Source organism: Ensifer sp. ENS11 (genome assembly GCF_014851895.1).
In the GTDB taxonomy this organism is placed as follows: Bacteria; Pseudomonadota; Alphaproteobacteria; order Rhizobiales; family Rhizobiaceae; genus Ensifer; species Ensifer canadensis.
The window spans coordinates 287,642-343,664 of the sequence record NZ_JACVAN010000007.1 but is presented as its reverse complement, the minus strand read 5'-3'; the positions used below and the strand labels follow the sequence as shown (position 1 = coordinate 343,664).

Sequence of the window (56,023 nt, the reverse complement as noted above, 5' to 3'; positions counted from 1 at the left end):
TCGAGCTGATCGATGGCTGCGGCGGCTGTCTCGCCGGCCTGGTCACCGCCAGCCGCCGCGTCGCCGGTACCCGCCATCTCGAACTCGACCTCGGCCGCAACCATCCGCATGCCGAAATCGAACTGCCACCCGAACGCACCACAACACAGGACCGCGCAAGGGTCGCATTCCGCCCGACAAAGTGGAAGTTGTTCAGGGAGGGGCAGCCCGTCGCGAAGTCGAAACGGGACGAAGCCGCCACCGAAAAACCGCGACTGGTCGCGCAAGCCTGACCTTGCAAGAGCGCCAGCCCTAGCCGGCGCTCTTTGGATCAATGATTACCGCCCGCGTCGTGTTCTAGGAAGGGACGGGCAGCGACAACGGCGCCAAGTCGCGCATTGGCCGCTTCTTGGGATCATTCTCAGGCGCCTTGCGGCACGCGTAATTCTGCGCGTCCTGTAGCAGCGCCACGGCTCCGTCGTAGTCGATTTTGGTCGCGCGCCCATGGCGCACGACGCATTGTCCATCGACATAGACTTCCTCGATAGCGCGCTCTGCCGCGCAATGCAGCAGATTGCGCAAGGGGTCGTAAACCGGCTGCATCGCGTGGTGTTTCAGGTCAACGATGAGAAAGTCGGCTTTTGCGCCGACGGCAATCCGGCCGATATCGTCACGGCCAAGCGCGCGGGCGCCCGCAAGCGTTGCCGTATCGAGAATATCCGCGGTCGATACGTCGAACACGGATTTGCCCGAAAGCCTCGCACAGATCATCGCCTGGCGCATTTCTTCAAGCATGTTGAAGGGATAGCTGTCAGTCCCGAGGGCGACGTTGACGCCGGCGCGGCGATAGCGCCCGACCGATTCCAGCGCCATGCCGCTGCGCGAGAACGTCACCGGGCAATGGGCGACCGTCGTGCGCCGCTCTGCCAGCAGGCCGAGATCGATATCGGTGCGCTGGCGCGTCCAGGAATGGCTGTCGAGGAAGATGCAATGGCCAAGGATCAGGTTGTCGCCGAGGATCCCCAGGCTTTCCAGATACTGCACCGCGGTCAGGCCAGTCCGGCGCAGCATTTCCTCATGTTCCGCCATGGTCTGGGCGGAGTGGATGGTGATCGGCATGCCGCGCTTGCGCGCCTCTGCGGCCGCGTCTTGCAGCAATTCGGCCGAGCAGGTCTCGATCTGCGATGGCGCCACCACCCCGCCAAGGCGTCCGGAGGGATGGGCTGCGGCAGTGTCGAGGACATCAAGCGCCCGGGCGAAAGCCTCGCGGCCTCGAGCCTTGTCCCAGATGAAATCAAGGCGATGGCTGTCTTCGACATGCCATTGCGCTTCGCGGAAGCCTGGAGCGACGAAGGCGCGAGCACCGCTTCGCGCCAAGGTCGGCAGCCAGCTTTCATGCGGCCCGGCAATGTCCAGCAGCGTGGTGACGCCGCTACGCATGAGGTCGCCGAGCATCACGGTCAACGACGCCTCGATCGCGCCATCGTCGATTTCCAGCAGGTTGGAATACTCGTAGAGGGCGTTGCCCCAAAGTGCTGCCGTACCCGCGTCTTCGAAGATGCCCTTGGAGATCGGTTCCTCGCCGGAGTGGCAATGCACATTGACGAAACCCGGCATCACCATCCGGTCGGCACCGGAGGTTTCGCTGGCAAAGGCGCCGTCATAATGTCCTCCGACATGGACGAAACCGGTATCGTCATAGGCGACGTCGACGTCGTTGAGATAGACATGGCTTTTCGTCTCGGTGTCGAAGCCGACAACCGTATGCGCCCTGCGGATGACGTGAATATTGCTAGTCATGCGTGGTCCTGAAATATTGCTCGAGGAAACGGCTATAAGCGCCCATTAATGCGCTGAAAAAGAAGTAAACGACCGCAGCAAAGACGTAGCCTTCGAGCACGGCGATGCCCTGCCATTGCGGATCGCGCATGGCGGTGCGCACGGTATCGAGAAAATCGAGCAGGCCGACAATCGTCACCAGGGTCGTATCCTGGAAAAAGCCGATGAACAGACCGACGAGCGGCGGGATAACCTTCTTCAGGGCTTGCGGCAGCACGATCTTGCGCATGATCTGCCAGTAATGCAGCCCGAGCGAATGGCCCGCCTCGATCTGCCCCTTGGGAACGGCCTGCAATCCGCCGCGAACGATTTCGGCGATGTAGGCGGCGGCAAAGAGAATGATCGCCACCTGGGCCCGCAGTAGTTTGTCGATGGTGACACCATCGGGCATGAACAGCGGCAGCATGACGGTCGCCATGAACAGGATGCTGATCAGCGGTACGCCGCGGACGATTTCGATGAAGCCGACGCCGAGAATGCGGATCGCCGGCAGGCTCGAAGCACGCGCAAGCGCAAGTGCAATGCCGAGCGGCAAGGCGCAGGCGAGCCCGACGAAGGAAAGCATGAACGACAGCGGCAGGCCGCCCCACTGGGTGGTCGGCACGACGGTCAACCCGAACAGGCCACCGGCCATCAGCGCGTAAAGCGTCGGCAGGATCACCACGATCCATGTGACCGCAAGCGCCCGGCCCCAAGTGCGCGGCACCATCGACACGCCGCAAGCGCCGAGAAACAGCAGCATCGCCGTGAGCGGTCGCCACTGCTCGTCGAAGGGATAGAAGCCGAAGAAGACATAGCGCAGCTTGGTCGACAGGAACGGCCAGCAGGCGCCGCTTGAAACCTTGCACTCCGCCGGCGTGCCGGAAAAGATCGCGTCGACGAACAGCCAACCGATCGCGAGCTTGGCAAGGCCGAAGATCGTGCCGAGGCAAAGGATGGTGATCAGTGCGTTGCCCGGCGTTCCGAAATAGGCGGAAAGCCAGGTACGGTTGCGCACCATCGGGCGGGCGGCGGGCGCCATCAGGATCGGGTCGGCAACGAAGCCTTCGAACTGGGCCATGGCTCAGCGCTCCCTCAGCGCAACGCGCGCGTTGTACCAGTTCATCACCAGCGAGATCAGGATGGACAGGCCGAGATAGACGGCCATGAAGATGGCAATGGCTTCGATGGCCTGGCCGGTCTGGTTCATGATGGTGTTGGAAACCATCACCAGATCCGGATAGCCGATGGCAATCGCGAGCGAGCTGTTCTTGAAGACCGTGAGATAGGTGTTGGTCAACGGCGGCACGATAATACGCAGCGCCTGCGGCAGGATGACGAGTTTCAGCGTGCGCGAGCGCGGCAGGCCGAGGGCCGTCGCGGCCTCCCATTGTCCCTTGCTGACGGCTTGAATGCCGGCGCGCACGATCTCGGCGACATTTGCCGAAGCGCTCAACGTCAGGCCGATCAGCAGTGCCACGAATTCCGGGCGCACGTGATAGCCGCCGGTCAGGCGGAACCGGCCGAGTTCGGGGACATCCATCGAGACCGAGATGTCGGCGAACAGCAGTGTTGCCGCCAGCGGCAGCAGGAAGGCAAGCGCCGCTATGGTGGCAACGGGCATCTCCTTGCCCGTGGCAATCCGACGACGCGCAAGGACGCGCTCGATCGCAACAGCGGCAGCGGCGCCGACGAACAGGGCGATGAGGAGCGATTCAAAGCCGCTCGCCCATCGCATGGCCGGCATGACCAGACCGCTATTTGACAGGAACACGCCCGGCAGCATCTCGATCGCCTGCTTTACCGGCGGGAAAACGGAGATGATCAGCGAATACCAGAGCAGCAGATAGAGGAGCAGCGGCACATTGCGCAGCGCTTCGACATAGGCAAGCATCAGGCGCGACAGGACCGGATTGTGCGACAGCCTGCCGATGCCGACGAGCACACCGAGGATCGTACCGAAGAAGACGGCGAGTGCCGAAACCTTCACGGTATTGGCGATGCCGACAAGGATGGCACGGCCGAATGTGTCGGTCGGCTCGTAGGCGATCGCAGTCTCGGTGATGACGAAACCTGCCTGACGCGCCAGGAAGCCGAAGCCGGTGGCAATATCCTGCTTGGCAAGGTTGGCGCTCGCGGTGCTGAACATCGCCCAGGCGACGAAGACAACAGCGCCGATCGCGATCGTTTGATAGAGGAAGGCGCGGATGCGCGCGTCATAAAACAGGGACATGGCGACACGTCTGCCGGGCAAAGGGGAACGTCGAAGACGAAAAAGGCCCGCGCCAGGGCGCGGGCCGACGAATATCAACGGAACGGCGGTGCGTAGAGCAGACCGCCCTCGCTCCAACGGGTGTTCGGCCCACGGGTCAGGCCAAGCGCGGTCTTGGTGCCGAGGTTGCGCTCGAACACTTCGCCGTAATTGCCGACGCCCTTGACGATGTTGTAGCCCCACTTGTTGTCGAGGTTGAGCATCTTGCCGAGCTCTTCGTTGACACCGAGCATGCGCTGGATTTCCGGATCCTCGCTCTTCGTCATTTCGTCGACATTGGCCTGGGTGATGCCGCGCTCTTCGGCCGCCATCAGCATCCAGACGGACCAGGAAACGATATCGCGCCAGTTGGAATCGTTCTGCCGGACCGACGGAGCGAGCGGCTCCTTGGAGATGGTCTCGGGAAGGACGACATAGTCGTCCGGATTGTTGGCAACCGCACGGATCGACGCCAGGTCAGACCGGTCGGACGAGATCGCCTCGCAACGGCCCGAGAAGAAGGCGTTGCGGTTTTCATCCGGGCTTTCGAAAACAACCAGTTCGAACTTGCCGCCGATCGTGCGGAAGAAATCGCTGAGGTTCTGGGCCGTCGTCGTGCCGGGCAGTGTGCAGATCGCTGCGTCCGTCAGCTCCTTGGCGCTGTTGACACCGAGCGACTTCGGCACCATCAACCCCTGGCCGTCATAGAATACCGTCGGGCCGAAATCGAGACCGAGCGAGACTTCGCGCGAGAAGGTATGGGTGGTCTGGCGCGACAGCATGTCGATTTCGCCTGACTGCAGAGCCTGGAACCGGGTGTTGATGTTCGTCAGAACGAAATCGACTTTTTCCGGGTCGCCGAAAACAGCCGACGCAACGGCACGGCACACGTCCACATCGAAACCCTGCATGTGGCCCTTGGCGTCAGCCGTCGCAAACCCGGGCGTGCTCATCGAGACACCGCAGATCAGCTTGCCGCGCGCCTTGACTGTCTCAAGCGTGGTGGCGGCGCTGGCGGTGAACGCCGTGAGGCCGACCACGATGCCTGCTGCGGTGGCGCAAAGTTGCAGAATTCTTTTCTTCATTTTCCCCTCCCGTTGACTTCGACAATCTCCGCCTCTGCGGGTCATGCGATCCACGTCGCATGCCTCCTCCCGCCTAGGCACACAGCGGATCAACCCGCCGTGTCACCAATTGCATACGATAGCCGGATACGAATGGCAACATTATTGTATACAATATTGACGCGTATAGTTTGGAGACACTATCGAGGTTATGGGGCATGTATTGCAGACCCGCCCGGCTTGCTTGGGGGGACAGCGTTGTCTGAGAGATCAAGTCGCAGCGAGTCCGTCTATCGGTTGTTGCGCAGGCCGTCCTGGAGCACGCGCTGAAGCCCTGCACCAAGCAATCCGAAGACACGATCGCCGATCATTTCAAGGTCAGTCGCACCAGCGTTCGCGGTGCATTCGTGCGCCTGAATGCCGAAGGTTTCGTCGATCTCAGTGCCGACAGGAGTGCGTGTGTCTCCGACCGCGGCCGCTCTCCATCCGCCTTGCCGGCGAATATCACATCCTGCTTGCCGAACTGACGGGACCCCGGCGCAGACACGGTTCGTGCGTGAGGTGGTCTCACGCTGCTTGTTGATCTTAGCCCGCTTCGCGCGTCTGCGACGGATGGACTTAAGGATTAAGGCAGAGCCGAATACGACGTTGTGTTCATCATCTGCGGCATGAACTGTCGTCGGGTGAGAATCTCAGACGTCTCTTCTCCCACACTATCCTGCAACGTTGCCGGTATGCCGGGCGCGTCTTGCGAGGGAGGGAGTAAGCGATGCCAACAGAACTGGAATACATGAGCCGACAGGTTGCAGCGGGCCGCCTGTCACGACGGGAATTTTTGGGGAGGGCAGCGGCGCTCGGGGTGACGATCGCGTCTGCGCAGACATTGCTTGGCAGTGCCGCCCGTGCGGCGGGGCCAGTCAAGGGCGGGACGCTGCGGGCGGGCCTGGTCGGCGGCGAATCGACCAACAGCCTCGACCCTGCGACATGGGCGAGCCAGGTGCCATACACGCTCGGTCGCTGCTGGGGCGAGCAACTGCTGGAAGTCGCACCGACCGGCGAGATCGAGTACCGCCTGGCCGAGTCCTACGAGGCCTCCAGCGACGCAAAAACCTGGAGCTTCAAGATCCGCAAGGACGTCACCTTCCACAATGGCAAGCCTTTGACGCCGGCTGACGTGGTGGCAACGCTCGAGCGCCACGGCGATGCAGACTCGAAATCGGCGGCCCTGCCCTTTGTGCAGGAGTTCGAGACGATCAAGGCTGACGGCGACAATGTCGTGATCACCTTGCGGCAGCCCAATGCGGACATGCCCTATATCGTCAGCGACTACCACCTGATGATCCAGCCGAACGGCGGCAAGGACGATCCGACCGCCGGCATTGGCACCGGTCCTTACAAGGTTGTCGTGAACGAGGCGGGCGTAAAACACGTCGCTGAGCGCCACGAAGGCTATTGGGGATCGGCCGAACGCGGTCATGCCGACCAGATCGAAATCGTCGTCATCAACGATTCGACCGCGCGCACCGCGGCGCTGCAAAGCGGCCAGATGCATATGATCAACCGCATCGAGCCGAAGCTTGTCGAACTGATCAAGCGCCTTCCCGGCGTGGTCATCCGAAATGTGCCGGGCAAGGGGCATTACGTGTTCATTGCCCATTGCAACACCGCGCCGTTCGACAACAACGACCTGCGGCTGGCGTTGAAATATGCCGTCGACCGCGAGGAGATGGTGGCAAAGGTTCTCGGCGGTTATGGCACCGTCGGCAACGATACGCCGATGATCAATGGCTATCCGCTCTTCGACAACGACATCGAGCAGCGTGTCTTCGACCCTGACAAGGCGAAGTTCCACTACAAGAAATCCGGCCACGACGGCTCCGTGCTGCTGCGCACGTCCGACGTCGCCTTCCCCGGCGCCGTCGATGCCGCCCAGCTTTTCCAGATGAGCGCTGCCAAATGCGGCATCACCATCGACCTGAAGCGCGAACCGGGCGACGGCTACTGGTCGGATGTCTGGAACAAGCAGCCTTTCAGCATGTCCTATTGGACCGGCCGACCGACGCAGGATCAGGTCTATTCGATTGCCTATCTGTCGAAGGCCGAATGGAACGACACGCGTTTCCAGCGCGATGACTTCGACAAGTTGATCTTCGCCGCCCGCGGCGAACTCGACGAGGCCAAGCGCAAGGCGATCTATCGCCAGGCCGCAATGATGCTGCGCGACGAAGGCGGCGTCATCGTGCCGATGTTCAACAACTATATCGACGCCACCAACGACAAGGTCGGCGGGTGGGTCGACGATCCGAACGGCGAACTGATGGGCGGCCATGCCTTGACGAAGTGCTGGGTCACGGCCTGAACCAAGAGACGGCCGGAGGCCCTGATCAGGCTCTCCGGCTTTCATCAACGTCGCGAGCAGGCACCGCCATGGCGGCCCGCGTCTTTCAAGGGCAGCGCTCAGCGCATTTCCAGGAAAAGTGCGATGCCGCTTTCCGTCAGGAAATGCGTAAAAACAAACAGATAGAGCGTTTGTCCGGTTCCGTCTAAATCGGAAACGCTCTAGCGACGGTGGCGCAGCGACAGCAGGCCGTCATCGGCAATGCCTGCCTCGATATCATTGTAGCGGGCGAGCGTCAGGTGCGGCGTGTCTGCCGCGGCAGAGTGCGCGCCGGTGATCACGATGACTTCGGCGCCGGCGGCCTTGCCCGCGAGAATTCCGGCCGGAGCGTCTTCGAAAACGATGCAGTCTTCCGGCCGCACGCCAAGTTTTTCGGCGGCCAAAAGATAGCCCTCGGGATGGGGCTTGCCGACCGACACGTCTTCGCCGGTGATCATCAGCTTCGGCGTGGGAATACCTGCGGCCGCGAGGCGACGAACGGCAAGGTCGAGCGGCGCCGATGTGACGATCGCCCACTTCTCCGGCGGCAGTGAATTGAGGAAGGCGACAGCGCCCTCGATCTCGATGATGCCTTCGACGTCGGCGATTTCGGCGAGCGCGAGTTCGTGCGCCTCATGCTCCGGATCAACGCCCGGCAGTTCGAGCGTGCGGATCGTATCCACGGCGCGAACGCCATGTACCGTTTTCATCATTTCGACGGGGTCGAGCCCGTTCCGGACAGCCCAGGCGCCCCAGACGCGTTCGACGACGGCCATCGAGTTGAGCAGCGTGCCATCCATATCGAACAGGAGAGCGGCGAAGTTCTTGGCAAAGAGAGATGAAGGCGCGGTATCCAACGGTGATCCCCTGAAGCTGCAATGATGGGCGAGAAAGCCCGCCCGACAGTCCCGGCACACCTACAGCCTGGAGATCAGGGGCACAACGCAATTCGGTGTGCCCGTGATCATCTTCGGCAACGGTGAGTTACGAATGGTCAGCGCCACGCCCGGTGCTCAGAAAACCGATCGGGCCACCCGGAACGTCATCGTCAAAAATCGCGCAGGACAGACTGCCGCCAAACACGGCAGCCGAATCCACATTGGTCCGGTTGCCGACGGTGCGTGGATTGGAGCGGCTCGGCGTGTGGCCATGGCAAAGGTGTTTGCCCCAATAATCGCCGGAGTGATTGTCGGGCCGCCTGATCCACAGGAAGATTTCCTCGCCCTGGCGCTCCAGCGGCATGGTTTCATCGACGCCCGCATGGACGAAGATGCGAAACGGTTCGACGATAATGGAGGGAAGCTGCATCAGCCACTTCAAATGCGCTGCGGGAATAGTGTGATCGTAGGATGCCAGTGTCTCTTTGCCGCCGTTAAGCAGCCACCAGTCGACATCGCTCTCGCCGCTGCGTGCGCCGAGCAGCATTTCCTCGTGATTGCCCTTGAGCGTCAGCCAGGACCAGCCCTGCTTCTGCGGCCCTGCCATGATCAATTCAATCACGCCTCGGCTATCCGGGCCGCGGTCGATCAGGTCACCAAGAAAGATCACCCTGCCCTCGGGCGCATAGGTTTCGATCTGCCTCAGGAGCGCTTGAAGCTCGGTCAGACAGCCGTGGATATCGCCGACGGCAAAGGTCAGATGCTGCGCGCTCATGCGCCAGTCCTCCGGTACTCGACGAAAGGGTTGACGCCGCAACGGATGTTCGGCGCTTGGATGCGAGCGCCGATAGACTGCATGGATGGCAGAAACACGGCAAGGCCAGCGATGATCAAGCCGAAAAAGCAGCCAAGGCGCCGGTCAAGGATGGTGCGCCATCTTGGGCTCGATTTGAACCACTGAGAACCCACTGATTAACGGCGGGAGTTTCCCTTGGCAATCGCCGAGCTGGCAATGGAGACCGGATCGCTTGCCGGGAAGGTATCTTCGAGACCTTCGTCGAGTTGTTCTTCCATGGTTTTACGGTCATGTGCAGTCCGCGCATTGGGCATCGGGCGCAGCGCGGCGGCACTTGCGCGCGGATCTGGCGTATCCTGCAATTTTTCATCGGCTCCGAGCGCGGCGGACAGAATGTCCTTTGCCCTCGTCACCGCATTCAACCTGTTCAGCGATCCTTCCGCATCCTGCGGACATGTCACCGTGACGACCTCGCCCTCGGCGCCAACGAACTCGACCGTGAAGCCGGCCTTGCCGGCGCGTTCAGCGGAAACCTGTATTCCGACGACCTGCATCAGTCTCTCCCTCTGCAAAAGCATGGATCGCCGGCGCCGATTGGCGCTGGCGTCTTTGCCACCCTTCGTTTGCATTGCCGCACTGTGGCGCAAACGAGTGTCCATTCAGGGAAGTGCGCAGATGGTTGCTTTGTTCCACCGGTCGATCAGATTTGTACCGGATCCGCGGTCGGACCGATCGTTTAGAGCGCCTTCGCACCCGGCATGATCGTTGCCGGGACAATCGGCGCCGGCAGGTCTTTTGCCGTATCGGCGGCTTGGAAGGCGGAACCGTTCGATTTGCCGGGCGGATCCTGCCGGGTGCAGTTGGCGAAGGCATCAAGCTCGCGATTGTAGACCTTCGTCTCGACATCCATCATGCCAAGCACGGTGTGAAACAGGTTATCGTGCGATTTCGGCTGATCCGTCTCCTTGGCAAGGCAGCTTGTGTCGACGCCCATTGCCGCCTGATACGGTTTCGAGAACCATGTGACGAAGGGAACCTGAGTCTGCTCGCGCGGCGCGATCGCATAGGGCGCGCCGTGCAGATAGATACCGTTCTCGCCAAGGGATTCGCCGTGGTCGGACATGTAGATCATCGCGCCAGAGATGTCGTTCTGATGCTTCTCCAAGAGGCGGGAAACGCTTGCCAGCACATGGTCCGTGTAGAGGATGCTATTGTCGTAGGCGTTGGTGATTTCTTCGACTGAGCATTTCATCAGCTCAGCTGTGCGGCAATCCGGTTTGAACTTCCGGAACTTTTCCGGATAACGCAGATAGTAGGATGGGCCATGGCTGCCGAGCTGGTGCAGCACGATAACGCTGTTCGACTTGGTCGCCGTCAGCTTCTTGTCCAGTTCGCCGAGGAAAATCTCGTCAAGGCATTCGCCATTGTTGCACAGCGGGCTGTTCTTCTGGTTCGTCATGCTGGCGAAGCTGATGAGGTCGGCAATGCCCTTGCTGCCGGTATTATTGTCCCACCAGGACACAGAAACGCCGGCGCGGGTCAGAACGTTCACGAGGTTTTCGGTCGAGCGGGCCTTCCACTCCGTATACTCGTTGCGCGGATAGACCGAGAACATGCAGGGAAGCGAGATCGCCGTTGCCGTGCCGCAGCTCGTCGTGTCGGTATAGTTGATCGCGCCGAGAGATTTGAGCTCCGGATTGGTTTCCCTGCCATAACCGTTGAGCGAGAAGTTCATCGCCCTGGCGGTTTCACCGGCAACGACGACCACGACAACCGGCTTGCCCGCCGCGGCGACACGCGCACCCTGCCGGGCGTCAGTGCCTAACGGCTGCACGGCAATATTGCGCTCCTTATAGGTCGAGGATGCGTATTTTAACGCAGCGGAAACCGGCCCGGTGGGATTGAAGCGCTTCATCAGATCCTTGTGCTCGCGAATGACATAGGCAACGCTTGCAAAATCCGAATAGATCAGCCCGCCGCTGACGAGCACGCAGGGAATGACAATGGCAAGAGTGGTTGCTGTCTTGGGCAGGACCCGCTGGTGGCGTACCTTGACCCAGACCACGAACAGTGAAGGAACGACAGCATAGAGAAACAGATGCAGCACCAAGCTGCCGGTCAACAGATGGCTCGCCTCGGCCTGCGTCGTCACGGCAGCGTTGCCGATCATGTCCTTGTCGATGATTACTCCGAAGTAATCGATGAAATAGGCAGCCGCCGCGGAAGCGACTATGAGAAAGATCAACACCGGCTTCATGATGTACTTGGCCGACACCAGCATCATACCCGCGAAGGTTGCGAGCGTCATTGCGGCGCCGAAGGACAAAAGCGACAGTCGCGAGTGATCGAAGTAGATCGCAGCGTGCGTCCAGAAGGAATTGTTGGTGATAGCGAGCAAATAAACGCTGACGATTGCACTGAGCGTAATGCTGCCGAGCTCTGGCCGGCGGATTTTCGTGACCATCAAAACAGTCTTCTCCTGCTGCGACTGCCGGGCCGATTTTGCTTTACGGCCGATGCTGTCGCGGGCATCCAGTAGAGGCGGAGGCCACGTCATGCGGGCTCGCCGGTTCGACTACAGCCTGCCCCTGCTCTGTCGAGATACGCCCCATAAGCTGTCGAAACCCCGTCAAGATTGCTCATTACCTCTGCGGCACCCGCTTTGGTTGGCGTGCGCGGGGGAGTTGGCAGCCCTTGAGAAAGCCCATATGGTCGAACGAAGAATGGTCATGCCGAGACGACTCGATGCGCCTGCTCCTGGTTGAAGACAGTCCGCGACTGGTAGAACTGGTCGGAGAGACCATGCGCGATGCGGGCTGGCGGCTCGACGCCGTTTCGAGCGTTTCGGACGCTGAAGCGGCAATCGCGGCTCAGGAACACGACCTGATTCTGCTTGACCTCGGCCTGCCGGATGGCGACGGCCTGACACTGCTGCGCCGCGTTCGCCAGGAATATCCGGGGCTGCCCGTCTTGATCATCACGGCGCGAGGATCGGTCGATGAGCGCATTGCCGGACTGGATGCCGGCGCCGACGACTATCTGGTCAAGCCCTTTCATCACCGGGAGCTCTTGTCGCGTTGCCGAGCGATGTTGCGGCGCAATCCGCAAGCGGTGCAGCCGGTTCTCGAGGCAGGCGCCCTACGCTACGACCCTGCAACCGCGGACCTGACATGTGACGGCATTGTTGTACCGCTACCGCCGCGAGAACGCTCGCTGATCGAAATCCTGATGCGCGAGGTCGGCCGGGTCGTTCCGAAGCGCAGGCTGGAAACCGCACTTTCGGAATATGGCCAGGAGATTAGCCCCAATGCGCTGGAGTTGGCCGTTTCCAGGGTGCGCAAACGGCTGCAGGTCTACGAGACCGGCATCCAGATCGAGACCGTACGCGGGATCGGCTATCTGCTCAGGCGGGCCTTATGAAGCACTCGTCGCTGATCGGCATCGTTGCCCGCCGCATCGTGGCGTTCTCGCTACTCGCCATGGCAATCCAGATCGGCGTCGTCTTTGCAGATTACTGGTTCGACGACGACAAGCTCAGCGTTCTCATGCTGCAACAGGAGACGGAGGCTCTTTCGCGTGCCATCCACGTCCGCGACGGCGTTGTAAGTTTCGAACCGGATCGCGAACTGAGGGAACGCTATATCGACCGCCATGATCGCGATGGCTCGATCTTCCTCAGGGTCCGAACGGAGACGGGTACGCCGCTCTATTCAAACTGCACGACGGAATGCGCCGAGCATTTTCTTCCAATGAGCATCGACGCGCCGAATTTTTGGAAACGCGAAATTCAACCAGGCAAACCGTTCAGCGTCGCCGGCGGACAAACCTTCGAGCGTGCCGGGGCGACTGTCCTGGTCGAACTGGCGATCCTGAGGGACCCGAACGGCTTCATGTACGGCGCACTGCTGCACGAGATGTTCGATTCCATGATCGTGCCGATGACCTTGATGTTCTGCCTCGTCATCGGCGCGACGATCTGGTCGATCCGCAGCGCATTGAAACCGGTGGCCATGGCGGCTGCGGCGGCAGATCGGTTGGATCCCCGCGATAGCGGTGCTCGGCTGCCACTCACCCGCATGCCCGAGGAGATCGCTCGCCTGGTCAGTGCCGTCAACCGCATGCTGGCGCGGGTCGCCGACCTGGTCCAATCCCAGAAACTGTTCTCCTCCTCCATAGCGCACGAGATCCGCACCCCCGTTTCGATCGCAAAAATGGAACTCAGCCACATCAACGACCCTCGCGCCCGCAATGCCGAACGTGACCTCGATGCCCTCACGCATATTCTCGAGCAGCTGACCTCGCTTGCCCGGGCCGATGCCGTCGACCCTTCGGCCTATCAATCGGCCAGCCTCTCGCAGATCGGTGCGAGCCTCGCAGAGGCGATCGCGCCATTTGTCTTTGATCACGACAAATCGCTGGAATTCGTCGACGAAGGAACGCCTGCGGTCACGGTTATCCCGGCGCTCGTCGAAAACATGCTGCGCAACCTGATCGAGAACGCGGTCAAGCATAATCCGCCGGGCACCCGCATTGTGCTGACCTGCGGCCCTGGCGCGATCGTCAGCGTCGAGGACAACGGCAAGGGGCTCGTCGATCTTCCGGAACATCACGAAGATCTCGGCTATATCAAGCGTACGGGACAGCTCGGCCTCGGCTTGAAAATCGTCCAGCGCATCAGTGAGCTGCATGCCGCCCCGATCGCCTTCGAGACCGCATCGGATCAAGGCACGAAGATTACCATCGACTTCTCTGCCGCCCGATCGGATGGGTCGCAGACCTGACGACCGATACGCGGGAGGCCCAGGCCCGCGATGCTTCCGACGCAGGCGCCGTGCATATATTTTAATCCGTCGCGTTTTTTTGGATGTGGATTTCCTGCCCAATTCTCCGTCATGTGCTATTGGGCTGGGCAATTAGTCATTCTGCCGCCCGCGAGTTGCCATGTCGAAGGCCAGTGCCTATCTCAAGCGTTTCATCCCATCGCTCGTCCCCGTCAGCCATATGGAGCGGCTGCGCGCGTCGCTTGGCGCGCTTGTCGGCATTCTCCTGACCGGCCTCGTCAGCACTCTGGCACTTGGTGCCGATGCCAATCTGCCCCTGCTGATCGCGCCGATGGGCGCTTCCGCGGTCCTGCTGTTCGCCGCGCCGTCCAGTCCGCTGGCACAGCCCTGGTCCATCCTCGGCGGCAACATCGTGTCGTCGCTGATCGGCGTCACCTGCGCGCTTCTCATTCCGGAACCGGTGGTCGCGGCGGCCGTTGCCGTTGGACTTGCGATCGCCATCATGCTGTTGCTCGGCTGCCTTCATCCGCCGAGCGGCGCGGTCGCCCTGACCGCCGTGCTTGGCGGCACATCGATCCATGAGGCCGGCTACTGGTTCGTGTTGTCGCCGGTCGCGATCAATTCCGCGCTCATCCTCGTCGTCGCGCTGTTGTTCAACAACGCCACCGGCCGCCGTTATCCGCACCTAGCGCCCGCCGGCAACACGCACCGCACCGATGACCCGCCGCCGATGCAGCGTCTCGGCATCGTGCCGGAAGATTTGCAGGCGGTGCTGGCGCAATATGGCGAAGTTGTCGATATCAGCCCGGACGAACTCGATGCGCTCATTCATCAGGCGCAGATCCGCGCGTTCAATCGGCGCTCGGGCGAAATCACCTGCGGCGAAGTCATGTCACGCGACGTGGCGACGGCGACGCCGGAAACCTCACTGCGCAAAGCCTGGCAGACATTGCTCGAGCACGACATCAAGGCCCTGCCGGTGGTCACGGAAAAAGAAGGCCTCGTCGGCATCGTCACCCAGACCGACTTCATCAAGCATACGATGCTGGCACAGCACGGCGGCCTCAGGCAGCGCCTCGGCAACGTCATCGGATTCGGCCCGAAGCCACCACGGCTGGTTTCCGAGATCATGACGCGTCGCGTCCAATCGGCACTGCCGGAAACGATGATCGCCAAGCTCGTCCCGCCGATGGCTGACATGGGCCTGCACCACATGCCTGTTGTCGACGCCGACAACCGATTGGTCGGCATCATCACGCAATCCGATCTGATCGCCGCCCTTTTCCAGCGAAGGCTGGAAAATGACGAGCGCGACGTCGCGTAGTCTCGCACTTTAGCGTTGGGCCTTTCGAGGGCGACACTGCCAAGCCATCTTCTAGAAAAATGGCGCGCGATCCGTCGGCTTGCTTTTATGCACATTCATTCGATTGACTTAATCACTCGAATGCCGCAATGTGCGCACGTGATGAAAAACAAAAACTCCCAGCCCACACCAAAACCCGATCGCGGCGACCTCACCAAAGAGAAGCTGCTTTCGACCTCGATCGACGTCTTTGGACGCTATGGCTTTGACGGGGCAAGTACTCGAAAACTCGCAGATGCGGCCGGCGTCAACCTGCAGGCGATCCCCTACTACTTCGGCGGCAAGGAAGGCCTCTACATCGCCGCAGCCGAGCATCTGGCGGCGATCATCGGCGGGCATGTCGCCGATCTGCGAACCGTGATCTTGGAACGCCTTGCACGGCTTGATGCGGAAGGTGGCGCCATGAGCCCAACGGAGGCACGCGCCTTGCTGACGCAGATGGCCCAGCGCATGGTCGGCCTGTTCGTCAGCCGGCAGTCCGAGAGCTGGGCCCGGTTCATCATCCGCGAGCAGATGGAGCCGACGGAAGCCTTCGCACGGGTTTACGAAAACATCATGGGGCCGATGATCGGCATTGCCGGCCGACTGGTCGGCGCGATCCTTGGTGAGGACCCGGCATCGGAGCAGGTCCGGCTGAAGACGCTGTCTTTCGTCGGCAGCATCCTCGTCTTCCGCATGGCGCATGCCGCACTGCTACGGCAGATGCGGTGGGAGGCCGTCGGCCCCGCCGAACTGGAGATGCTGCAGCGCCATGCCGCCGGCCTCGTCGAAGCGCTCGGAGAGAATGGGGAGCGCCGCCCATGAACCGGAAAGTACTCATCCCGGTCGTCCTCCTCGCCGGAGCAGTCGCTGCCGGCTGGTGGTTCGAGCTACCCTTGCGGCTTGGATGGACCGAACAGCGCTCGGCCTCAGTGCTTTACGGCAATGTCGATATCAGGCAGGTGTCTCTCGGCTTTCGCGTGAGCGGGCGCATCGACAAGCTTGCTGTCGACGAAGGAGATCCAGTCAAGACGGGCGATATCCTCGGCAGCCTCGACGCCACGCCTTTTCAACAGGCGGTCGACGCGGCCGAGGCGGACCTCGGTGCGCTGCGCGCCAATCTTGAAAAGCTGAAAGCCGGTGCACGCAAGACCGAGATCGCTCAGGCGCGCGCCGCCCACGAGGAGCGTCTCGCCGATCTCCAGAATGCCGAGCTCGCCTATAAGCGCGCCCGACAATTGCGGCCGAATGGCACGATTTCGCAAGCGAATCTCGACGAAGCAAGCGCCGCTCGCGCCGCGGCGGCCGCTCGCGCCACCTCCGCCCGCGAAGCACTTGCACTGCTTGAGGAAGGAAGTCGGGTCGAAGACATCGCGGCTGCCACCGCACAGGTGCAGGCTGCCGAAGCCAAGCTTGCCAGCGCGCGCACTTCGCTTTCCGATACGCAGTTGCTGGCGCCGAGCGACGGCATCGTGCTTTCCCGTGTACGCGAGCCCGGCGCGATGATTGCGCCAGCAGATACCGCCTATGTGCTTTCGCTGAATGAGCCCGTCTGGGTTCGCGCCTACGTCGCCGAACCCGACCTTGGCCGTGTGCATCCCGGCATGAAAGTCGAGATCGTCTCGGATACGGCCCCGGACCGGCCCTATGAGGCAACGGTAGGCTTTATTTCTCCGGTTGCCGAATTCACGCCGAAGTCGGTCGAAACGCCGGAACTGCGCACCGATCTCGTCTACCGCCTGCGTATCGTGGTAACCAAACCGGGAGAGGATCTGCGCCAGGGCATGCCCGTCACCGTACGTCTGCCACCGGCTGAAGGGCGCGTGCCATGACCGACGAACCCTTCGTTCGGATCTCCGGCGTGGTAAAGCGCTTTGGCGAGCGCGCGCCCGCGCTCGATCATATCGACGGGGAAATTCTCGGCGGTCGCATCACCGGCCTGGTCGGCCCCGACGGTGCGGGAAAAACCACCCTGATCCGGTTGATGACCGGCCTGATGCTGCCCGACGAGGGCACGGTGGACGTGCTGGGCTTCGACACCGCGAAGGATCCCGCCAGCATTCAGGCGTCCATAGGCTATATGCCGCAGCGCTTCGGCCTTTATGAAGATCTGAGCGTGCAGGAAAACCTCGATCTCTATGCGGACCTGCGCGGCCTTCCGCTCGCCGAACGCACTGCGACATACGACGAGTTGCTCGAATTCACCGACCTCAAGCGCTTTACGTCGCGCTTGGCGGGCAAGCTTTCCGGTGGCATGAAGCAGAAGCTCGGGCTTGCCTGCGCGTTGCTCCGCAAACCACGCCTGCTGCTGCTCGATGAGCCGGGCGTCGGCGTTGACCCGATTTCCCGACGTGACCTCTGGAAGATGGTCGAAAACCTGACGGCCTCCGGCATCGGCGTTGTCTGGTCCACGGCCTATCTCGACGAGGCGGAGGCCTGCGACGGGGTGTTGCTGCTGAACGAGGGCAAGCTGCTTTTTGCCGGCGCGCCCGCCGAGTTGACGGGGCGCGTCGCCGATCGTGTCTTCAAGATTTCCGGCATCACGGGACGCCGCCGCGAGGTGCTTGCGCGATATCTCGACGAAGACGGCGTCGTCGACGGTGTCATCCAGGGGGAAGCTATCCGCCTTGTCATGGCATCAGGGGTAGCCCCGCCATCGGCATCGCCAGAGAGGAACGACGCCGCGCCGCAAGCGACGGTGACGCCGCCGCGTTTCGAAGATGCATTCATCGACATGCTCGGCGGCGGTCCGGGCGGTCGCTCGAAACTGGCCGAGGCGCAGACGCCGTTTAGGAACGAGAACGGCAGGCCAGTGATCGAGGCCCATGGCCTGACAAAGCGCTTTGGCGATTTCACCGCTGCCGACGACATCACCTTCGAGATTCCACGTGGCCAGATTTTTGGACTTCTCGGGCCCAATGGCGCCGGAAAATCGACGACGTTCAAGATGCTCTGTGGACTGTTGAAGCCGAGCGCCGGCGAAGGACGCGTCGCCGGCTTCGACCTGCGCCGCGACGCCGCCGAAGCGCGCAACCGCCTTGGCTACATGGCTCAAAAATTCTCGCTCTACGGCGATCTCAGCGTCGCGCAGAACCTGAATTTCTTTGCCGGTGTCTATGGCCTGTCCGGCGAGCGCAAGCGGGAGCGGACGCGATTGATGGTCGAGATTTTCGGTTTCGGCCGTCTGCTCGACATGTCCGCCAAGGACCTGCCGCTCGGCCTCAAGCAACGCCTTGCCCTTGCCTGCGCCGTTTTGCACGAACCGGAAGCGCTGTTCCTTGACGAGCCTACCTCGGGCGTCGATCCAATCACCCGTCGCGAGTTCTGGACCCACATCAATGGCCTCGTCGAAAAGGGCGTGACGGTGCTGGTCACCACCCACTTCATGGACGAGGCAGAGTATTGTGATCGGATCTCGCTCATCTATCGCGGGCGCTCGATCGCGCTCGGCTCGCCGGACGACCTGAAGAAGCAGGTGGCCGATGCGGCCAACCCCGACCCGACGATGGAAGACGCCTTTATCGCCCTGGTGCAGGGGTCTGAAGAAAAACAGGCCGCGGCATGAATACGTCGGCACAAATCGAAACGCCGACGACCGGACGCGGACGCCGCTTTGCAGCACTTGTGCGCAAGGAGAGCTACCAGATCGTCCGCGATCCGAGCAGCATCCTCATCGCCTTCGTCCTGCCACTGATCCTCTTGTTCCTGTTCGGCTACGGCGTATCGCTCGATACCACGCAAACGCGCATCGGCCTGGTGGTGGAGCAGGAGATGCCCCTGACGCGCGATCTCGCCGCAGGCTTTCAGGCATCGCGCTACTTCTCCGTCAGTCTCGGCCGTGACCGTCGCGATTTCGAAGACGATCTCGTGCTCGGGCGTATCCGTGGGATCGTCATCATCCCTGCCCGCTTTGCCGCCGATCATGCCGCCGGACGACACCCGGCATTACAGGTTCTCGTCGATGGCTCGGATCCGAACACCGCCAACTTCGTGCAGAACTATGCCCAGGCTACAGTCGCCAACTGGGAGCGCCAACGGCTCGAGGAGGATGCCGGCCGGCCGCCGGCAATCTCCGCGGAGCAACGGTTCTGGTTCAACCCGGAGCTGACGAGCCGGAACTTCCTCGTGCCCGGCTCGATCGCCATCGTCATGACCCTCGTCGGCACGCTTTTGACCTCACTGGTCGTCGCGCGCGAGTGGGAGCGCGGCACGATGGAGGCGATGATGGCAACGCCCGTATCGGCAGCGGAGCTGCTCGCCGGCAAGCTGTTGCCCTATTTTCTGCTCGGGCTGGCGTCGATGACGCTCTGTGTACTTCTCGCGGTCTTCCTTTTCGGCGTCCCGTTCCGCGGCTCCGTTGCAGCCCTGTACGCGCTTTCGGCGACGTTCCTGATGCCGGCGCTCGGCCAGGGTCTTCTGATTTCCGCGGCCACCAAGAACCAGTTCCTGGCCTCGCAGCTTGCGCTGATCTCGGCCTTCTTGCCGGCCTTTCTGCTGTCCGGATTCCTGTTCGAGATCAACTCGATGCCGACTGTCATCCAATGGATCACCTTCATCGTGCCAGCCCGTTATCTCATTCCGAGCCTGCAAACGGTGTTTCTGGCAGGCGACATCTGGCCGATGTTCCTGCAGGCGATCGCCGTCATGCTGCTGATCGGCTGCGTGTTTTTCGCGCTCGCGGCCCGAAGCACCCGCAAGAGGATTGGTTGACATGTGGTGGACCCGGCTCAAGGCGCTGATCGTCAAGGAACTGCTGGCAGTGCTGCGCGACCCCAAGGGCCGCGCAATCCTGATCGGACCGCCGATCGTGCAGCTTCTGGTGTTTTCCTATGCGGCTACGCTCGAGGTGACCAATGTCGACGTCATGGTTCTCAATCGCGACAACGGCCATTGGGGACAAGAACTGGTCGAACGGATCGACGGCTCCCCGACGTTTCGAAGCATCGCGTTCACCGATGATCAGCATGAAGTTCGCGACGCCATCGACAGGCAACGCACTATTGCCGCCCTGGAGATCGGCCCAACCTTCTCGCGCGACATAGAAGCTGGCCAGCCCGCCAAGGTCCAGATTATTCTCGACGGGCGTCGGTCGAATGCGTCCCAGATCGTCTCCGGCTATCTCGGACGCATCGTCGGCACGCTCGCCGCCGATACGCCGGCCGGCAAGCGCGTGTCGTCCGAGGCGATCACGGTCGTGGCCCGAAACTGGTTCAATCCCAACCTCACCTATCAATGGTTCATGGTGCCCAATCTGGTTGCCAGCATTGCGCTGTTGATCGGGTTGATCGTCACGGCGCTCTCGATAGCGCGCGAACGGGAGCTTGGCACCTTCGACCAGTTGATGGTGTCGCCGTTGCGCACCCACGAGATCCTGATCGGCAAGCTGATCCCGCCGATGATGATCGGGTTGTTCCACATCACCGTCTATATTCTCGCCGCCGTCTTCATCTTCGGCGTGCCGCTGCGTGGCTCGCTGTTCCTGCTCTACGGCAGCGCAGTGTTCTATCTCGCCGCCGTTGTCGGGCTCGGCCTGTTCATTTCCGCATTGTCGATGACACAGCAGCAGGCAATCCTCGGCGCCTTCCTGTTCATGGTGCCGGCAATGCTGCTCTCCGGCTTCGCCACGCCGATCGAGAACATGCCCGCCTGGCTGCAGCCGGTCACGCTCGTCAATCCGCTGCGTTACTTCCTGGTGATCGTGAAGGGCGTATTCCTCAAGGACATCCCGCTGGCCGAGGTCGTGCGCCAGACGATTCCGCTCTGCGTCATCGCCCTTGTCACGCTCTCGGCCGCTTCATGGCTGTTCCGCCGCCGGCTGGAATGAATATCAACCCTTGATGAAACGCTCGATCGCAGAGATTTCATTCTGGCGGATGTCGTGCCCACCGGCATGCCATTCGATCTCGGTGGCGGTGCCCTGCGCCTTGAAATAGTCCGCCAATGCCTGCGTCTGAGGCGCCGGGCAAATCGGATCGCGCTCCCCGGCCGTGATCAGAACTTGACGCCCCGCGAGCGCTGCATTGTCTCTGGGGCGGAACGGGATTAGCGGATGCATCAGGATAGCCTTGTCGAATAGGCCGTTCTCGATCAGCACGTTGGCAAGAATGTTCGCGCCGTTCGAATAGCCGAGCCCAATGACCTCGGATGCCTGGTGTTCGCCTGCGACGGCCCTGACGAATTCGGCCATCTTTTTGGTTGCACGGGATAGGTCCGCCATGTCGTAGACGCCCTCGCCTGTCCGCTTGAAGAAGCGGGCAGCGCCATGCTCCGACACGTCGCCACGCGGCGAAATGATCGTCGCTTCCGGCATCAGCTGGGTTCCGAAGGTGAAGAACTGGTTTTCGTCGCCGCCCGTGCCGTGGAAGACGAAGAAGATCGGATTGCCGGGCTCGCCGGCCTTCAGTTTATGGACGTAGCCGTGATCTGCCATGGAAAGTCTCCTTATTGCTTGCCGGATGTGGCATCGGCGGCGTCGCCCGCCGCCGTGCGCTTCAGCCAATAGATTTAGGCTTCCAGCTTCTGCAGATGGTTTTCGAGAACCGGGCGCAGGTGCTTGTGCTGTTGCGGCAGCTTCAGCGCCTCGCCGAGATGGGCCAGATCCTCATCACGGTTGAAGCCCGGCTCGTTGGTGGCGATCTCGAACAAGACCCCGCCCGGCGTGCGGAAGTAGATGGCCCAGAAGTAATCGCGGTCGATCACCGGGGTGACCTGGTAGCCGGTGTCCATCAGCGCCTTGCGGACTTCGAGCTGCTTTTCGCGATTGTCGACGGCAAAGGCGATGTGATGAACGGAACCCGCCCCCTGAGCGGCACGGTTGAGGTTCGGCATGGTCTCAAGGTCGATCAGGCCCGCGCCGTTGCCATCAGGCATAATCAGGCGGGTGACGCCGTCCTTACGGTCCAGCTCCTCGTAGCCCATGAACTTCAGAAGTTCCGCTGTCGCCCCTTCGTCGCGCAGCCGCATTGCGGCCGAATGGAAGCCGTGGATTGCATGGTCTTGCGAAACGCCGCCATCCGTCCAAGGCGACCGCGGATCGTCGCGCACTTCGACCAGCGCAAAGCCGTCACCATCAGGGCCTGCAAAGTTCAAACGCTTTTCACCGAAGGTCTCTTCATCCTTGAGCCCGCTGACGCCGAGGCTCGACAGCCGCTCGCGCCAGAAGCCGAGTGCGCCCTCGGGAACGGAAAAGACGGTGGTCCCGACTTCGCCCGTGCCGGCACGTCCGCGCGGCATCTGCGGGAAAGGAAAATAGGTCATCACCGTGCCGGGCGTGCCGGCTTCATCACCATAGTAGAGATGATAGACGTCGGGGGAATCGAAGTTCACCGTCTTCTTGACGCGACGCATGCCCAGTGTCTTCGTGAAGAACTGATTGTTGGTGAACGCGTCGTCCGCCATCGATGTAACGTGGTGCAGGCCCTTGATCTGATTGAGCATTGCCGTGATCCTTTCTCTGCCCGCCAAGACCGGGCTTTGTCATGACGCATAGATGCGCCCATCCGGATCGTTGCGAAAGACGGCCGCGACCAAACGCATTGTCAACATACCGTTGACGACTGGAGAAAATCGTTGAACGAATAGCGAGCAGACGATCCGTGCCTTGTGGGTGGATCGGCTGCTGCTTAAGATCGGCATCGGCCACATTGTGGCTGTCGGGAACGTGCGGGAGGAGGAGCCCAGACATTCCGTGAAATACCGCCTGGTTGTTGCTGTCATCCTGCTGCCGCTGGCGGTTGCCGCGCTTGCCTGGCAAGGCAATGCTGTGGCCACGCGCAGCTATCTCGATGAAGCATCGGCGCAGGCAAATACGGCGCTCAGGCTCGCAGTGGCGGCCCTCGATGGTCACCTCAACCGCTACCAGGCTCTGCCCGCTTTGATCGCCGACCACGACGACATCCGTGAACTTGCGACACGACCGCGCGACCGCCGGCTGAGAGAGGCCGTGAACGCCTATCTCAAAGATATCAATGCACTTCTCAACTCATCCGATATCTATGTGATCACGCCGGACGGCGACACGATTGCTGCCAGCAACTATGACGGTCCGACGAGCTTCGTCGGGCAGAATTTCAGCTATCGCCCCTATTTTCAGGAAGCCCTGCGCGGGCAGCAATCCCGCTTCTACGCACTCGGCACGACATCGTTGAAACGCGGCTACTATTTCGGCTCGCCAATCCGCGTGGGTGACGACATTCGCGGCGTCATCGTCTTCAAGGTGGATATCGAGAGCATCGAGGCATCCTGGCAGGGAGGCGAATACAAGATCTTCGTTTCCGACCCGGAGGGCATCATTTTCATGTCCGGCACGCCGGAATGGCTCTATGCGTCAGTCCTGCCGCTGACCCCGGAGCGGCTTGCACGCACGGAGACATCAAGGCGCTATGCCAATGCCACCTTGCGCGCACTGCCTGTCGCGCGCACCAGCCTCACTGATCACGACCTGATGACGATCGCGTCCAGCGACACTAGCCGGGAGTACCTGCTACTGTCGCAATACATGGCCGATGCCGACTGGACTGTGAATGTGCTGACCGACACGGCATCCGTCCGCACCCAGGCGCTGACCACCGTCATCGCTGCCCTTCTGCTTCTATGCCTCACCGGCCTTGCCGCCGCCATTCTCTGGCAGCGCCGCTCCCGCCTCAACGAGCGCATCTCGATGCAGGCGGAAGCCCAGGCCGAACTCGAGCGACGCGTCGACGAACGCACCGCGGACCTTGCGCGCGTCAACGTGCAGATCGAGGAAGAAGTCGCCGAACGGCGCCAGACCGAGCAACAATTGCGTCGGACCCAGGCGGACCTCATCCAGGCGGGTAAGCTCGCCGGCCTCGGCCAGATGTCAGCGGCGCTTTCGCACGAATTCAACCAGCCACTGGCGGCGGCAAAAACCTATGCCGACAGCGCAGCCTTGCTGATCGAGCGTGGGCGGGCCGAAGAGGCGAGTGACAACATCCGGCGCATCTCCGGCCTGGTCGACCGCATGGCGGCAATCAGCCGGCATCTGCGCAATTTTGCGCGCAAGCCCAACGAGAAGCTGGGGCCGGTGTTGATCGAGGATGTCGTGCGCGACACGATGGAGATCGTCGCCGTCAGGCTGAAGGCGGCTGCGGCCGACATCGACATCGACCTTGGTCCAGCGCCGCTGGTAGTGCGCGCCGGTTCTGTCCGTCTGCAACAGGTGCTGGTCAATGTCATCTCCAACGCAGCCGATGCGGTCGAGGGGCTGGACGATCGCCACATCCGGCTTCGCGCCTGGAGCGACGGCGACAAGGTCGTGCTCGCGGTCAGCGACCGCGGTCCCGGCGTACCTGCGGCGATCGCCGAGCGCATCTACGACCCATTCTTTTCGACCAAAGGCGTCGGCAAGGGACTAGGCCTTGGCCTGTCCATTTCCTACAACATCGTCAAGGACTTCGGCGGCAGCCTGACTGCCACGAACCTTGCCGAAGGCGGTGCGGAATTCCGCATCGAACTTCCCGTCGCCAATGAGCAGGGCCAGGAGGCCGCCGAATGATCGAGAGCCGCGTCCTGCTTGTCGATGACGAAGAGGAGTTGCGCCATTCGAGTGCGCAGGCGCTGGAACTCGCCGGCTTCCGCGTCGATACCTTCGCGAGCGCAGAACACGCCCTGGAGTTCATCGGCTTCAGCTTTCCCGGTGTCGTCATCAGCGACATCCGGATGCCGGGCATGGACGGGATGACATTCCTGCAGCGCATCCGCGAGATCGACGTCGAGGTGCCGGTGATCCTTGTCACCGGCCATGGCGACGTTCAACTGGCCGTGCGTGCCATGCGCGAAGGCGCCTATGATTTCGTCGAAAAGCCCTTCACCGCACAGATGCTTGCCGGCACCATTCGCCGCGCGCTCGACTGGCGCGCACTGGTACTCGAAAACCGGCGGCTCAAGGCGGTGGCCGGCAAGCGCGACGACATTGAACAACGCCTGCCCGGCCGCAGTCAGGTCATGGTCGATCTGCGCTATCGGGTCCGCGCAATCGGCGCCTCTGATGCCGACACCTTGATCATCGGCGACACCGGCGTCGGCAAGGAGGTCGTGGCCCGCACCCTGCACGATCTGAGCGGCCGGGCAAACAATCCCTTCATCGCCATCAACTGTGCAGCCCTGCCCGAAAACCTGATCGAGAGCGAGCTTTTCGGACATGAGCCAGGCGCGTTTCCCGGCGCGATCCGTCCACGCTACGGCAAGTTCGAACATGGGCGCGGCGGCACCATCCTGCTCGACGAGATCGGCTCGATGCCGATCGATCTGCAGGCCAAGTTTCTGCGCGTCCTGCAGGAGCGCGTGATCACGCGGCTCGGCTCCAACGAGGTGGTGCCGCTGGATGTACGCTTCATCGCTACCAACAAGGTCGATCTCGAGCAGGAGGTGGCCGCCGGCCGCTTCCGGCCCGACCTTCTCTATCGCCTCAATGTCGCGACGCTGCGCGTGCCGCCGCTGACGCAGCGTCGTGCCGACATTCCGCTCTTGTTCCTGCAGCTCGTACGGGAATCCGCGGCTCGTTACGGCCGCGATGAAGTCGAGGTATCGCAGAACCTGCTGGCCGAGATGGCGGAACGCAACTGGCCGGGCAACGTGCGCGAATTGCGTAACGCCGCCGAAAGGCTGGTTCTTGGGCTGGATACGGCCTCGAACGAAATCAACTCGTCCGAGCCGAACAGCGGCCGTTTGGCCGACAAGGTCGCAGCGTTTGAGAAGGGGCTGATTGCCAATGCCATAGCCACCTACGGCGGCGCCCTGAAGCCCGTATACGAGTCGCTCGGCATCTCACGGAAAACGCTCTACGAGAAGATGCAGAAATTTGGCCTCGACAAGAAGCTCGTTGCGACGGACATGTCTGGCGAAAGCGACGGGCGGTAACGTCGGCGACCACGCGGCGACGCCGGACGTCATGCGCATGGTGTCCCCGCAATACCGCGTACCCGCGACACTGCTGCGCCCAACCCAAAACGAGAACAGGGGCGCGGATGCCGCGCCCCTGCAAAGCCCTGGTAAGGGTTCCGCCTTAAACGTTGAAGGCCGCACCGATGAGCGTCTTGGTGTAAGGCTCCTTCGGTGCAGTGAAGATCCCGTCGGTATCGGCTTCCTCGACGATCTTGCCGTTCTTCATCACGATCACGTAGTCCGACATTGCCTTCACCACCGACAGATCGTGGCTGATGAAGATGTAGGACAGGCCGTGCGAGCGCTGCAGATCGCGCAGCAGCTCGATAACCTGGCCCTGGACGGAGCGGTCGAGCGCCGATGTCGGCTCGTCGAGAATAACCACCTTCGGCTTCAGGATCATGGCACGCGCGATCGCGATGCGCTGCCGCTGACCACCCGAAAACTCGTGCGGATAGCGGTTGCGCGAGGCCGGATCGAGCCCGACCTCCTTCAACGCTTCGATGGCACGACGGTCGCGATCGGCACGGCTAAGCGAGGGCTCGTGCACGTGCAGGCCTTCCGTGATGATTTCACCGACGGTCCTGCGCGGAGACAGCGAGCCATAGGGATCCTGGAACACCAATTGCAGCGCACGCCGTAGCGGGCGCATCTGGCCGCGGTCGAAGCCGGAGATGTCGGTCGTGCCGAAGCGGTAATAGCCGCTGCTCGGCAAAAGCCGCAGCAAAGCACGCCCAAGCGTCGACTTGCCGGAGCCGGATTCACCGACAACGCCGATCGTCTGGCCCACGCGAAGCCGCAGGTTGACCTTGTCGACCGCGCGGAAGACGGCATTGCCGCGGGTGAAAAACCCACCGCCGATCGCGTAGTCGACACAGACGTCCCGACCTTCAAGGATGATCGGTGCGCTGTCCGCCGGAGGTGCCTTGCGGCCGCTCGGCTCTGCCGCGAGCAGCATCTTCGTATAGTCGGCCTGCGGCCGCTCGAAGATGTCTGCGGTCGTTCCCTGCTCCACCACTTCGCCGCGGCGCATTACCGCGACGCGTTCGGCAAAGTGTTTGACGATGCCGAGATCGTGCGTGATCAGCACGATCGCCATGCCGAAGCGCTTCTGCAACGACTTCAGGAGATCGAGGATCTGAGCCTGGATCGTCACGTCAAGCGCTGTCGTCGGCTCGTCGGCGATCAAAAGGTCAGGCTCGTTGGCGAGCGCCATCGCAATCATCACGCGTTGACGCTGGCCGCCCGAAAGCTCGTGCGGATAGCTGTCGATGCGTCGACCCGGCTCGGGGATGCCGACCAGTTCGAGCAGTTCCAGCACGCGCTTGCGCGCCTGCTTGAACGTGCCGCCGCGGTGGTGCACGATCGGTTCGGCGATCTGCCGGCCGATCGTGTAGAGCGGGTCGAGCGAGGTCATCGGCTCCTGGAAGATCATCGTGATCTTGGAACCGCGCACGCCGTTGAGCGCCTTGGGCGAAAGACCCACCAGCTCCTGACCGCGATAGCGGGCAGAACCGGTAACGGTGCCGTTCTTGGCGAGCAGTCCCATGATGCCCATCATGGTCTGGCTTTTGCCCGAGCCGGACTCGCCGACAACAGCAAGAGTCTCGCCGGTACGCACGTCGAGATCGATACCCTTGACCGCTTCGACCGTCCCGTCAGGCGTCGAGAAGTTCACCTTGAGGCCGCGAACGGCCAGGATGGTTTCGTTTGTGTCAGCCATGTCAGCGGTCCTTCGGGTCGAGCGCATCGCGCAGGCCGTCGCCGACGAAGTTCAACGAGAACAGCGTCAGAACAAAGAAGATGGCCGGGAAGATCAGCAGCCAGGGCGCCGACTGGATGTTGTTGGCACCTTCCGAAATCAACGCTCCCCAGCTCGTCAGCGGCGCCTGAACGCCAAGGCCGAGGAAGGAGAGGAAGCTCTCGAGCAGGATCACCTTCGGCACGACGACGGTGACGAAAACGATGACAGGACCGATGGTGTTCGGAATGATGTGCCGGCGGATGATCTGCCAGTCCGTCAGGCCGAGCGCCTGGGCTGCACCGACAAACTCCCGCCGTTTCAGCGCCAGCGTCTGGCCGCGCACGATACGGGCCATATCCAGCCATTCGACCGCGCCGATCACCAGGAAGATCAGGATGAACGAGCGTCCGAAGAAGACCACGAGCACGACAACGAGGAAGACGAACGGCAGAGAATACATGATCTCCACCAGTCGCATCATGACGTTGTCGACGCGGCCGCCGATGTAACCCGACGTCGCGCCGTAGACGACGCCGATGCCGAGCGACACGAGACTTGCCAAGAGACCGACGGCAATCGAGATCTGGCCGCCGAGCATGACGCGCACCAGCAGATCGCGGCCGTTCGAATCGGTGCCGAACGGGAAATACTCGCGGTTCACCTGACCGGTCACCTTGAGAGTACGACCCTCGTCCTCCGTTGCCACGACCTGAGTGTCACGGAACTCGTTGGCACGATCGAAGTAGCGCGTCGCGCGGGCATCGATCGGCTGCTCTGAGGTGATCGTCGCGGTGAAGGTCTCACCGTCGATGTTGAACTCCTTGAGCGTGACGCGGGCGCGTGTTGCGATCCCTTCCATCACCCCTTGCAGGGTGGACGTGTCAGGGCGCGGCTCGAGGCTTGGTCCGATATTCACGTAGGACGGGAACACCTGGTCGTAGGTATGCGGCGAAAACAGTGGCCCGAGGAACGAGAATACTGCGATGAGGGCCAGCATGACGCAGCCGGCCATGGCAGCGCGGTTGCGCTTGAAGCGCATGGCCGCCAGCTGGAAGAGGCTGCGCCCCTTGGTTTCCGGCGTTACCGCCGGCGTCTGGACGACATCAGTCATGGCGAACCCTCGGATCGAGCAGGCCGTAGAGAATGTCGACCAAAAGATTGAAAACGATAACGAAGATGGCGACGAGAATGACCGTGCCCATCACCAGCGTATAGTCGCGGTTGATCGCCCCGAGGACGAAGTAGCGGCCGACGCCCGGAATGGTAAAGATCGTCTCGACCACAGCCGAACCGGTGAGCAATGCCGCCGCGCAAGGTGCGAGGTAGGAGACAACCGGCAGCATCGCGCCGCGCATGGCGTGGGTGATGACGACTGTCCTTGCCGGAAGGCCGTAGGCCTTGGCCGTTCGGATATGGTCGGTGTGCAGCGCCTCGATCATCGAACCGCGGGTAAGCCGCGCGAAGACCGCGAGCTGCGGCAGTGCGAGCGCGATCATCGGCAGGATCAGGAAGCGCAACGAACCGTCACCCCAACCGCCGGCCGGCAGCCAGGCCAGGACGATGGCGAAGACCAGCGTCAAGACAGGACCAACGACGAAATTCGGTACGGTGACGCCGAGCGTCGAGACCGACATGATCGTGAAGTCGAGGATGCTGTTTTGCCGGAGTGCAGCGATCGTACCGGCGGTAACGCCGCCGATCACGGCAAACAGCAGTGCGTACAGGCCGAGCTCCATCGAATAGGGCAAGCCCTTGCCGATCAACTGCGCGACGTTGTTATCCTTGTAGATATAGCTCGGGCCAAAGTCGCCGGTCACCGCATTGCTGAGATAGTGAACGTATTGGCGCCACAGGGGCTGATCGAGCTGATAGGTCGCCATCAGGTTCGCCATTGTTTGTGGCGGAAGAGGACGCTCGAGGTTGAAGGGGCCGCCAGGGGCAAACCGCATCAGGAAAAAGGAAATGGTGACGACAATAAACAAGGTCGGCACCGCACTCGCCAATCGGCGAAGGATGAAGGAAATCATTGACGTGCTCCGGAGGCGACGCGCGGCATTTTCACCGCGCGTCGTCCCTGTTCGTTATTCGGCGACGCTCAGGAACCGGCTCAAGTGCTGGTTCGGCGAGTTGTCCTGCCAGCCCTTGACGCGGTCGGAAACCAGCCACAGGTCGGCCTGGGTCAGAAGCGGAGCGATCGGCTGTTCCTTCATCAGCAGAGCTTCAGCTTCATGCAGCAGCTTGGAGCGAGCTGCCGGATCCTGCTCCTCGTAAGACTTCTTCATCAGCGCGTCGAATTCAGCGTTTTCGAAGTGGCCGTAGTTGAAGGTCTTGTTGGAGCTAAGGCTGAGAGCGAGGAAGTTCTCGGCGTCGGCGTAGTCGGCAACCCAGCCGGCGCGCGCAACGTTGAACTTGCCGCCTTCCTGCAGGTAGGCATAGTGCGAGGACACGTCGAGGTTCACCAGCGACACCTTGGCGCCGAAGGTGTTCTTCCACATGTCGGCAACGGCCGTTGCAACACGCTCGTGGTTCGGGTTGGTGTTGTAGCGCAGCTCGATTTCGAGCGGCTTGCCACCTTCGCCGTAACCGGCTTCCTTCATCAGAGCCAGTGCCTTGTCTTCGCGATCGAGCTGCGACAGGGTGCCGAACTCGGCCTTGGACGGATCACCGTAGCTCTCGATGCCCGGGGGCACCATCGAGTAGGCCGGCAGCTGCGAGCCGGCGTAGATTTCCTTGGCGAGGAAGTCGCGATCGACTGCCATCGACAGGGCCTGACGAACGCGAACGTCGCTATAGGGCTCCTGGCGGGTATCGAAGGCGTAGTAGTAGGTCGCGAGCGTCGGCGAAACATGAACCTGTTCGCCATGGGACTTGCGCAGACGATCGAGCTGATCGGCCGAGAAGTTGTAGGCGAGATCCATTTCCTTCGCTTCGAAGCGGCGAACCGAGGCGGCCTGGTCGTCGATCGGGTAGAAGATGACCTTGTCGAGCTTGACGTTGGCGGCATCCCAGTAGTTGGGGTTCTTGACGGCGGTCAGGCTGTCGTTCGGAACGTGCGCGGCGAGCGTGAATGCACCGTTCGAAACCATGACGCCCGGCTTGACGAAGTCCGCGCCATTCTTTTCGACGCTTGCCTTGCTGACCGGAAGTGCCGTCTGGTGCGCCAGCAGCTCGAGGAAGAACGGGGTCGGGCGCTCAAGCGTGATTTCGAGCGTCTTGTCGTCGACAGCCTTCATGCCGAGCTGGTCGGTCGGCAGTTCACCCTTGTTGACCTTTTCGGCGTTCTTGATCGGGAAGAGAATGTTGGCGTAGCCGGCCGCGACCTTCGGGTCTTCGACACGGCGGAACGAGAAGACGAAATCTTCTGCAGTCAACGGTGAACCGTCGGACCACTTCGCGTCAGCGCGCAGCTTGAAGGTATAGACCGTACCGTCGTCCGAAAGCTCCCACGTTTCGGCTGCACCCGGGACGATCTTGCCCGAGGCGTCATAGATCGTCAGGCCTTCGTAGAGATCCTTGAGGATGAACTCTTCGATGTTGATCGACGTATGGGCCTGGTCCAGCGTCTGCGGCTCACCGGCGTTGCCACGATGCAGGACAGCTTCGGCAAGAGCCGGGCTTGCTCCGATGAGCAACGAGCCGATCAGCGCGGCGGCGCTTAGGTTGAGTTTCAGTGATGCCATTTTGTTTCTCTCCTTCCCCTTTTTTGGGTTTGTGATCGCAGGAGAGAAGTGCAAATCTTTCTCGAACGCAAGGCGGATTCTGCAACCTGCTGCATCTTTATCTATAGAGTTGTAATTTTACGAAATCACAGGTTGTATTTCGTTTGCGGTCCTTTTCGTCGTTTTTGCGACGCAGGTGTGACAACCGGGCGGCAATCCACGCGTTTCTACTGCAACGTTTTAGATGCTGGCGCCGCTCTGTCCCCAGAACGGCAAGAATCGGCCCTGATGCAAATTTCGTGAATTCAAGGCGCAGTTTACGTAATGTGCGGAAAGAAACAGAGCCTTTGCCGCAATCTTCTTGCAAAGCGTTCACTCAGCAGCGACACTGTGTTTCCCTATAAGTGTTTTCTGTCTCGGTGCAACCCACCATCGACACACGGAAAAGTGGTATTGACCTTTCCCTACCCGCTCATCCGCGGCGCACCACTAGAAAGCGAAACGGTTAGATCCGCTGTGTTGCATCCAGTCCACAGTAAAATCGATTGAAGCGGCTTCGGCACCCCTCGCAGGGGCCCTCTTGACCGTTGCCAAACCACTTTGATGAACTATTGTGCGCCAGACTTCGGTGGGCGCGACCATTTCGCACGCGTTGTCACGCCGCACGACAATCCGGCCATCGACATTGCGTCGATGCAAGCACGTGCGGCGCTTCGCCGGACCAATTTTCGTGGCGCACCAGGCTGCGCCGAAACACTAAAGGGAGATATCGAATGGCATTGATCACATTGCGGCAACTGCTCGACCATGCGGCGGAGAACGACTACGCGCTGCCGGCGTTCAATGTGAACAATCTCGAATACATTCAGGCCGTCATGCGCGCGGCTGACGCCACTGATTCTCCCGTCATCCTGCAGGCAAGCCGCGGTGCTCGCTCCTATGCGGGCGATGCGTTCCTGCGCCATCTCATCCTTGGTGCGGCGGAAGAATATCCGCACATTCCCGTTTGTCTGCATCTCGATCACGGCGACCAGCCGTCGACCTGCATTTCGGCGATCACCAATGGCTTTACTTCCGTCATGATGGACGGCTCGCTGGAGAAAGACGGCAAGACCGTCGCCAGCTATGAATACAATGTCGCGGTCACCGCCGAAGTCGTGAAGATCGCCCATGCGGCCGGCGTTTCCGTCGAAGGCGAACTTGGCTGCCTCGGCAACCTGGAAACCGGCGCTGGCGACAAGGAAGACGGCCACGGCTTCGAAGGCAAGCTGTCGCGCGAGGAGCTGCTGACCGATCCGGAACAGGCCTTCGACTTCGTCACCAAGACCGGCGTCGATGCGCTGGCCGTTGCCATCGGCACCAGCCACGGCGCCTACAAGTTCACCCGCGAGCCAGATGGCGACATCCTGTCGATCGAAACGATCGCCAAGATCAACAAGCGCCTGCCGAACACCCACCTCGTCATGCATGGCTCGTCCTCGGTCCCGAAGGATCTGCAGGACCTGTTCAACACCTATGGCGGCAAGATGAAGCCGACCTGGGGCGTTCCGGTGTCGGAAATCCAGAAGGCGATCCCGCTCGGCGTGCGCAAGGTCAACATCGACACCGACCTGCGTCTGGCCATGACCGGAACGATCCGCAAGAACTTCGCTGAAAACCCGGAGAATTTCGACCCGCGCACCTACCTAAAGCCAGCAACGGCTCTCATGACCGAGGTTTGCAGGGAGCGTTTCGAAGCCTTCCGCACCGCCGGCAAGGCATCGAAGATCCGCACCCTGCGCTTGCCGGAGATGGCAAAGCGCTACGCAGCCGCCTGATCCGCGAACCGGCCGCCCCTCTTCCCAATGGAACGACGGGAACGGGGGTGCCCTGTTCGAGCGCTTGGCGACAGACAACAGTCGGCGCGCGGCCCGTGATCAAGCGGCCGCGCGCCGATTTCGTTCGATCGCGATGGCTGGTTCGGCGAGCGGACGCCAGGCCACGCGATATCCAAGTACTCACTCGGCCCCAGCGCTCATTCAGGCGCGGCGCTCGCCCGCCGCTTCGTGCTCGTAAAGCTGATCCATGCTCAAGGTGGCCACGTCAGCGAAAGGCGTCTGGCTTTTCACCCGGCCACCGCCGAGGATGACGACCTCGTCGCAAAATGAAATCGTGCTGCGGTGATGACTGATGACGATGGTCGTGCGGTGCCCGGCCCTCGATTTCAGCGTCTCGACGATGGCCGCTTCGGACAGGCCGTCGACCGCGTTGGTGGCTTCGTCCAGGATCAGGATCTCGGGGTCGCGCACGAGGGCTCTGGCCAGGGCAACCCGCTGCCGCTGCCCCGCCGAGAGGCTGGCGCCTCTGTATCCGACGACGGTTTGATAGCCCTGCGGCAGGCTTTCGATGAAGCCGTGTGCTTCGGCCATCCTGGCCGCGTGCTCCACTTCTGCGGTCGTCGCCTCCCGGCCATAGGTGATGTTCTCGAGGATCGTACCATCCACCAATTCGAGGTCCTGGCTGGCGAGCGCGATCTGGTTCCGCCACTGAACCGGGTCTATCCGGTTCAGGGGGATACCATCGACGAGGATCTGCCCCTCGTCCGGTTCGACGAAGCGGCATAACAGATTGACGATCGTGGTTTTCCCGGCACCGGACCGGCCGATGACCGCCGTCGAGCGGCCGCCACGGATATTGAATGTCGCGGCATGCAGCACCACGGCACGCGAGCCAGAACTCGGATATCGGAAGGTCACCCGATCAAATCTCAGCTGCTGTCGCAGACAATCGAATGGCTCCCTCCCCTCAGGTGGCTTTGGCTTGTCGGATGCGTCCAACAGCCACCGCACCTCCTCCAATGAGCCGCTCCAGCCCTGGATCTGGCTCCAGGACAATTGCAGCGCACGCACGTGCGGCTGCAAGCGATAGAGCAGGACCACGAAGGCAACGATGACGGGAAAGCTGACGCCGCCAGACCAGGCGGCGACAACCACAGCCAGGAAGAGGGCGGAGTGGAGCGTCTCGGTGAGTGGCGGCAGCACGCCCTGACGGGCCTGTAGCGAGAACCCGGCGCGTCTGACCGCATCCGACGCCGTATCGAACACGGCCTTCTCCCGCGCCTCCTGGCCGAATATCCGTATCAAACGACCGGCATGAACAAGATGGAGCATTCGAGCCGCAAGCTCGCTGTTGAAGGAGGTAACTTCGCGGCTCGGCCCCTTGAGGGTTGCGGACAGGACGTAGTGCACGAGCTGGACGAGAACGAGGCCGAGCGCGACGAACAACGTCATCTGCCAGGACAGAAGTAGGAGGAATGCCAGGAGAATGATGGCAGCCGAGCCATTCACGAGCGCCGCAAGGACGGTCTGGATTGCATCGGAGGCCCGCCAGGACTCATTTGAAATGATGTTGAGCAGCCGCCCCGGATTCTCCTTCATGAAGAAAGGATAGCCGACCCGCAGGAGCTGAGCCGACAGGGCGCTGCGGATCGAGTGTCCTGCCTTGCCGTAGATGAAGGTCGCGAGCACGCTGTTGGCAAAGGCGAGGACGTTCTTGAGCGCGATCAAGGCAAAGGCCGCGCCGGCGATGACAATCAGCCGCTCGCCGTCGTCCAGCCCCGATCCGACCTGTTGGAACAGCGAGGAGACGCCGTTCAATGCCGCTGGATCCTGATCGCCGGCAATGATGCCGAGCATGGGGATGATGAGGCCGATACCGACGCCCTCGAGTGCTGCGCTGAAAAGGCCGAGAATTACCACGGCCGGAAGCAGACGCATTTGCCCGCCCAGCGCATCGCGCAATAGCTGCAGGCCCGGCAAGAAGATTCTGAACATGGCGACCGTCCTCAGCGATGGAGTTGCTCTTCGGCCCGTTGCTCGACCGGACCTGGCGACCGCTCCGCGACGAACAGGCCCACGAACTTGAGGGCACCGAGCAGGTTCATGAAAACGATCGGCCAGTGCGACAGGTGCAAGACGGGGTCGAACCGGGCGCCGCCGAAGATTTCCCCGAACGCCGACCTGACGGTCCAACAGAAATGCCGCAGCAGCCACGGCGCGGTGCGCAGGTGCTTCAGGCAAAGCGCACCATTGCCGAAGCTGTAGTTGCAATGAAGCGTCTCGATTGCCGCCCGTGCGCGACGGCCGTGATGATGGAAGACGACCATGTCGGGGACATATTCGACGGGGATGCCAAGCCGATCAGCGCGCACGAGATAATCGGTGTCCTCTGCCGACAGCAACGGCGCGCCGGCGCCAAACCGTTCGTCGAAGGGACCGACGCGCAATGCGACCTCACGATGCATCGTCATGTTGCAACCCAACACGAAGCCGCCTGGATGAACCTCATGCGTCAGCCGTTCGCGCACGTTCGACCGTTTGATGGTGAACGGCAAGTCGGCGGGGTTGCCGAGCTCGACACGGCCGCCGCGGATGACCCCGCCCCCGCCGCCTGCACAGTGGTGTTCCAGATCGCGCAGATAGCCGACGTCGACTTCGCAGTCATCATCAATGAAGATCAGGATCCTGCCGCGCGCATGTGCCATTGCCGTATTTCGGGCGACAGCCAGGCCCGGTCGGGTCTCGACGGCATGCGTGATCGCCATGGGTGACGCGGCCGCAATACGGCTGATGCAATCGGGCGTGCCGTCCGTGGAGCCGTTATCCACCACGACAAGCTCGCATCGATCTCCGGCATGGAAGCGGCACGCCGCCTCGATCGATCGGATACAGGCATCGAGCGCCTCGACGCGGTTGCGCGTGCAGACGATGAAGCTTGCGAAGGTCTCTTCGCGCGCGGCCGACGTCGGCACCCACGGCGTCTCCGTCGCGTTCGCGCATCCCTTTGCCGCCCATGCCGGGCGTTCGACTGTCATATTAAACCGGGCCATGACGAGGAAGGACGTTCGCTGCCGGGACGGACTGCAGGTATCGCGACAGGGCATCCATGCGCCTCATCGCAGCCAGCGACATGCTGCTGCACCAGGGCGCATGAACGCCTGCGATGAGGCCGTATCGCTCCCGGCGCCGGATAAGTCCCCATTTGCCCGTCTGCGTCAGAAACTCATGGGTGAGCTGCGGCCGCCGCTCGTCGCTGACAAGCTGGTAGAGGAAATAGAATAGGTTCAAGGCGCCTTCGTCATGGCCGGCGCGGCTTTGCTGCGGGTACCCGGAAATCCTGTCTTCGAGCGCCAGAATGCAGTTCGCAGCATTTCCGATCGTCTCGGCCGTGACGGCAAGGCCGATGTCATTGAGCGCCTGGGGATTGTCGCAAAGACGTTCGCGCTCGAGGTTTTCAGCAACAATCTTCAAGTGGGTGCGGCGCATTTGGCGCTTGTGCTTGTTCGTCACGCTGTTGCCATGGATACGATAGGCGACCATGGCCTCGTCGATCATCATCGCCGGAAAACGGTCGGTGACGCGCCGGAAGAGATCGAAATCCTCCGCATGCACATAAAGCGCGTCATAGGTGAGCATATCCTCCGGTATGACATGCCTGTTGTAGACGACGGTCGAGTGCATGAAGATCGTGAAGAACATCGACAGCGCCTTCAGGTTCTCCGGCCGATAGATTGGATTGGGCGTGCCACGGACGATACGATCGCCGATGAGCGTATCGATGCCGGTGCCGCACAGCGCGAGCTGTGGCTGTTGCATGAACAGCGACACCTGCCGCGACAGCCGTGACGGATAGGAAATGTCGTCGGCATCCATCCGTGCGATGAGATCGCCCTTTGCCAGAGCGAGACCTTCGTTCAAGCTCGCGATCAAACCGCGGTTCTCGCGGGAGATGATAGTGACGCGGTCATCGGCCTTTTGATAACGCCGCATGATTTCCAGTGAGCGATCACGCGAACCATCGTCGATGGCGATGATCTCCAGCCGCTGGTAATCCTGCCTCAGAATGCTCTCAAGCGCCGCGGCGAGATAGGACTCGGCGTTGTAAACGGGCAGCAGGACGGAAACCAACGGAACGGTCATGAACAATCTCGAACACTATTGCAGATCTGAGGCTTGAAGCGCGTTTGCCCGGCCAGCGGCGTCCGCACGATAAGCCGGATGCGGCCGCTCGTCCCCTCGCCCCTGAAACCAGTCGACAGTGCTTCCAGCACTCGCGGATGGTGCACTTGGCCGACCGTTGGCACGAAGATAGGGAAAGTGCCGCTTCAAGCCGTTGAGCGGCCTCTCTAACGCCAGCCAGGAGAACGCCGCCACGACCAAAGTGGCGGCACCTGCGACGACCAAGCGCCCAACGCCCTGTTCCGAAACGTTGACCGGTATCCACCCCTGCGCCTTGACGACCAGCGCCAGCACGACCGGATGAAACAGGTAGACGCCATAGCTGACACGCCCAAGCGCCGTTAGCGGCGGGAGTTCCAGCAACCTGCCGAAATCGCCACGAAACCCGGCGGAAGCGGTGCCGACCAACATTACAAGCGGGACGAGAGGCAAAACTTCGAGACCGATCCAAACGATCCAATCAAGTGCCGGCCCCACCGGCATCGATCGACCCCAAAGCAGCACGAGGGATAATATGGAAAACGGCAGCCAACTGACTGTCATCCACCGCGGCCAGGCCGTGGCCGTCGATCGGTGAACAGCCAAGAGGGCACCAGCCGCCAGCGCATCCATCGATGCCGGAGGCAGCAGGTCTCGTGCAAGCGAGGGCTCCCCCGTGAGCGGCCAATAAAATCGGTATGCCAGCGAGCAGGCGATGACGCCGACGCAGAGCCGCCCGATCCAGTGGCGCGGCGTCAGCAGAATGAGGAGCGGCCAGACGATGTAGAATTGTTCTTCAATGCTCAGGCTCCAGGTGTGGCAGAGCACCCACGGCGTCCACGCATCCTTTAGCGCGTACCAAAAATTCGAGAGATAAAGCGCGTGCCATGCCCAGCCTTCCCTGGAGCCTTCCAGGTTGACCAGCCACACGAAGCCAAGCATGCCGAAATAGGGTGGGAAGATGCGCAGGGCACGGCGAATATAGAACGACCTGAGGGTCGTCGCTGCTTCGAACTGAGCCGCGGAACGCGCGTCGAGGAGCAGGCGCGTTATCAGAAAGCCGCTGAGCACGAAGAATAGCCGCACGCCGAGATGCCCCCAATGGGAATCGTCGGCGGCAAAGAAATGCGCGTACAGCACCATCGAAACGGCAACGGCTCTCAATCCGTCCAGTTGCCGGTCGCGCATAGTCAGCATTAAACGTCCCCTCGGAGTTCCGACCGCTGCGGTCAACTTCCTGTGGAGCCAACTCCGTGGTCAGCTACGATTTTTGCCGCGAGGTTGCCATTTGCTTCGAAGAAGCGCGAAGGGTTCGGTCGGTCGCAAGACACGTTGAGGGCGGCCCCCAAAACCTTAGGGCCGAATAGGGCCAAACTTTGACCGCTTGATTGGCAAGCGCGCGCATATACCGGCGGCTGGCGGCTGACGCCACGCCTGCAAATTCGGTCGCCGCTGCAGAACCGCACCGCAAGCGCTTGTTTCGTTTCAGAAACGAGCGTCGTCCAGTCAGCCCGAGGGTTAGAACGTCGGCGGCGTGTTGATCCAGAGAAGAACCGTTTCGCCGTCATGCCGGTTGGACCAGGCATGGCGGCGTTTGCTTTCGAAGTAGAGCGAATCGCCGGCGCTCAGGTCGTAAAACTGATCGCTGTCGAGAATGAACTCGACACGCCCCGAAAGCACATAGACGAATTCCTCGCCTTCATGCCGATAGGCGCCTTCGCTCGAAGCACCCGGCTCCAGCACGAAGCGATGGCAATCCATCTGGTTGCGACCGTCGGCCAAAAGCTGCACGGTGACACCGGGCGTCGTCTTCGGCCAGGTGCGCCATTCTCCCGCACGGACAACGGCTCGACCATCGGTCTCCTCTTCGCCCGACAGGCTCGATACCGTCGACCCGAAATATTCGGCGATGTTGTGCAGAACAGCGACAGACACGCCCTGCGAGGTTCTCTCGAGCGTCGAGAGGACAGAAGCGGCAATGCCGACGTCGCCTGCGACCTGTTCGAGAGTCTGGCCGGCGGCATGCCGCAGACTGCGCAGCTTGCGACCGACCTGATTGTCGAGACCGCTTTCGCCCGGTGCGGGCGCGTCGTCGTCCCCGGCCGCTTCCGCTTCGAGCGCTTCCCTGATGGCCGCGGGATTGAGACCGCGCTCGACCCGGAACCAGGAAATGCGTTTCAGCCGGGCGAGATCGCCTTCGGTGTATTGCCGGTGGCCCGTCGGTGAGCGCTCGGGCACGACCAGTCCTTGGGTTTCCCACAATCGGAGCGTCGAGGCGGATACACCCGCCAGCCGTGCAGCCTCGGCAACCTTGTAGCGCACGCCGCCCATTTTCTGTTTCCCTGTTTCGATCGCGGGTGCCGGCGCGAATCTGCGCCGCGCCTGCGCGTTGGCGAACTTACCTGCCGGGCATGACCTTTTACAAGAATGCGTCATCAGCGCCGGTGTTCTCTCGATCACCAAATTTGATTTGCATTCCATTTTGAAAGATGTACCACTTCCCAGACAATCTTGCAGAAAAAATGCAATATATTGCCTCCGCCAGCAACAGGACACGCGCCATGACTAGCCTCACCGATCGTAAGAACGCTGCCATTTCCCGCGGCGTCGGCATGACCACGCAGATCTACGCCGACCGTGCGGAGAACGCCGAAATCTGGGACAAGGAAGGCAACCGCTACATCGACTTTGCCTCGGGCATTGCAGTCGTCAACACCGGCCACCGCCACCCGAAGGTGATCGCCGCCGTCAAGGCGCAGCTCGATCGCTTCACCCACACCTGCCATCAGGTCGTGCCCTACGAGACCTATGTGCATCTCGCCGAACGCCTCAATGCGCTTGCGCCCGGCGACTTCGCCAAGAAGACGATCTTCGTCACGACCGGCGCGGAAGCCGTTGAAAATGCAGTGAAGATCGCCCGCGCGGCGACTGGCCGCCAGGCCGTGATCGCGTTCGGCGGCGGCTTCCATGGCCGGACCTTCATGGGCATGGCGCTCACCGGCAAGGTGGTCCCGTACAAGGTCGGCTTCGGCGCCATGCCGGGCGACGTCTTCCACGCCCCCTTCCCGATCGAGCTGCACGGCGTCACCGTCGACCAGTCGCTGGCGGCGCTGAAGAAGCTCTTTGCCGCCGATGTCGATCCGGGTCGCGTGGCCGCAATCATCATCGAGCCGGTGCAGGGCGAAGGCGGTTTCTACCCGGCTCCGCCGACCTTCATGAAGGCGCTGCGCGAAATCTGCGACCAGCACGGCATCCTCTTGATTGCCGACGAAGTTCAGACCGGCTTTGCCCGGACGGGCAAGATGTTTGCCATGGACCATCATGAGGTCGCGCCCGACCTGATGACGATGGCAAAGAGCCTTGCCGGCGGCTTCCCGCTCGCTGCCGTCACCGGCCGTGCCTCGATCATGGACGCACCGGCGCCGGGCGGCCTTGGCGGCACCTATGGCGGCAACCCGCTCGGCATCGCCGCCGCGCATGCCGTACTCGACGTCATCGCGGAAGAGAACCTCTGCGAACGTGCCGAACTGCTCGGCGGTCGTCTGAAGCAGCGCCTCGCCGCAATCCGCGAGCAGGCGCCTGAGATCGTCGACATCCGCGGCCCCGGCTTCATGAACGCCGTGGAATTCAACGATGTGAAGACCAATCTGCCGAGCGCCGACTTTGCCAACAAGGTGCGCCTGATTGCGCTCGACAAGGGTCTGATTCTGCTGACCTGCGGCGTGCACGGCAACGTCATCCGTTTCCTCGCGCCGATTACCATCCAGGACAACGTCTTTGCCGAGGCGCTCGACATCCTTGAGGCATCGATCCTCGAAGCACGCGGTTGACGCTTTGCCGGGCGACCGCTAACGCGGTTGTCCGGGCCGATGAAATGGCTCCGGGTGTCGGGAGGAACGACACCCGCAAGAACAAACAGGAAGCGGGTCGGTCGGCGTGCGACAGGCATCGCTGGAGGACGCCCATCATGACCCTGACGCCGGCTTTGACCAAACACTTGCGCGACGGCGAACTGTTTTCCGCCTTGGACCGCATAGCGCATTTCGCCGGGAGCTGGACGGGCGAGGCCTTCGACGTCTTCAATCCGTCTACCGGCGAGCTTCTGGCGTCGTTGCCGGATATGGGCATCGAACAGGCGAGTGCGGCGATCGACGCGGCAGCCGCCGCGCAAACCCTTTGGGCGGCAAAGCCCGCCAAGGATAGAAGTGCCGTGCTTCGACGTTGGCACGACCTGATCATCGCCCATGCCGACGATCTCGCCGCCATCCTGACCGCCGAAATGGGCAAGCCGGTCGGAGAATCGAAAGGCGAAGTGCTGCACGCGGCCGCCTATGTCGAATGGTATGCCGAGGAAGCCAAGCGCATCTACGGCGAGACCTTTCCGGCTCCGGCCAATGACCGCCGCATGCTGGTCATCAAGCAACCCGTTGGCGTCGTCGGCACGATTACCCCGTGGAACTTCCCGGCCTCGATGGTCGCCCGCAAGATCGCTCCAGCACTCGCCGCCGGCTGCGCCATTGTCCTGAAACCTGCCGAACAGACGCCGCTCGTTGCCGGAGCCCTGTTCGTCCTGGCCGAGAAGGCGGGTTTCCCGGCCGGCGTCGTCAATCTGCTCTACGCCTCGGAAGGTGCTGCGATCGGGCGGGAACTCTGCAGTAACCCCAAGGTCCGCAAGATCAGCTTTACCGGCTCGACGGAAGTCGGGCGCCTGCTGATGCGCCAGTGCTCCGACCAGATCAAGAAGGTCAGCCTGGAACTCGGCGGCAACGCGCCCTTCATCGTCTTCGACGATGCCGATATCGACGAGGCGGTCGATGGCGCCGTCCAGGCGAAGTTCCGCAATGCCGGCCAGACCTGTGTTTCGGCAAACCGCATCTATGTGCAATCGGCGGTGCATGACGCATTCGCCGAGAAATTCGTCGCACGCGTGGCCGAACTCTCGGTCGGGGACGGCTTTTCCGCCGGCGTCACGATCGGGCCGATGATCGACCGGCACGCGATCGAGAAGATCGAAGCCCATGTCGCCGATGCCGTGTCCAAGGGCGCCGAGGTGCGCAGCGGCGGTCATCGCATCGGCACGTCAGGAACCTTCTTCGAACCGACGGTGCTGACCGGCATTTCGACCGACATGCGCATCGCCCAGGAAGAGACATTCGGCCCGATTGCCCCGATCATCCGCTTCGAGACCGCCGAACAGGTGATCGCCGAGGCAAATGATACGATCTATGGCCTCGCCGCCTACTTCTATGCCGAGAACCTCAAGCGCGTCTGGCATGTGGCCGAGGCACTCGAATACGGCATGGTCGGCATCAACACCGGCCGCATGTCTTCGGAGGCCGCCCCCTTCGGCGGCATCAAGCAATCCGGCATCGGCCGCGAGGGCTCCCGTCACGGGCTCGAAGACTATCTGGAGATGAAGTATCTCTGCATGGGCAACATCTGAGCGTTGCCTTCCACGTGAACTGCTTGAACCTCTCGCCTCGCCGCTGATCGCAATGTTTGTGGACTGCGGCGGGCGCAATGCCTGCCGGTACCCGGCCTGTCATAAACAGCACTTGAAATTGATCGGCGGGCTTGCCAATTGGGGCAGGAACCAAGGAACCATAGGAGTTGCCACCGCGATGAGCGAAGCTGAAATGTCCGTCGAGAAACATGTCTTTGAAGCCGATGTAGCCAGGCTGCTCCATCTCATGGTGCACTCGGTCTATTCCGACAAGAACGTCTTCCTCCGCGAACTGATTTCGAACGCCGCGGACGCCTGCGAGAAGTTGCGTTACGAGGCGATCGTCTCGCCGGAACTGCTGGCAGGCGATACGAACCCCAGCATCAAGCTGACGCTCGATGAGGAAAACAACCGCCTCATCGTCGAGGACAATGGCATCGGCATGAGCCGCGACGAACTCGTCGAGGCGCTCGGCACCATCGCCCGTTCAGGCACGCGCGCCTTCATGGAGCGCATCGAGGCCGCACAGGGCAAGGAAGGCGCGCAGCTCATCGGCCAGTTCGGCGTCGGCTTCTACTCCGCCTTCATGGTCGCCGACAATGTCGACGTCGTCTCGCGCCGCGCCGGTTCGGACCACGCCTGGCACTGGTCGTCGGACGGCAAGGGCAGCTACACGGTCGCAGCCGCCGATCTTGCTGACGCGCCGGCACGCGGCACGCGCATCACCCTGCATCTTATGGAAGATGCCAAGACCTACACCTCGCGCTGGACGGTCGAGCGCATCGTCAAGGACCAGTCCGGCCACGTTCCGGTTCCGATCTCGATCGTCGAGAAGCCCGGTGCCGAACCGGTTTCCGTCGGCGACGGCACGGCGCTCTGGACCAAGCAGAAGAGCGAGATTTCCAAGGAAGACTACGCCGACTTCTATCGGGGCGTTTCGGGCCAGTACGACGATCCGGCATTGACGGTGCATTTCCGCGCCGAGGGCCGGCACGAATATACGGCACTTGCCTTCGTGCCCGGCTCCAAGCCCTTCGACCTCTTCGATCAGGACCGCAAGGGCCGGATGAAGCTCTACGTCAAGCGCGTCTTTATCACCGACGAGGCGGAATTGCTGCCGCGTTACCTGCGCTTCGTGCGGGGTCTGGTCGACACCTCGGACCTTCCGCTCAACGTCTCGCGCGAGATGATCCAGGAAAGCCCGCTGCTGTCGAGCATCCGCAAGGGATTGACCAACCGCATGCTGACGGCGATCGAAAAGCTGGCGGAGAGCGATCGCGGGGCCTTCGACAAGATCTGGGAAAACTTCGGCAGCGTGCTGAAGGAAGGCATTTACGAGGACTTCGAACGCCGCACCCAGCTGATCTCGCTTTCCCGCTTCCGCACGACCACCTCGGAAGACGGTCACCGCAGCCTTGCCGACTACGTCAAGGACATGAAGGACGGCCAGTCGGCGATCTACTACCTGACGGGTGACAACCTCGCCCAGCTCAAGGCATCGCCGCAACTTGAAGGCTTCCGCGCCCGCGGCATCGAAGTGCTGTTGCTGACGGATCCGGTCGACAGCTTCTGGGTGACCTCGGCGCCGGACTTCGAAGGCAAGCCGATGAAGTCGATCACGCAGGGCTCGGCCGATCTGGGCAGTGTCGCAAAGCCGGAAGGCAGTCCCGACAGCGCACCAGAGGCAAGCCAGGCGGTGACGGATTTCGTCGCCTTCGCCAAGGAAACACTCGGGGAAGCCGTGTCGGAAGTTCGCACGTCCGATCGCCTGACGGAAAGCGCCGTATGCCTGGTCGCGCCCGAGAATGGCCCCGATCGCCAGCTCGAAAAGATGCTGCAGGGCGCCGGCCGCCTCGACGGAGCGGCAAAGCCGATCCTAGAGATCAATCCCGGCCATGCGCTGATTGCCGCAATCGCCGCCTGCCCGGCCGATGACAGCGCGTTTCGGACTGACGCCGTTCAGCTTCTGCTCGACCAGGCGCGCGTCCTCGATGGCGACAAGCCGCAGGATCCACGCGCATTCGCCGAGCGCCTGTCACGCGTCTTCAACCGGGCGCTCAAGGTTTAACGCACCGGTTCAAGCACCTGTAATTGCAGCGATGAAAGGGTGAGAGGGAGAAATCCCTCTCACCCTTTCGCTTTTTCGGGCGCCGCTTCCATGCCGATCTCCGCCAATACCTCCGCCGTATGCTCGCCGAGACGCGGAACACCGCGGTCGAGCACCAGCGAGGCATCGGAAAAACGGATCGGCGTACGGACGCCCGGCGAGGTCCCGCTGGCCGCACCGGAATGCGGTGTGTCGATCTGCATCTGCCGATGCACGACCTGCGGATCGGCAAAGACGTCGGCGACCGTGTTGATCGGACCGCCCGGCACGCCTGCCTCTTCCAGCAATGTCAAAAGCGCGTCCCGTTCGTACCTTGCCGTTTCGGCGCTAAGCGCCGGTGTCAGGCTCTCGCGATTCTGGACGCGGGAGGCATTGGTCAGATAGCGCTCGTCCGTTGCCAGATCGCCGCGGCCAAGCAGGTTGCAGAACTTGACGAACTGGCGGTCGTTGCCGACGGCGACGATCAGGTGCCCGTCCGCCGTCGGGAACACCTGGTAGGGTGCGATGTTCGGGTGGGCGTTGCCAAGGCGGCGCGGCGCCTTTCCCGAGACGAGAAAATTGAGCGCCTGATTGGCGAGCACGCCGGTCATGCAATCAAGCAAGGCCATGTCGATCTGCTGGCCCTTACCGGTTCGCTCGCGCTGCGCCAATGCCGCCTGGACGGCGATGACGCCATAAAGCCCGGTGAAAATATCGGCAAAGGCGACGCCGATCTTCTGCGGCTCACGATCCGGCTCGCCGGTCAGATCCATGATCCCGCTCATGCCCTGGACGATGTAATCGTAACCGGCGCGATGCGCATAGGGTCCATCCTGACCGAAGCCCGTGACCGAGCAATAGATCAGGCGCGGATTGACCTTCTTCAGGCTCGCGTAGTCGAGACCATATTTCTCGAGGCCGCCGACCTTGAAGTTTTCCAGCAGGACGTCGGATTGTGCCACCAGCCGGCGCACCGCCTCCTGCCCTTCCTCGGTGGTGAAATCGAGCACCACCGAGCGCTTGCCGCGATTGCAGACGTGGAAATAGGCCGCGTCGAGCTTCTCCCCCTCCTCGCCGGCGACGAATGGGGGGCCCCAGGTGCGGGTGTCGTCACCCGCCGGGCTCTCCACCTTGATGACGTCGGCGCCGAGATCGGCGAGCGTCTGGCCGATCCAGGGACCGGCGAGAATGCGGGCAAGCTCAAGAACGCGAATACCCTTCAGTGGCGCTTCCATGATCGGCCGCTCAGAAGAAGGCCTGGAGGCCGGTCTGGGCGCGGCCGAGGATCAGCGCATGAACGTCGTGCGTGCCCTCATAGGTGTTGACCGTCTCGAGGTTCACCATGTGGCGCATCACCTGGTATTCCTCGGAGATGCCATTGCCGCCGTGCATGTCGCGGGCCATGCGGGCGATGTCGAGTGCCTTGCCGCAATTGTTGCGCTTGACGATCGAGATCATTTCCGGCGCCATGCGGCCTTCATCCATCAGGCGACCGACGCGCAGCGAACCCTGAAGTCCGAGCGAGATCTCCGTCTGCATGTCTGCGAGCTTCTTCTGGAAGAGCTGCGTCTGAGCGAGCGGGCGGTTGAACTGCTTGCGGTCGAGACCGTATTGACGAGCGGCGTGCCAGCAGAACTCGGCCGCGCCAAGCGCACCCCAGGAAATGCCGTAGCGGGCGCGGTTGAGGCAGCCGAACGGGCCCTTGAGCCCCTCGACATTCGGCAGCAGCGCATCTTCGCCGACCTCGACATTGTCCATGACGATTTCGCCGGTGATCGAGGCGCGCAGCGACAGCTTGCCGGCAATCTTCGGCGCCGAGAGGCGCTTCATGCCCTTGTCGAGCACGAAGCCGCGAATGGCATTGCCATGGGCTTCGGACTTTGCCCAGACGACAAAGACATCGGCGATCGGCGCATTGGAGATCCACATCTTCGAGCCGACGAGACGGTAGCCGTTCTCCGTCTTGATGGCACGGGTCTTCATGCCGCCGGGGTCGGAACCGGCGTCAGGCTCCGTCAGGCCGAAGCAGCCGATCCATTCGCCGCTGATCAGCTTCGGCAGATACTTCTGCTTCTGCTCCTCCGAGCCATAGGCGTAGATCGGGTAGATGACCAGCGAGGATTGCACGCTCATCATCGATCGGTAGCCGGAATCGACGCGCTCGACTTCGCGGGCGACAAGACCATAGGCGACATAGGAAGCGCCGACACCGCCGTAGGTCTCCGATACGGTCGCGCCGAGCAGACCAAGTTCGCCCATTTCCCGGAAGATTTCGGGATCAGTCGATTCTTCGCGATAGGCAGCGATGACCCGCGGCTGCAGGCGATCCTGTGCATAGGCTCGTGCCGTGTCGCGGATCATGCGCTCGTCCTCGGTCAACTGATCTTCGAGGAGGAACGCGTCGTCCCATTGAAATTGCGTCTTGCCGGCCATGTTTCTCTCCCATCGGATTTTTCCACTTGCGGTTATGGCAAGCAGAACCAAGGCTTTCAAACGAAATTGAGGCACCGCCTCATGCGTCTGCGGAATGGCCTCGCTGAGCGCCACACAATCGGCTGTGAAGTGCCGCCGGACTCCTTGCGCGCTACACATTGGGCGTGCCACCGGTCGCCAGGTGCCGTTCATGTTGCAAATCCGTCGAAATATGGCGACAAGAGTCGGGTTCACTTGGCGGCGCTCGTCGTCACCGCGCCGCGCCAGTGCCACGCTAAAGGTCCATGCTCGTACCCGCCAATGGCCAACGACCGCTTAGAACGCTTTGCTCACAATCTCGACTGGAACTTGCTGCGCACATTCGTCGTCGTGGTGGAGGAAGGCAGCATCACCGCTGCGGCCAACAGGCTCCTGCTGCAGCAGCCGGCCGTCAGCATGGCGCTCAAGCGGCTCGAACAGACCGTTGGGCAAAAGCTCATCGACCGCCGCCCGGGCCGCTTCGACCTGACCGATGCCGGCGCCCGATTGCACGCGCAGTGCCGCGACATCTTCGCGGCCGTCATCCGGCTTCCCAACGTCCTTGAAACGGCGGGCGAGGAAATCACCGGCCACCTCAACATTCATGTCGTCAGCCATGCCCACAACCCGGCCTGGGACCGGAAGCTCGAGAGCTTCTTTATCCAGCATCCGAAGGTAACGATTTCGGTGACGGTCGCCACGACTGTGGACGTTCTGAGCGCAGTCGAACGCAACATCGCGACGATGGGTCTTTGCGACGGCAACATCCCCGCCTGGCTGAACAAGAGCTTCCACGTGCGTGAGCGCTATGCGCTTTACTGCGGCCGCGAGCATCCCCTGTTCGGTGTCGAGGGTGTTGATTTCAACGATCTTCGCGGCAATGCCTATATCGCCTTCATCGCCGATGTGCTCGGCGGACAGCATATGAACTCCGTGACGGCAGTGCGCGCCATTGGCTCGTTTGGCCAGCAGGTTCGGGCCGTCTCCTGCAATGTCGAGGAAGTGATGCGGCTGATCGCCTCCAACGTCGGCATCGGCATGCTGCCGGATCATCTGGCAGCGCCCGCCGTCGCCGGCGGACGACTTTGGCAACTGCCGCCCTACCACAACCTGCCAACGACGGATGTGTTTCGCATCTCCAACCCGAACTCGATTCTCAATCCGGCCGAGGCCGCCTTCCTTGCGCATGTGGCCGATACCGCGCCGCTTGATCACTGCCTTGATCATCAGCAGAATTGATAGCGACATTTCCCGTTATAAATTTGAACGCGTAACACGCGCTGCCTATGGTCCCACCAAATCAGGAGCGGGGTCGGGACATGCGTGAATTTGATGTGGCAATCGTTGGTGGCGGCATTGCCGGCCTTTCGCTGGCCTTTTTTCTGGCACCGCACCGCTCCGTTGCCGTCATCGAGCGGGAAGACGGGCTCGGTTATCACAGCACCGGGCGCTCCGCCGCCGAATTCGTTCTGCGGTACAACGCCCCTGAAGTGTGCAAGCTCGCGGCGATCTCCAAGACTTTCTTCGATCAGCCTCCCGAAGGCTTTTCCGACGTACCGCTGTTGAAGCAGCGTGGCGGCGTCATGATCGCCAATGCGGAGAAAGTGGCACGGCTTGAGGCGGTGTTTGCCGAGGAAAGCGCTGTCAATCCCGACCTGCGAAGGCTGACTGTCGACGAAGCAATCACCCGCGTACCGATTCTTCGGCGCGACTATGTGGCGGCCGCATTTTATGACCCGAATTTCTGGGACATCGAGGTCGAGAACCTGCTGCAGGGTTACCTGCGCGGCGCACGTCGCCATGGCGCCGAGGTGATTGAGCGCAGCGACATCGTGGCTCCGCGCCGCGAGGCAAATGGCTGGGTGCTTTCGACGAATGCCGGCGAGATCCATGCCCAGGTCATCGTCAATGCGGCTGGCGGCTGGGCCGACCCGGTCGCAAGCCTCTTCGGCGTGACGCCGGTCGGCATCGTGCCGCATCGCCGCAGCGCGATCACGGTGGACCTTCCCGCGGAGATCGATGCCCTGACAATGCCCGAGATCAACGAGATCGACGAGGACTTCTATATGAAGCCCGAAGGCGGGCGGCTGCTTGCCTCTCCTGCCGACGCCACGCCGTGCGAACCGACGGACGTGCAGCCCGAGGAGATCGATGTCGCCTGGGGCGCCCACTACGTGGAAGAGGCGACGACCGTCCCGGTCCGCCGCATCTTCAAGAGCTGGGCTGGCTTGCGCAGCTTTTCACCGGACAAGCTGCCGGTGATCGGTCACGCCAAGGATCGTCCGGATTTCTTCTGGCTTGCCGGCCAGGGCGGCTACGGCATTCTGACGTCGCCGGCACTAGGCGCGCTTGCCGCAAACCTGCTGATTGGCCTACCGGCGCCCGAAAGCTTCGCCGCAAACGGCCTTGACCCAGTCGGTTTCAACCCCGAGCGCTTCCTGAGGTAGCGACAACGCACCTCCATCCCGCTGCGATTGTCACATTCCGTTAAGGATGTCGGCGAGGCTGTGAACTGTAACATAAACTACAAGAAACTGACATTTCGCTTTCATGAAGCGCCGATATGGCAGGTGTCATACCGATGACCGGTCTCCCCGAAAGAGGACCTGCTAGAAATGTTTCAGTTGAAGAATGTAACCCGCCAGTTCGGCAAGAAGACAGCCGTGAGCTCGGTTACCTTCGACATTCCCCAGGGCCAGATGGTCGGCGTGATCGGCCGCTCCGGCGCTGGCAAGTCGACGCTGCTTCGCATGATCAATCGCCTGGTCGACCTGTCGTCCGGCTCGATCGAGTTCGCCGGCACGGAAGTCTCGTCACTGCGCGGTGCCGCACTGCGCAACTGGCAGCGCGACTGCGCGATGATCTTCCAGCAGTTCAATCTGGTGCCGCGCCTCGACGTTCTGACCAATGTGCTGCTGGGTCGCCTGAACCATCGTTCGACGGTTCTGAGCATCCTCAACATGTTTACCCGCGAAGAGCGCATCATGGCGATCGGCGCGCTGGAGCGCCTCGGCATCGAGCAGACGGCGCTGCAGGCGGCGGGCACGCTTTCCGGCGGCCAGCAGCAGCGCGTGGCCATCGCCCGCGCATTGATGCAGCAGCCGAAGGTTCTGCTCGCTGACGAGCCAATCGCCTCGCTCGACCCGCTCAACGCCAAGATCGTCATGGACGCGCTGCGCGACATCAACGAGCGCGACGGCATCACCGTAATCACCAATCTCCACACGCTCGACACGGCGCGCAACTACTGCGAGCGGATCATCGGTATGGCGCACGGCCGCGTCGTCTTCGACGGCCAGCCGAAGGACCTGACGGCGGCCGCCGTCGCCGAGATCTACGGCGCCGATACGGGCATCGAGGAATCGATGACCTCGACAAGCATCAACATTCCGGCGGCCATTCCGCAGGAACAAACGGCATCTGCCGGCCTCCAGCCGCTGGCACTGGCCGGCATCTGACGCCCGCCAGGATCGAAGGCCCACGTCAAGGGCACCTCTTTGAAACCGAATATCATCCGGCAAAGCCGGAGAAACGGGAGAACCTTATGCTGAAGAAAGCTCTTCTGGGCGCTGTCGCCCTGCTCGCCCTCGTCGGCCACGCTCAGGCCGAAGACCTCAAGGAATTCCGCGTCGGTATCATCGGCGGCGAAAACGAAGCCGACCGCCTGCGCAACTTCCAGTGTATCGTCGACAAGCTGCCGGCTGCAATCGGCGTCGAAAAGGTTTCGCTGTTCCCGGCCGCCGACTATGACGGCGTCATCCAGGGCCTGCTCGGCGGCACGCTCGACTACGCCGAACTCGGCGCTTCGGGCTTTGCCAAGATCTACCTCGCCAAGGCCGACGCGGTCGAGCCGATCCTGACGACCGTCCAGACCGACGGTTCGACCGGCTACCACTCGATCATGGTCGCCCGCAAGGACTCCGGCATCACCAAGCTCGAAGACCTGAAGGGCAAGAAGCTCGGCTTTGCCGATCCGGACTCGACCTCTGGCTACCTCATCCCGCTCGTCACCCTGCCGGAATCGATCGGCGCGCCGGTCAAGGAATTCTTCGGTGAAACCGGCTTCGGCGGCGGTCACGAAAACCTGGTTCTCGAAGTCGTCAAGGGCACGTTCGATGCCGGCACGACCTTCGGTTCGGGCGTCGGCGAATTCAAGGACGGCTACACTTCGGGCAACCTGAAGAAGATGGTCGACAAGGGCATCCTCGACATGAATGACCTGGTCGAACTCTGGAAGTCGCCGTTGATCCCGAACGGCCCGATCGTCGTCCGTTCGACGATGAACGATGACATGAAGGCCAAGTTCAAGCAGTTCATGCTCGACCTGCCGAAGACCGATGCCGCCTGCTTCTCCGCCATCCAGGGTGGCGATTTCACTGGCTTCACCGAAGTCAACGCCGACTTCTACAAGCCGATCATCGACGCCCGCAAGGCAACGATCGGCGGCTGATTTTCCTGATCATTCAAGGACGCTGGCCGCCAAAACGGCCAGCGTTCGCCTTTTTGCTGGGGCGCCTGGAGCGCCTGTCGACAGAGGCCGGCATTGCCGGAACATTCATGGCAACTTCCATGCTCCCGAGGCATCTGAGTGAAAACGGCGCGCTGGTCGAGCGCCACTGGCAGGAGTTGAACTCGCGTCGCCGGCTTTACTCCTGGCTCGGCTTCGCCGTGCTGGTGCTCGCCCTTTCCGGCTCGCTCTGGTTTGCCAACGATTCCAATGCCGGCAAATTCTTCGACCGCCTGCCGCACTTCTTCGATTTCGTCGGCGATCTCGCGCCGCGTGATGGCCTGGAAATCTTCCGCGCCATGTTCGATCTGCCTTCGCCCTACGACGACGGCAGCTTCAAGTACAATTATCCCGAGGGTCGGCTCTACCTGACCGAGAGCTTCTACATTCCTGAGTATGTGCACAAGATGCTGGAGACCGTGAACATCGCGATCTTCTCCACCGTCATCGGCACGTTCTTCGGCTTCATCTTCTGTTTCCTTGCCGCCCGCAACCTGATGCCCAATCCGTGGGTTCGTGGTGTCGTGCGCCGGCTGATGGAGATCCTACGCGCCTTTCCCGAAGTGGTCATCGCCGGCTTCTTCCTGGCAATCCTCTCGCTCGGGCCGATACCCGCGATCGCCGCGGTTTCGATCCACACGGTCGGCGCACTCGGCAAGCTGTTCTTCGAGGTGGTCGAGAACGCCGACATGAAACCGGACGAGGGCCTGCGCGCCGCCGGTGGCAACTGGATCGAACGCGTCTGGTTCGGCATGGTGCCGCAGGTGCTGCCCAACTTCGCCAGCTATTTCCTGCTTCGCCTCGAGATCAACGTACGCGCCTCGACCATCATCGGCGCAGTTGGCGGCGGCGGGATCGGCGAGTTGCTGCGTCTGTCGATCGGCCAGGGCCATCAGGCAAAGACACTGGCGATCGTCATCCTGCTGTTTGCAACGATCTTCGCCGTCGACCAGTTTTCCGCATGGCTGCGCCGTCGCCTCGTCGGCGACCAGGCCTTCCAGCTTGCCCAGTAGGTGCGCATCATGACCTCCACGACCAGATTAAGCGCTCTCGAAATGGATGCGATCGCATCGCGTCACCCGCACTTGCTGCAGGGCTCCTCGAACAAGCGCCTGCGCACGATTGTCATCAGTGTCGGCCTCGTCGCTTACCTCATCTTCAGCTGGTGGTTCTTTTCGATCGGGCATGTTCTGGGCAACGCCAATTGGGGCATTGCCGGGACCTATCTCGCGGATTGGGTCTCCTACGAGGTTCGGCCCGAGATCAAGATCGCCCGCGACAAGACGATGACGCTCGATTACCAGCGCAACTCGCCGCTTGGGCCAAATCCGAATCCGGCATGGGTGGAACTCGACAAGGAAACCGTGACCCGAAAAGTCGAATTACCCGCTGCAACCGCACAGACTGCAAAGCCCAAGACGACGTCATCCTTCAGCTTCATGGCGCCGGGTTCAGCGCTCGGCGCGGCCAATACGCCAAGTGAGCAGAACCGCGTCGAAATGCGGACCGAGGAAATCATCACCAGGGCCGTCATCACCTATGACAGGTCGACGAAGATCGAAATTGCCGACGGACTCGTCAAGGCAACCCATCGTGGCGAGACGCTGACGATGGCCGTCGATGGCCAGGACACGGTAACCCCTCAGGGTGCCCTCCCCGCCTGGGCCACGCAGAAACGCCCGGGCGAGAAGATCACGCTCGCCTTTGGTGCAACTGGTTGGGCCGACGTCGAAGGTGACGACATCTCGATCCGCAATCGCTTCTTCGGCTGGGCCAATTTCCTCTTCGACGTCCACTCACCGTTCTTCGGCAAGGGCTATGGCGATATATTTTCGTTGATCACGAGCGGCGAGCGCATCGAACCCACGCGCTCGAACCTGTCGCTTGCCTGGAACAACATCCTCTACAACGCCGAATGGCAGCATCTGGATGTGTGGACCAAACTGCTGCAGACCGTGGTCATGGCCTTCGTCGGCACGCTTTTTGCCTCGCTGGTCGCGTTCCCGCTCTGCTTCCTGGCGGCGCGCAACATCACCCCGAATTTCCTGACGAACCAGCTCGCCAAGCGCTTCTTCGATTTCCTGCGTTCGGTGGACATGTTCATCTGGGCATTGTTCTTCACGCGCGCCTTTGGCCCGGGACCGCTTGCCGGCATGTCCGCAATTTTCTTCACCGACACCGGCACCTTGGGCAAGCTCTACTCCGAGGCTTTGGAGAACATCGACGACAAGCAGCGCGAAGGCGTAAAATCCGTCGGCGCCACCCCGCTTGCCGTGCAACGCTTCGGCGTCCTGCCGCAGGTCCTGCCGGTATTCGCCAGCCAGGCGCTCTATTTCTGGGAATCCAACACGCGTTCGGCAACGATCATCGGCGCTGTCGGCGCCGGTGGCATCGGCCTGAAACTCTGGGAAGCGATGCGTACCAACTCCGATTGGGAAAATGTCGCTTATATGGTGCTTCTCATCTTGCTGGTCGTGTTTATTTTCGACAGCATCTCGAACGCCTGCCGCTCGCGACTGATGGGGCAGAAGGCTCATTGACGAGAAGAATTTTTTGCACCGCGGCCATCATGATGTTGTCATGGAAATCGGCTAGCTGCGCATCGCATCCCGCGAACAATCGACCCGCCGTTCCGGCGGGCCGGTCGATACAAGAAAGTGAAGACCGTGCGTTATGCAATCTACTTCGCGCCGCCGGCAGACGACCGGCTGTCGCAGACGGCGGCCCGTTGGCTCGGCCGTGATGCCTTTACCGGCGAGACCAATGAACTTTCAGCGTTAGGCAGCCTTGATGCCGCCACGCGACATGCACTGACTGCCGACCCGCGACGCTACGGCTTTCACGGCACTCTCAAGGCCCCCTTCACACTTGCCGAAGACCGCAGCGAAGCCGAGCTGGTCGCAGCCTTCGAAACGTTTGCCGACAATGTTGAACCCTTCGAGATCCCTCAACTCACGCTCCTTCAGCTTGGCCCGTTCTTCGCGCTGGTTTCCGCGACCCACTGCGAGGCGTTGCAGGAATTCGCGGCGCAGGCCGTGCAAACCTTCGAGCCGTTTCGGGCGCCGTTGTCGGACGTGGACATGGCGCGACGCAACCCGGACAAGCTTCCGGAGCGGCAGAGGGAATACTTGAGAAAGTGGGGATACCCCTATGTTTTCGAAGAATTTCAGTTTCACCTGACGCTGACCGGGCCGGTACCCGGCGAGACAGCGAAACCAATGCGGACCGTGCTTGAGAGCACCTTTGCTGATCACATCGGCAAGCCGCTTCACGTCACGTCAGTTGCGCTCTTCGTCGAGCCGCACCGTGGCGCACCGTTCCTGGTCCATTCCCTGCTGCCGCTCCGCGGCGCGACACAACGAAAGATCGCATGAGATGAGCAAAGAACAAGTCCTGACCAATGCCCGCATCGTTCTCGAGGACAGTATCCTCGACGGCTCGGTGCTGATCCGCGACGGCAAGATCGCCGATATCTCTCATGGCACGACCAACACTGGTGAAGACTTCGAAGGCGACTACCTTCTGCCTGGCCTCATCGAGCTGCACACCGACCACCTTGAGGCACATTACTCGCCGCGGCCCGGCGTTCGCTGGTTGAAGATCGCCGCGATCCAGGCACACGACGCACAGGTCGTCACGTCTGGCATCACCACCGTATTCGACTGCCTGCGCCTTGGTTCGGACGAAGACGGCGGTTTCCAGAAGGGCGAAATGCGCAGCATGGCGGACGCGCTGGCCCAGGCCAAGCAGGAAGGCCGCCTGCGCGCCGACCATCTGATCCACCTGCGCTGCGAGGTTTCGACATCGGACGTGCTCGATCACTACGAGGACTTCCAGAACGATCCGCAGGTCAAGCTCGTCTCGCTGATGGACCACGCGCCGGGGCAGCGCCAGTTCCAGACGATGGACCAGTACACGCTCTACTACAAATCCAAGCGCGGCCTGTCGGACGCCGAATTCGGAAAATTCG

45 protein-coding genes (1 of these 45 only partly in view) are annotated in these 56,023 nt (G+C 61.8%); 24 read left to right on the top strand and 21 right to left on the bottom strand.

Annotation, left to right across the window (positions count from 1 at the left end; genetic code table 11):
* The coding region (locus IB264_RS16770) for a TOBE-like domain-containing protein (protein ID WP_192433847.1) at window positions 1-272 on the top strand (272 nt) is incomplete at its 5' end.
* A gap of 64 nt (window positions 273-336) precedes the next feature.
* On the opposite strand, the gene IB264_RS16765 is transcribed toward IB264_RS16770, so the two are convergent.
* From IB264_RS16765 to IB264_RS16750, 4 genes are all read right to left on the bottom strand, one after another.
* Entirely contained in the window at window positions 337-1,779 is a 1,443-nt protein-coding gene (locus IB264_RS16765) for an amidohydrolase family protein (RefSeq protein ID WP_057211208.1), read from the bottom strand.
* Window positions 1,772-2,878: an amino acid ABC transporter permease gene (locus IB264_RS16760; RefSeq protein WP_198956823.1), complete on the bottom strand. Its 1,107-nt coding sequence runs from the start codon at window positions 2,876-2,878 to the stop codon at window positions 1,772-1,774. The genes IB264_RS16765 and IB264_RS16760 overlap by 8 nt, the downstream gene beginning before the upstream one ends.
* A 3-nt stretch (window positions 2,879-2,881) precedes the next feature.
* A complete protein-coding gene (locus IB264_RS16755) occupies window positions 2,882-4,030 on the bottom strand; it encodes an amino acid ABC transporter permease (protein ID WP_057211210.1) in 1,149 nt (382 codons plus the stop codon).
* Between the two features lie 74 nt (window positions 4,031-4,104).
* Complete coding sequence (locus tag IB264_RS16750) at window positions 4,105-5,133, bottom strand: amino acid ABC transporter substrate-binding protein (protein ID WP_057211213.1); 1,029 nt, start codon at window positions 5,131-5,133, stop codon at window positions 4,105-4,107.
* Window positions 5,134-5,881: 748 nt separating this feature from the next.
* On the opposite strand from IB264_RS16750, the gene IB264_RS16740 reads away from it, so the two are divergent.
* Window positions 5,882-7,471: an ABC transporter substrate-binding protein gene (locus IB264_RS16740; RefSeq protein ID WP_057211215.1), complete on the top strand. Its 1,590-nt coding sequence runs from the start codon at window positions 5,882-5,884 to the stop codon at window positions 7,469-7,471.
* A gap of 200 nt (window positions 7,472-7,671) precedes the next feature.
* On the opposite strand, the gene IB264_RS16735 is transcribed toward IB264_RS16740, so the two are convergent.
* The 4 genes from IB264_RS16735 to IB264_RS16720 form a co-directional block, all read right to left on the bottom strand.
* Window positions 7,672-8,346, bottom strand: coding sequence for an HAD family hydrolase (locus IB264_RS16735; protein ID WP_057211217.1), 675 nt, complete (start codon window positions 8,344-8,346; stop codon window positions 7,672-7,674).
* Window positions 8,347-8,473: 127 nt separating this feature from the next.
* The gene (locus tag IB264_RS16730) at window positions 8,474-9,142 is read right to left on the bottom strand and encodes a metallophosphoesterase family protein (RefSeq protein ID WP_025428707.1); all 669 of its coding nucleotides are present in this window, start codon (window positions 9,140-9,142) and stop codon (window positions 8,474-8,476) included.
* A 197-nt stretch (window positions 9,143-9,339) separates the two neighbouring features.
* On the bottom strand, window positions 9,340-9,717 hold the full coding sequence (locus IB264_RS16725) for a hypothetical protein (protein ID WP_025428706.1): 378 nt from the start codon (window positions 9,715-9,717) through the stop codon (window positions 9,340-9,342).
* Window positions 9,718-9,899: 182 nt separating this feature from the next.
* Window positions 9,900-11,627, bottom strand: a complete 1,728-nt coding sequence (locus IB264_RS16720) for a phosphoethanolamine transferase (protein ID WP_375154968.1) — start codon at window positions 11,625-11,627, stop codon at window positions 9,900-9,902.
* Window positions 11,628-11,908: 281 nt separating this feature from the next.
* Between IB264_RS16720 and IB264_RS16715 the strand changes: the two genes are divergently transcribed.
* The 8 genes from IB264_RS16715 to IB264_RS16680 all read left to right on the top strand — a co-directional run bounded on the left by IB264_RS16715 (window position 11,909) and on the right by IB264_RS16680 (window position 21,110).
* Window positions 11,909-12,583, top strand: a complete 675-nt coding sequence (locus IB264_RS16715; protein WP_025428704.1) for a response regulator transcription factor — start codon at window positions 11,909-11,911, stop codon at window positions 12,581-12,583.
* Window positions 12,580-13,944: a HAMP domain-containing sensor histidine kinase gene (locus IB264_RS16710; RefSeq protein WP_025428703.1), complete on the top strand. Its 1,365-nt coding sequence runs from the start codon at window positions 12,580-12,582 to the stop codon at window positions 13,942-13,944. The genes IB264_RS16715 and IB264_RS16710 overlap by 4 nt, the downstream gene beginning before the upstream one ends.
* Before the next feature lie 160 nt (window positions 13,945-14,104).
* Window positions 14,105-15,268, top strand: coding sequence for an HPP family protein (locus IB264_RS16705; protein ID WP_057211219.1), 1,164 nt, complete (start codon window positions 14,105-14,107; stop codon window positions 15,266-15,268).
* Between the two features lie 141 nt (window positions 15,269-15,409).
* The gene (locus tag IB264_RS16700; protein WP_107027242.1) at window positions 15,410-16,111 is read left to right on the top strand and encodes a CerR family C-terminal domain-containing protein; all 702 of its coding nucleotides are present in this window, start codon (window positions 15,410-15,412) and stop codon (window positions 16,109-16,111) included.
* Window positions 16,108-17,118 (top strand): secretion protein HlyD, encoded by a 1,011-nt coding sequence (gene hlyD, locus IB264_RS16695; RefSeq protein ID WP_025428700.1) that lies wholly within the window; start codon window positions 16,108-16,110, stop codon window positions 17,116-17,118. Before IB264_RS16700 ends, hlyD begins: the two co-directional genes overlap by 4 nt.
* Window positions 17,115-18,851, top strand: coding sequence for an ATP-binding cassette domain-containing protein (locus IB264_RS16690; protein ID WP_025428699.1), 1,737 nt, complete (start codon window positions 17,115-17,117; stop codon window positions 18,849-18,851). Before hlyD ends, IB264_RS16690 begins: the two co-directional genes overlap by 4 nt.
* Window positions 18,848-19,996 carry an ABC transporter permease gene (locus IB264_RS16685; protein WP_025428698.1) on the top strand — a complete coding sequence of 383 codons (1,149 nt, stop codon included), beginning with the start codon at window positions 18,848-18,850 and terminating at the stop codon, window positions 19,994-19,996. The genes IB264_RS16690 and IB264_RS16685 overlap by 4 nt, the downstream gene beginning before the upstream one ends.
* Before the next feature lies 1 nt (window position 19,997).
* Complete coding sequence (locus IB264_RS16680; protein WP_025428697.1) at window positions 19,998-21,110, top strand: ABC transporter permease; 1,113 nt, start codon at window positions 19,998-20,000, stop codon at window positions 21,108-21,110.
* A gap of 3 nt (window positions 21,111-21,113) precedes the next feature.
* On the opposite strand, the gene IB264_RS16675 is transcribed toward IB264_RS16680, so the two are convergent.
* Window positions 21,114-21,716: an alpha/beta hydrolase gene (locus IB264_RS16675; protein WP_025428696.1), complete on the bottom strand. Its 603-nt coding sequence runs from the start codon at window positions 21,714-21,716 to the stop codon at window positions 21,114-21,116.
* A gap of 74 nt (window positions 21,717-21,790) precedes the next feature.
* Entirely contained in the window at window positions 21,791-22,723 is a 933-nt protein-coding gene (locus IB264_RS16670) for a VOC family protein (RefSeq protein WP_025428695.1), read from the bottom strand.
* Between the two features lie 250 nt (window positions 22,724-22,973).
* Between IB264_RS16670 and IB264_RS16665 the strand changes: the two genes are divergently transcribed.
* Together IB264_RS16665 and IB264_RS16660 are read left to right on the top strand one after the other, a co-directional pair.
* Complete coding sequence (locus tag IB264_RS16665; RefSeq protein ID WP_025428694.1) at window positions 22,974-24,800, top strand: sensor histidine kinase; 1,827 nt, start codon at window positions 22,974-22,976, stop codon at window positions 24,798-24,800.
* A complete protein-coding gene (locus tag IB264_RS16660) occupies window positions 24,797-26,164 on the top strand; it encodes a sigma-54 dependent transcriptional regulator (protein WP_025428693.1) in 1,368 nt (455 codons plus the stop codon). The genes IB264_RS16665 and IB264_RS16660 overlap by 4 nt, the downstream gene beginning before the upstream one ends.
* Window positions 26,165-26,309: 145 nt before the next feature.
* Here IB264_RS16660 and IB264_RS16655 read toward each other — a convergent pair whose 3' ends face one another.
* The 4 genes from IB264_RS16655 to IB264_RS16640 are packed head-to-tail and all read right to left on the bottom strand — an operon-like array spanning window position 26,310 to window position 31,612.
* Complete coding sequence (locus IB264_RS16655) at window positions 26,310-27,911, bottom strand: ABC transporter ATP-binding protein (protein WP_192433845.1); 1,602 nt, start codon at window positions 27,909-27,911, stop codon at window positions 26,310-26,312.
* A 1-nt stretch (window position 27,912) separates the two neighbouring features.
* Window positions 27,913-29,043 carry an ABC transporter permease gene (locus tag IB264_RS16650; protein WP_025428691.1) on the bottom strand — a complete coding sequence of 377 codons (1,131 nt, stop codon included), beginning with the start codon at window positions 29,041-29,043 and terminating at the stop codon, window positions 27,913-27,915.
* Window positions 29,036-29,959: an oligopeptide ABC transporter permease OppB gene (gene oppB / locus IB264_RS16645; RefSeq protein WP_025428690.1), complete on the bottom strand. Its 924-nt coding sequence runs from the start codon at window positions 29,957-29,959 to the stop codon at window positions 29,036-29,038. The genes IB264_RS16650 and oppB overlap by 8 nt, the downstream gene beginning before the upstream one ends.
* A gap of 54 nt (window positions 29,960-30,013) precedes the next feature.
* Window positions 30,014-31,612, bottom strand: a complete 1,599-nt coding sequence (locus tag IB264_RS16640; RefSeq protein WP_025428689.1) for a peptide ABC transporter substrate-binding protein — start codon at window positions 31,610-31,612, stop codon at window positions 30,014-30,016.
* A gap of 752 nt (window positions 31,613-32,364) precedes the next feature.
* On the opposite strand from IB264_RS16640, the gene fba reads away from it, so the two are divergent.
* Window positions 32,365-33,408, top strand: a complete 1,044-nt coding sequence (gene fba / locus IB264_RS16635; RefSeq protein WP_057211221.1) for a class II fructose-bisphosphate aldolase — start codon at window positions 32,365-32,367, stop codon at window positions 33,406-33,408.
* Window positions 33,409-33,609: 201 nt separating this feature from the next.
* On the opposite strand, the gene IB264_RS16630 is transcribed toward fba, so the two are convergent.
* The 5 genes from IB264_RS16630 to IB264_RS16610 all read right to left on the bottom strand — a co-directional run bounded on the left by IB264_RS16630 (window position 33,610) and on the right by IB264_RS16610 (window position 39,897).
* On the bottom strand, window positions 33,610-35,403 hold the full coding sequence (locus tag IB264_RS16630; protein ID WP_025428686.1) for an ABC transporter ATP-binding protein: 1,794 nt from the start codon (window positions 35,401-35,403) through the stop codon (window positions 33,610-33,612).
* 11 nt (window positions 35,404-35,414) lie between these two features.
* Window positions 35,415-36,443: a glycosyltransferase family 2 protein gene (locus tag IB264_RS16625; RefSeq protein ID WP_025428685.1), complete on the bottom strand. Its 1,029-nt coding sequence runs from the start codon at window positions 36,441-36,443 to the stop codon at window positions 35,415-35,417.
* 1 nt (window position 36,444) lies between these two features.
* Complete coding sequence (locus tag IB264_RS16620) at window positions 36,445-37,548, bottom strand: glycosyltransferase family A protein (protein WP_025428684.1); 1,104 nt, start codon at window positions 37,546-37,548, stop codon at window positions 36,445-36,447.
* Window positions 37,549-37,563: 15 nt separating this feature from the next.
* A complete protein-coding gene (locus IB264_RS16615) occupies window positions 37,564-38,763 on the bottom strand; it encodes an acyltransferase (RefSeq protein ID WP_025428683.1) in 1,200 nt (399 codons plus the stop codon).
* Between the two features lie 321 nt (window positions 38,764-39,084).
* The gene (locus IB264_RS16610; RefSeq protein ID WP_025428682.1) at window positions 39,085-39,897 is read right to left on the bottom strand and encodes a cupin domain-containing protein; all 813 of its coding nucleotides are present in this window, start codon (window positions 39,895-39,897) and stop codon (window positions 39,085-39,087) included.
* A gap of 230 nt (window positions 39,898-40,127) precedes the next feature.
* Here IB264_RS16610 and IB264_RS16605 point away from each other — a divergent pair, with 230 nt between their 5' ends.
* The 3 genes from IB264_RS16605 (at window position 40,128) to htpG (ending at window position 45,077) form a co-directional block, all read left to right on the top strand.
* Entirely contained in the window at window positions 40,128-41,396 is a 1,269-nt protein-coding gene (locus tag IB264_RS16605; protein WP_025428681.1) for a 4-aminobutyrate--2-oxoglutarate transaminase, read from the top strand.
* Between the two features lie 137 nt (window positions 41,397-41,533).
* A complete protein-coding gene (locus IB264_RS16600) occupies window positions 41,534-43,009 on the top strand; it encodes an NAD-dependent succinate-semialdehyde dehydrogenase (RefSeq protein WP_025428680.1) in 1,476 nt (491 codons plus the stop codon).
* A 178-nt stretch (window positions 43,010-43,187) separates the two neighbouring features.
* Window positions 43,188-45,077, top strand: coding sequence for a molecular chaperone HtpG (gene htpG, locus IB264_RS16595; protein ID WP_057211223.1), 1,890 nt, complete (start codon window positions 43,188-43,190; stop codon window positions 45,075-45,077).
* Window positions 45,078-45,136: 59 nt separating this feature from the next.
* Here the strand turns inward: htpG and IB264_RS16590 are convergent, their stop codons facing one another.
* On the bottom strand, window positions 45,137-46,330 hold the full coding sequence (locus IB264_RS16590) for a CaiB/BaiF CoA-transferase family protein (protein WP_192433843.1): 1,194 nt from the start codon (window positions 46,328-46,330) through the stop codon (window positions 45,137-45,139).
* Window positions 46,331-46,340: 10 nt separating this feature from the next.
* Window positions 46,341-47,528, bottom strand: a complete 1,188-nt coding sequence (locus IB264_RS16585) for an acyl-CoA dehydrogenase (protein WP_025428677.1) — start codon at window positions 47,526-47,528, stop codon at window positions 46,341-46,343.
* 300 nt (window positions 47,529-47,828) lie between these two features.
* On the opposite strand from IB264_RS16585, the gene IB264_RS16580 reads away from it, so the two are divergent.
* The 8 genes from IB264_RS16580 to IB264_RS16545 all read left to right on the top strand — a co-directional run.
* Entirely contained in the window at window positions 47,829-48,785 is a 957-nt protein-coding gene (locus IB264_RS16580; RefSeq protein ID WP_025428676.1) for a LysR family transcriptional regulator, read from the top strand.
* An 80-nt stretch (window positions 48,786-48,865) separates the two neighbouring features.
* Complete coding sequence (locus tag IB264_RS16575) at window positions 48,866-49,993, top strand: FAD-binding oxidoreductase (protein WP_025428675.1); 1,128 nt, start codon at window positions 48,866-48,868, stop codon at window positions 49,991-49,993.
* 168 nt (window positions 49,994-50,161) lie between these two features.
* Window positions 50,162-51,004 carry a phosphonate ABC transporter ATP-binding protein gene (gene phnC, locus IB264_RS16570; protein ID WP_025428674.1) on the top strand — a complete coding sequence of 281 codons (843 nt, stop codon included), beginning with the start codon at window positions 50,162-50,164 and terminating at the stop codon, window positions 51,002-51,004.
* Between the two features lie 86 nt (window positions 51,005-51,090).
* The gene (phnD, locus tag IB264_RS16565) at window positions 51,091-51,996 is read left to right on the top strand and encodes a phosphonate ABC transporter substrate-binding protein (RefSeq protein ID WP_025428673.1); all 906 of its coding nucleotides are present in this window, start codon (window positions 51,091-51,093) and stop codon (window positions 51,994-51,996) included.
* 107 nt (window positions 51,997-52,103) lie between these two features.
* Window positions 52,104-53,066 carry a phosphonate ABC transporter, permease protein PhnE gene (gene phnE, locus IB264_RS16560; RefSeq protein WP_025428672.1) on the top strand — a complete coding sequence of 321 codons (963 nt, stop codon included), beginning with the start codon at window positions 52,104-52,106 and terminating at the stop codon, window positions 53,064-53,066.
* Window positions 53,067-53,075: 9 nt separating this feature from the next.
* Window positions 53,076-54,593 carry a phosphonate ABC transporter, permease protein PhnE gene (phnE, locus tag IB264_RS16555; RefSeq protein ID WP_025428671.1) on the top strand — a complete coding sequence of 506 codons (1,518 nt, stop codon included), beginning with the start codon at window positions 53,076-53,078 and terminating at the stop codon, window positions 54,591-54,593.
* A gap of 126 nt (window positions 54,594-54,719) precedes the next feature.
* On the top strand, window positions 54,720-55,427 hold the full coding sequence (locus tag IB264_RS16550) for a DUF1045 domain-containing protein (RefSeq protein ID WP_025428670.1): 708 nt from the start codon (window positions 54,720-54,722) through the stop codon (window positions 55,425-55,427).
* A gap of 1 nt (window position 55,428) precedes the next feature.
* A protein-coding gene (locus IB264_RS16545) for an alpha-D-ribose 1-methylphosphonate 5-triphosphate diphosphatase (protein ID WP_025428669.1) crosses the window boundary here: on the top strand, window positions 55,429-56,023 show its 5' portion. It continues 545 nt past the right edge of the window; only the first 595 of its 1,140 coding nucleotides appear in the window; it begins with the start codon at window positions 55,429-55,431; its stop codon lies off the right edge, out of view.

What these genes read in the sequence shown, in the direction of transcription:
- IB264_RS16765 (WP_057211208.1), bottom strand. Translation starts at nt 1,779, where the DNA reads ATGACTAGCAATATTCACGTCATCCGCAGGGCGCATACGGTTGTCGGC.
- IB264_RS16760 (WP_198956823.1), bottom strand. Translation starts at nt 2,878, where the DNA reads ATGGCCCAGTTCGAAGGCTTCGTTGCCGACCCGATCCTGATGGCGCCC.
- IB264_RS16755 (WP_057211210.1), bottom strand. Translation starts at nt 4,030, where the DNA reads ATGTCCCTGTTTTATGACGCGCGCATCCGCGCCTTCCTCTATCAAACG.
- IB264_RS16750 (WP_057211213.1), bottom strand. Translation starts at nt 5,133, where the DNA reads ATGAAGAAAAGAATTCTGCAACTTTGCGCCACCGCAGCAGGCATCGTG.
- IB264_RS16740 (WP_057211215.1), top strand. Translation starts at nt 5,882, where the DNA reads ATGCCAACAGAACTGGAATACATGAGCCGACAGGTTGCAGCGGGCCGC.
- IB264_RS16730 (WP_025428707.1), bottom strand. Translation starts at nt 9,142, where the DNA reads ATGAGCGCGCAGCATCTGACCTTTGCCGTCGGCGATATCCACGGCTGT.
- IB264_RS16725 (WP_025428706.1), bottom strand. Translation starts at nt 9,717, where the DNA reads ATGCAGGTCGTCGGAATACAGGTTTCCGCTGAACGCGCCGGCAAGGCC.
- IB264_RS16720 (WP_375154968.1), bottom strand. Translation starts at nt 11,627, where the DNA reads ATGGTCACGAAAATCCGCCGGCCAGAGCTCGGCAGCATTACGCTCAGT.
- IB264_RS16715 (WP_025428704.1), top strand. Translation starts at nt 11,909, where the DNA reads ATGCGCCTGCTCCTGGTTGAAGACAGTCCGCGACTGGTAGAACTGGTC.
- IB264_RS16710 (WP_025428703.1), top strand. Translation starts at nt 12,580, where the DNA reads ATGAAGCACTCGTCGCTGATCGGCATCGTTGCCCGCCGCATCGTGGCG.
- IB264_RS16705 (WP_057211219.1), top strand. Translation starts at nt 14,105, where the DNA reads ATGTCGAAGGCCAGTGCCTATCTCAAGCGTTTCATCCCATCGCTCGTC.
- IB264_RS16700 (WP_107027242.1), top strand. Translation starts at nt 15,410, where the DNA reads ATGAAAAACAAAAACTCCCAGCCCACACCAAAACCCGATCGCGGCGAC.
- hlyD (WP_025428700.1), top strand. Translation starts at nt 16,108, where the DNA reads ATGAACCGGAAAGTACTCATCCCGGTCGTCCTCCTCGCCGGAGCAGTC.
- IB264_RS16690 (WP_025428699.1), top strand. Translation starts at nt 17,115, where the DNA reads ATGACCGACGAACCCTTCGTTCGGATCTCCGGCGTGGTAAAGCGCTTT.
- IB264_RS16685 (WP_025428698.1), top strand. Translation starts at nt 18,848, where the DNA reads ATGAATACGTCGGCACAAATCGAAACGCCGACGACCGGACGCGGACGC.
- IB264_RS16680 (WP_025428697.1), top strand. Translation starts at nt 19,998, where the DNA reads ATGTGGTGGACCCGGCTCAAGGCGCTGATCGTCAAGGAACTGCTGGCA.
- IB264_RS16675 (WP_025428696.1), bottom strand. Translation starts at nt 21,716, where the DNA reads ATGGCAGATCACGGCTACGTCCATAAACTGAAGGCCGGCGAGCCCGGC.
- IB264_RS16670 (WP_025428695.1), bottom strand. Translation starts at nt 22,723, where the DNA reads ATGCTCAATCAGATCAAGGGCCTGCACCACGTTACATCGATGGCGGAC.
- IB264_RS16660 (WP_025428693.1), top strand. Translation starts at nt 24,797, where the DNA reads ATGATCGAGAGCCGCGTCCTGCTTGTCGATGACGAAGAGGAGTTGCGC.
- IB264_RS16655 (WP_192433845.1), bottom strand. Translation starts at nt 27,911, where the DNA reads ATGGCTGACACAAACGAAACCATCCTGGCCGTTCGCGGCCTCAAGGTG.
- IB264_RS16650 (WP_025428691.1), bottom strand. Translation starts at nt 29,043, where the DNA reads ATGACTGATGTCGTCCAGACGCCGGCGGTAACGCCGGAAACCAAGGGG.
- oppB (WP_025428690.1), bottom strand. Translation starts at nt 29,959, where the DNA reads ATGATTTCCTTCATCCTTCGCCGATTGGCGAGTGCGGTGCCGACCTTG.
- IB264_RS16640 (WP_025428689.1), bottom strand. Translation starts at nt 31,612, where the DNA reads ATGGCATCACTGAAACTCAACCTAAGCGCCGCCGCGCTGATCGGCTCG.
- fba (WP_057211221.1), top strand. Translation starts at nt 32,365, where the DNA reads ATGGCATTGATCACATTGCGGCAACTGCTCGACCATGCGGCGGAGAAC.
- IB264_RS16630 (WP_025428686.1), bottom strand. Translation starts at nt 35,403, where the DNA reads ATGTTCAGAATCTTCTTGCCGGGCCTGCAGCTATTGCGCGATGCGCTG.
- IB264_RS16625 (WP_025428685.1), bottom strand. Translation starts at nt 36,443, where the DNA reads ATGACAGTCGAACGCCCGGCATGGGCGGCAAAGGGATGCGCGAACGCG.
- IB264_RS16620 (WP_025428684.1), bottom strand. Translation starts at nt 37,548, where the DNA reads ATGACCGTTCCGTTGGTTTCCGTCCTGCTGCCCGTTTACAACGCCGAG.
- IB264_RS16615 (WP_025428683.1), bottom strand. Translation starts at nt 38,763, where the DNA reads ATGCTGACTATGCGCGACCGGCAACTGGACGGATTGAGAGCCGTTGCC.
- IB264_RS16610 (WP_025428682.1), bottom strand. Translation starts at nt 39,897, where the DNA reads ATGGGCGGCGTGCGCTACAAGGTTGCCGAGGCTGCACGGCTGGCGGGT.
- IB264_RS16605 (WP_025428681.1), top strand. Translation starts at nt 40,128, where the DNA reads ATGACTAGCCTCACCGATCGTAAGAACGCTGCCATTTCCCGCGGCGTC.
- IB264_RS16600 (WP_025428680.1), top strand. Translation starts at nt 41,534, where the DNA reads ATGACCCTGACGCCGGCTTTGACCAAACACTTGCGCGACGGCGAACTG.
- htpG (WP_057211223.1), top strand. Translation starts at nt 43,188, where the DNA reads ATGAGCGAAGCTGAAATGTCCGTCGAGAAACATGTCTTTGAAGCCGAT.
- IB264_RS16590 (WP_192433843.1), bottom strand. Translation starts at nt 46,330, where the DNA reads ATGGAAGCGCCACTGAAGGGTATTCGCGTTCTTGAGCTTGCCCGCATT.
- IB264_RS16585 (WP_025428677.1), bottom strand. Translation starts at nt 47,528, where the DNA reads ATGGCCGGCAAGACGCAATTTCAATGGGACGACGCGTTCCTCCTCGAA.
- IB264_RS16580 (WP_025428676.1), top strand. Translation starts at nt 47,829, where the DNA reads ATGGCCAACGACCGCTTAGAACGCTTTGCTCACAATCTCGACTGGAAC.
- IB264_RS16575 (WP_025428675.1), top strand. Translation starts at nt 48,866, where the DNA reads ATGCGTGAATTTGATGTGGCAATCGTTGGTGGCGGCATTGCCGGCCTT.
- phnC (WP_025428674.1), top strand. Translation starts at nt 50,162, where the DNA reads ATGTTTCAGTTGAAGAATGTAACCCGCCAGTTCGGCAAGAAGACAGCC.
- phnD (WP_025428673.1), top strand. Translation starts at nt 51,091, where the DNA reads ATGCTGAAGAAAGCTCTTCTGGGCGCTGTCGCCCTGCTCGCCCTCGTC.
- phnE (WP_025428672.1), top strand. Translation starts at nt 52,104, where the DNA reads ATGGCAACTTCCATGCTCCCGAGGCATCTGAGTGAAAACGGCGCGCTG.
- phnE (WP_025428671.1), top strand. Translation starts at nt 53,076, where the DNA reads ATGACCTCCACGACCAGATTAAGCGCTCTCGAAATGGATGCGATCGCA.